The sequence below is a fragment of the Chitinophaga japonensis genome (genome assembly GCF_007830125.1).
Classification (GTDB): Bacteria; Bacteroidota; Bacteroidia; order Chitinophagales; family Chitinophagaceae; genus Chitinophaga; species Chitinophaga japonensis.
In genome coordinates this window covers 2,103,861-2,161,531 of the sequence record NZ_VLLG01000002.1, presented here as the reverse complement: position 1 = coordinate 2,161,531, position 57,671 = coordinate 2,103,861, and the positions used below count along the sequence as shown (strand labels likewise).

The 57,671-nt window shown below is 53.1% G+C and carries 46 protein-coding genes and 2 tRNA genes (2 of these 48 cut by a window edge); 17 read left to right on the top strand and 31 right to left on the bottom strand.

Going from position 1 to position 57,671, the window contains the following annotated elements:
• The 5 genes in view from LX66_RS08920 to LX66_RS08900 are tightly spaced (at most 57 nt apart) and all read right to left on the bottom strand, a layout consistent with a single transcriptional unit that may run on beyond the window.
• A protein-coding gene (locus LX66_RS08920) for an MBL fold metallo-hydrolase RNA specificity domain-containing protein (protein WP_145711946.1) crosses the window boundary here: on the bottom strand, window positions 1–404 show its 5' portion. The gene continues 1,000 nt to the left of window position 1, outside the view; 404 of the gene's 1,404 nt are visible here — the first part of the coding sequence; the start codon lies at window positions 402–404; its stop codon lies off the left edge, out of view.
• 57 nt (window positions 405–461) lie between these two features.
• Window positions 462–929 carry a DUF4442 domain-containing protein gene (locus tag LX66_RS08915; RefSeq protein WP_244620340.1) on the bottom strand — a complete coding sequence of 156 codons (468 nt, stop codon included), beginning with the start codon at window positions 927–929 and terminating at the stop codon, window positions 462–464.
• Between the two features lie 7 nt (window positions 930–936).
• A complete protein-coding gene (locus tag LX66_RS08910) occupies window positions 937–1,443 on the bottom strand; it encodes a thioredoxin family protein (RefSeq protein ID WP_145711941.1) in 507 nt (168 codons plus the stop codon).
• A 52-nt stretch (window positions 1,444–1,495) separates the two neighbouring features.
• Window positions 1,496–3,562, bottom strand: a complete 2,067-nt coding sequence (gene ppk1 / locus LX66_RS08905) for a polyphosphate kinase 1 (protein WP_145711939.1) — start codon at window positions 3,560–3,562, stop codon at window positions 1,496–1,498.
• Window positions 3,563–3,599: 37 nt separating this feature from the next.
• A complete protein-coding gene (locus LX66_RS08900) occupies window positions 3,600–4,862 on the bottom strand; it encodes a Pycsar system effector family protein (RefSeq protein ID WP_145711936.1) in 1,263 nt (420 codons plus the stop codon).
• A 111-nt stretch (window positions 4,863–4,973) separates the two neighbouring features.
• On the opposite strand from LX66_RS08900, the gene LX66_RS08895 reads away from it, so the two are divergent.
• Both LX66_RS08895 and LX66_RS08890 read left to right on the top strand, forming a co-directional pair.
• On the top strand, window positions 4,974–5,819 hold the full coding sequence (locus tag LX66_RS08895; RefSeq protein ID WP_145711934.1) for an SdiA-regulated domain-containing protein: 846 nt from the start codon (window positions 4,974–4,976) through the stop codon (window positions 5,817–5,819).
• Between the two features lie 101 nt (window positions 5,820–5,920).
• Window positions 5,921–9,565, top strand: a complete 3,645-nt coding sequence (locus LX66_RS08890) for a BamA/TamA family outer membrane protein (RefSeq protein ID WP_145711932.1) — start codon at window positions 5,921–5,923, stop codon at window positions 9,563–9,565.
• Here the strand turns inward: LX66_RS08890 and LX66_RS08885 are convergent.
• The 4 genes from LX66_RS08885 to LX66_RS08870 all read right to left on the bottom strand — a co-directional run bounded on the left by LX66_RS08885 (window position 9,562) and on the right by LX66_RS08870 (window position 15,377).
• Complete coding sequence (locus LX66_RS08885; protein WP_145711930.1) at window positions 9,562–11,901, bottom strand: hypothetical protein; 2,340 nt, start codon at window positions 11,899–11,901, stop codon at window positions 9,562–9,564. The two genes, LX66_RS08890 and LX66_RS08885, sit on opposite strands and share 4 nt — an antisense overlap.
• Window positions 11,902–12,152: 251 nt before the next feature.
• Window positions 12,153–13,376, bottom strand: a complete 1,224-nt coding sequence (lysA, locus tag LX66_RS08880) for a diaminopimelate decarboxylase (RefSeq protein ID WP_145711928.1) — start codon at window positions 13,374–13,376, stop codon at window positions 12,153–12,155.
• A gap of 230 nt (window positions 13,377–13,606) precedes the next feature.
• Complete coding sequence (locus LX66_RS08875; protein ID WP_145711926.1) at window positions 13,607–13,996, bottom strand: RNA-binding S4 domain-containing protein; 390 nt, start codon at window positions 13,994–13,996, stop codon at window positions 13,607–13,609.
• Window positions 13,997–14,003: 7 nt separating this feature from the next.
• On the bottom strand, window positions 14,004–15,377 hold the full coding sequence (locus tag LX66_RS08870; protein ID WP_145711924.1) for a dipeptidase: 1,374 nt from the start codon (window positions 15,375–15,377) through the stop codon (window positions 14,004–14,006).
• Window positions 15,378–15,653: 276 nt separating this feature from the next.
• On the opposite strand from LX66_RS08870, the gene LX66_RS08865 reads away from it, so the two are divergent.
• Together LX66_RS08865 and LX66_RS08860 are read left to right on the top strand one after the other, a co-directional pair.
• Window positions 15,654–16,079, top strand: coding sequence for an RNA polymerase sigma factor (locus LX66_RS08865; protein ID WP_158642581.1), 426 nt, complete (start codon window positions 15,654–15,656; stop codon window positions 16,077–16,079).
• Window positions 16,080–16,187: 108 nt separating this feature from the next.
• Window positions 16,188–17,390 (top strand): FecR family protein, encoded by a 1,203-nt coding sequence (locus tag LX66_RS08860; protein ID WP_145711919.1) that lies wholly within the window; start codon window positions 16,188–16,190, stop codon window positions 17,388–17,390.
• 27 nt (window positions 17,391–17,417) lie between these two features.
• Here LX66_RS08860 and LX66_RS08855 read toward each other — a convergent pair whose 3' ends face one another.
• The gene (locus LX66_RS08855; RefSeq protein ID WP_145711917.1) at window positions 17,418–17,882 is read right to left on the bottom strand and encodes a response regulator; all 465 of its coding nucleotides are present in this window, start codon (window positions 17,880–17,882) and stop codon (window positions 17,418–17,420) included.
• A 311-nt stretch (window positions 17,883–18,193) separates the two neighbouring features.
• On the opposite strand from LX66_RS08855, the gene LX66_RS08850 reads away from it, so the two are divergent.
• From LX66_RS08850 to LX66_RS08835, 4 genes are all read left to right on the top strand, one after another.
• Window positions 18,194–18,772, top strand: a complete 579-nt coding sequence (locus LX66_RS08850) for a LemA family protein (RefSeq protein WP_145711915.1) — start codon at window positions 18,194–18,196, stop codon at window positions 18,770–18,772.
• 137 nt (window positions 18,773–18,909) lie between these two features.
• The gene (locus LX66_RS08845; protein ID WP_145711913.1) at window positions 18,910–19,368 is read left to right on the top strand and encodes a TPM domain-containing protein; all 459 of its coding nucleotides are present in this window, start codon (window positions 18,910–18,912) and stop codon (window positions 19,366–19,368) included.
• A 26-nt stretch (window positions 19,369–19,394) separates the two neighbouring features.
• Window positions 19,395–20,147, top strand: coding sequence for a TPM domain-containing protein (locus LX66_RS08840; RefSeq protein WP_145711912.1), 753 nt, complete (start codon window positions 19,395–19,397; stop codon window positions 20,145–20,147).
• Between the two features lie 24 nt (window positions 20,148–20,171).
• A complete protein-coding gene (locus LX66_RS08835) occupies window positions 20,172–21,119 on the top strand; it encodes a DUF1835 domain-containing protein (protein ID WP_158642580.1) in 948 nt (315 codons plus the stop codon).
• 9 nt (window positions 21,120–21,128) lie between these two features.
• Here LX66_RS08835 and LX66_RS08830 read toward each other — a convergent pair whose 3' ends face one another.
• The 5 genes from LX66_RS08830 to gap all read right to left on the bottom strand — a co-directional run bounded on the left by LX66_RS08830 (window position 21,129) and on the right by gap (window position 28,957).
• Window positions 21,129–24,302, bottom strand: a complete 3,174-nt coding sequence (locus LX66_RS08830; RefSeq protein WP_145711908.1) for a sensor histidine kinase — start codon at window positions 24,300–24,302, stop codon at window positions 21,129–21,131.
• Window positions 24,303–24,335: 33 nt separating this feature from the next.
• Window positions 24,336–25,193: an SMP-30/gluconolactonase/LRE family protein gene (locus tag LX66_RS08825; protein WP_145711905.1), complete on the bottom strand. Its 858-nt coding sequence runs from the start codon at window positions 25,191–25,193 to the stop codon at window positions 24,336–24,338.
• A 123-nt stretch (window positions 25,194–25,316) separates the two neighbouring features.
• Complete coding sequence (gene dctA, locus LX66_RS08820) at window positions 25,317–26,558, bottom strand: C4-dicarboxylate transporter DctA (protein WP_145711902.1); 1,242 nt, start codon at window positions 26,556–26,558, stop codon at window positions 25,317–25,319.
• Between the two features lie 81 nt (window positions 26,559–26,639).
• Window positions 26,640–27,836 (bottom strand): phosphoglycerate kinase, encoded by a 1,197-nt coding sequence (locus LX66_RS08815; RefSeq protein WP_145711900.1) that lies wholly within the window; start codon window positions 27,834–27,836, stop codon window positions 26,640–26,642.
• 104 nt (window positions 27,837–27,940) lie between these two features.
• Window positions 27,941–28,957, bottom strand: a complete 1,017-nt coding sequence (gene gap, locus LX66_RS08810; protein ID WP_145711898.1) for a type I glyceraldehyde-3-phosphate dehydrogenase — start codon at window positions 28,955–28,957, stop codon at window positions 27,941–27,943.
• A gap of 140 nt (window positions 28,958–29,097) precedes the next feature.
• Between gap and LX66_RS08805 the strand changes: the two genes are divergently transcribed.
• A tRNA-Glu gene (locus LX66_RS08805) sits at window positions 29,098–29,169 on the top strand.
• 114 nt (window positions 29,170–29,283) lie between these two features.
• Here LX66_RS08805 and LX66_RS08800 read toward each other — a convergent pair.
• A complete protein-coding gene (locus tag LX66_RS08800) occupies window positions 29,284–29,703 on the bottom strand; it encodes a winged helix-turn-helix transcriptional regulator (protein WP_145711896.1) in 420 nt (139 codons plus the stop codon).
• A 126-nt stretch (window positions 29,704–29,829) separates the two neighbouring features.
• Between LX66_RS08800 and LX66_RS08795 the strand changes: the two genes are divergently transcribed.
• Entirely contained in the window at window positions 29,830–30,624 is a 795-nt protein-coding gene (locus LX66_RS08795) for an SDR family oxidoreductase (RefSeq protein ID WP_145711894.1), read from the top strand.
• Window positions 30,625–30,688: 64 nt separating this feature from the next.
• Here LX66_RS08795 and LX66_RS08790 read toward each other — a convergent pair whose 3' ends face one another.
• The 12 genes from LX66_RS08790 to LX66_RS08735 are packed head-to-tail and all read right to left on the bottom strand — an operon-like array spanning window position 30,689 to window position 49,050.
• The gene (locus LX66_RS08790; RefSeq protein WP_145711892.1) at window positions 30,689–31,621 is read right to left on the bottom strand and encodes a DUF4434 domain-containing protein; all 933 of its coding nucleotides are present in this window, start codon (window positions 31,619–31,621) and stop codon (window positions 30,689–30,691) included.
• A 6-nt stretch (window positions 31,622–31,627) separates the two neighbouring features.
• The gene (locus tag LX66_RS08785) at window positions 31,628–33,130 is read right to left on the bottom strand and encodes a GDSL-type esterase/lipase family protein (RefSeq protein ID WP_158642578.1); all 1,503 of its coding nucleotides are present in this window, start codon (window positions 33,128–33,130) and stop codon (window positions 31,628–31,630) included.
• Between the two features lie 31 nt (window positions 33,131–33,161).
• Window positions 33,162–33,845 carry a GDSL-type esterase/lipase family protein gene (locus LX66_RS08780; RefSeq protein WP_145711887.1) on the bottom strand — a complete coding sequence of 228 codons (684 nt, stop codon included), beginning with the start codon at window positions 33,843–33,845 and terminating at the stop codon, window positions 33,162–33,164.
• 19 nt (window positions 33,846–33,864) lie between these two features.
• Window positions 33,865–35,727, bottom strand: coding sequence for a sodium:solute symporter family protein (locus LX66_RS08775; protein ID WP_145711885.1), 1,863 nt, complete (start codon window positions 35,725–35,727; stop codon window positions 33,865–33,867).
• Window positions 35,728–35,745: 18 nt separating this feature from the next.
• Complete coding sequence (locus tag LX66_RS08770; protein WP_145711883.1) at window positions 35,746–36,414, bottom strand: GDSL-type esterase/lipase family protein; 669 nt, start codon at window positions 36,412–36,414, stop codon at window positions 35,746–35,748.
• A gap of 11 nt (window positions 36,415–36,425) precedes the next feature.
• A complete protein-coding gene (locus LX66_RS08765; protein ID WP_145711881.1) occupies window positions 36,426–37,826 on the bottom strand; it encodes a DUF5009 domain-containing protein in 1,401 nt (466 codons plus the stop codon).
• A 1-nt stretch (window position 37,827) separates the two neighbouring features.
• On the bottom strand, window positions 37,828–39,228 hold the full coding sequence (locus LX66_RS08760; RefSeq protein ID WP_145711879.1) for an alpha amylase family protein: 1,401 nt from the start codon (window positions 39,226–39,228) through the stop codon (window positions 37,828–37,830).
• 20 nt (window positions 39,229–39,248) lie between these two features.
• Window positions 39,249–40,925 (bottom strand): DUF5018 domain-containing protein, encoded by a 1,677-nt coding sequence (locus tag LX66_RS08755; protein WP_158642577.1) that lies wholly within the window; start codon window positions 40,923–40,925, stop codon window positions 39,249–39,251.
• A 32-nt stretch (window positions 40,926–40,957) separates the two neighbouring features.
• Window positions 40,958–42,664 carry a RagB/SusD family nutrient uptake outer membrane protein gene (locus LX66_RS08750; protein WP_145711873.1) on the bottom strand — a complete coding sequence of 569 codons (1,707 nt, stop codon included), beginning with the start codon at window positions 42,662–42,664 and terminating at the stop codon, window positions 40,958–40,960.
• 17 nt (window positions 42,665–42,681) lie between these two features.
• Window positions 42,682–45,879, bottom strand: a complete 3,198-nt coding sequence (locus LX66_RS08745; RefSeq protein WP_145711871.1) for a SusC/RagA family TonB-linked outer membrane protein — start codon at window positions 45,877–45,879, stop codon at window positions 42,682–42,684.
• A gap of 44 nt (window positions 45,880–45,923) precedes the next feature.
• Entirely contained in the window at window positions 45,924–47,789 is a 1,866-nt protein-coding gene (locus LX66_RS08740; protein ID WP_145711869.1) for an FAD-dependent oxidoreductase, read from the bottom strand.
• A gap of 40 nt (window positions 47,790–47,829) precedes the next feature.
• On the bottom strand, window positions 47,830–49,050 hold the full coding sequence (locus tag LX66_RS08735) for an AGE family epimerase/isomerase (protein ID WP_145711867.1): 1,221 nt from the start codon (window positions 49,048–49,050) through the stop codon (window positions 47,830–47,832).
• 147 nt (window positions 49,051–49,197) lie between these two features.
• Here LX66_RS08735 and LX66_RS08730 point away from each other — a divergent pair, with 147 nt between their 5' ends.
• Together LX66_RS08730 and LX66_RS08725 are read left to right on the top strand one after the other, a co-directional pair.
• Complete coding sequence (locus tag LX66_RS08730; RefSeq protein WP_244620339.1) at window positions 49,198–50,454, top strand: ROK family transcriptional regulator; 1,257 nt, start codon at window positions 49,198–49,200, stop codon at window positions 50,452–50,454.
• Window positions 50,455–50,560: 106 nt separating this feature from the next.
• Complete coding sequence (locus tag LX66_RS08725; protein WP_145711865.1) at window positions 50,561–51,763, top strand: copper amine oxidase; 1,203 nt, start codon at window positions 50,561–50,563, stop codon at window positions 51,761–51,763.
• 110 nt (window positions 51,764–51,873) lie between these two features.
• Here the strand turns inward: LX66_RS08725 and LX66_RS08720 are convergent, their stop codons facing one another.
• Together LX66_RS08720 and LX66_RS08715 are read right to left on the bottom strand one after the other, a co-directional pair.
• Window positions 51,874–53,100 (bottom strand): RNA polymerase sigma factor, encoded by a 1,227-nt coding sequence (locus tag LX66_RS08720; RefSeq protein WP_145711863.1) that lies wholly within the window; start codon window positions 53,098–53,100, stop codon window positions 51,874–51,876.
• Between the two features lie 66 nt (window positions 53,101–53,166).
• A complete protein-coding gene (locus tag LX66_RS08715; protein ID WP_145711861.1) occupies window positions 53,167–53,505 on the bottom strand; it encodes a YciI family protein in 339 nt (112 codons plus the stop codon).
• 122 nt (window positions 53,506–53,627) lie between these two features.
• On the opposite strand from LX66_RS08715, the gene LX66_RS08710 reads away from it, so the two are divergent.
• The 4 genes from LX66_RS08710 (at window position 53,628) to LX66_RS08695 (ending at window position 55,890) form a co-directional block, all read left to right on the top strand.
• Entirely contained in the window at window positions 53,628–54,446 is an 819-nt protein-coding gene (locus LX66_RS08710) for an AraC family transcriptional regulator (RefSeq protein WP_145711858.1), read from the top strand.
• A 68-nt stretch (window positions 54,447–54,514) separates the two neighbouring features.
• Window positions 54,515–54,586: transfer RNA gene (locus LX66_RS08705), tRNA-Glu, on the top strand.
• 255 nt (window positions 54,587–54,841) lie between these two features.
• Window positions 54,842–55,435: a Panacea domain-containing protein gene (locus tag LX66_RS08700; protein ID WP_145711856.1), complete on the top strand. Its 594-nt coding sequence runs from the start codon at window positions 54,842–54,844 to the stop codon at window positions 55,433–55,435.
• Window positions 55,435–55,890, top strand: a complete 456-nt coding sequence (locus LX66_RS08695) for a hypothetical protein (RefSeq protein WP_145711854.1) — start codon at window positions 55,435–55,437, stop codon at window positions 55,888–55,890. Before LX66_RS08700 ends, LX66_RS08695 begins: the two co-directional genes overlap by 1 nt.
• 215 nt (window positions 55,891–56,105) lie before the next feature.
• Here the strand turns inward: LX66_RS08695 and LX66_RS08690 are convergent, their stop codons facing one another.
• Window positions 56,106–57,047 carry a DUF6268 family outer membrane beta-barrel protein gene (locus LX66_RS08690; protein ID WP_211366081.1) on the bottom strand — a complete coding sequence of 314 codons (942 nt, stop codon included), beginning with the start codon at window positions 57,045–57,047 and terminating at the stop codon, window positions 56,106–56,108.
• A gap of 125 nt (window positions 57,048–57,172) precedes the next feature.
• Here LX66_RS08690 and LX66_RS08685 point away from each other — a divergent pair, with 125 nt between their 5' ends.
• Window positions 57,173–57,671: the start of a sensor histidine kinase gene (locus tag LX66_RS08685; RefSeq protein ID WP_145711852.1), read on the top strand. It continues 518 nt past the right edge of the window; 499 of the gene's 1,017 nt are visible here — the first part of the coding sequence; it begins with the start codon at window positions 57,173–57,175; its stop codon lies beyond the right edge, outside the window.

Sequence of the window (57,671 nt, the reverse complement as noted above, 5' to 3'; positions counted from 1 at the left end):
CTGCGCTTGGCGTCTTCCACCGTGTACAGCGGCTCAATACGCGGCAACCCTTCCCGGGATCTTTTTTTATTGGAGAACTTTACATCGTCTTCCTGTATCTCGGCGGAATCCATCAGCAGCACCTGCGCCAGGTCCCGGGTGGCGTGCGTGCAGTAAATATCCCCCTTGTACCCCATTTTTACCAGGCGGGGAATAAGGCCGCTATGATCTATATGCGCATGGGAAAGCAGCATATAGTCCACTTCTGCCGGGTCAAAGCCAAAATCGCGGTTCATGTCATCGGTATCCGGGCCCATCCCCTGGAACATTCCGCAATCCAGCAATATCTTTTTACCATTCTTTAAAGTAATGAGGTGCTTGGAGCCCGTAACCGTGCGGGCCGCTCCATGGAAGGCTATCTTCATTCGTTGATCTTTTTTTTATCTTTTATATCTCGTATTAACATGACCAGGTGTGGTAAATCATTTGGCCTTAAATGACCAGGTGACCGCAAAGTTTGCAATTAACGTGCCGTCCCTGCTCTCGCCGGTGCTATTCACCGTAATGGATACCGGCTCACCGGAGGCGGCGGCGCTGGCGATAGCGGCCCGTATGGCATCGCCCTCCCGGCAGGTAAACCAGGTGCGGCCTCTGGCCTTTTTTACAAAGCTGGCCTGCAGGCCGGTAACCAGCATGGATATACGCCTGGGGGATTCGTCCACGTGCGCCAGGGCCAGCAGGCCGGTGCTCATTTCCGCCGCCATGCCCAGGCAGGCAAAATAAGTGGAGCCGAAGGGGTTCTGCGACAGCCACCGGTAAGGCACCACCGTTGTACAGTGGTCCGGCTGGATCCCGGTCACCCTCACCCCGGCCAGCCATGCAATAGGCAGCTTCCAGAGCAGGTACAGGGAAAATTGAAACGGGCGTCTTACCCTGTCGATAAAAGCCATAACCATGTTATTGGTGAACATAATGCGCCGGGTCCAGCGCTCCCGGCGACCATTGCTTCAGCATATCCTGCAGCTTCTCCCTGTCATAGGAATCGGCGGACTCCAGGAGGGCGGTGTTCTGGGTATGCAGGCGGTGGCCTTTGGCATCCAGGATCACCAGTACAGGAAAACCGAAGCGCTGCGGATACCCCAGCTTTTGCAGCAGGGGCAGGTTCCTGTTCTCTTTACTGTAATTAAGGTGGTACACTACGTAGTTATTACGAAGCAGTGTATCCAGGCCCGCATCATCATGCACAAACCTGTACAATCTTTTGCACCAGATGCACCAGTTGCCACCCACCTGCAGCAGTACATGCTTATGCTCGCCGGCAGCCTGTTGCAGGGCCTTCTCAATATCCGCCTCCGCATTGGCGGCGGGGTTATAAATATGTTCCAGGTCGTAATGCGACTGCGCCTGTGCCGCCGGCGCAACCAGCAGCAGTAACAGTCCACAGGTCCAAACGAGTTTCAGCATATAAACAGGTATTGTTCAGCTTGATCATTAAATTTAAGCAAATGCGGGCACATTACCCCAGGGTTTGCACATAAGCGTGTATGGAGGTCTGGGCATTTACCGCTTCTCCGGGGCCCGGCGGGGGCACCGGCACATTCCGTATCTCCTGGTCCAGCAGCACGGCATTGGTGTTGTCTGCGAGCTGCAGGCGGATGATCTCCTTTACCTGCTCCTGCAGCAGCGGGTCCTGCACGGGGAAGCATACCTCTATACGGCGGTGCAGGTTACGGTTCATCCAGTCTGCGGAGCCCATGTATACCTCTTCCTGCCCATCATTATGAAACAGGAACACCCGCGCATGCTCCAGGAAGCGGTCTACAATGCGCGTTACCGTTATACCCTTGCTTTCCGGCAATCCCGGCTGCAGGCAGCAGATGCTGCGCACGATCAACTGCACGTCCACACCGGCCTGCCCGGCTTCGTACAGCTTTGCGATCATCTGTTTTTCCTGGAGGTTGTTGAGCTTGATGATGATGCGCGCCGGCTTGCCGGCTTTTGCATGAGCGATCTCCCGGTCTATGCAGGCAGTAAAGCGCTCCACCAGGTTAAATTGCGCCACCAGCAGGTGCCGGAACTGCATAAAGCGGTATTCCGCCGGCTGCTCCCGGGTTTGCAGGTACAGGAACAGCAGCTCCAGCTCCCGCGTGATGCCCGGGTGGGCGGTCAGCATCACATGATCCGTATAAAAGCGGGCCGTGCTTTCGTTAAAATTACCGGTAGCCATCAGCCCGAAATAATCCCAGTGCAGGCCGCGCCGGCGCTTTACCAGCGCTGTTTTGGCATGCACCTTCAGGCCGGGGATGCTGTATACGATCTTTACGCCGGCCGCTTTCATTTTCTTGGACCAGCGGATATTGTTCTCTTCATCAAAACGGGCTTTCAACTCCACGAACACCGTTACCTGCTTGCCGTTGCGGGCGGCGCTGATCAGGGCGCTGGCTATCAGCGATCCGGACGCGATGCGGTACAGCGTTACAAATATCTCCTGCACATCCGGGTCTGCAGCGGCCTCATTGAAGAAGCGCAATATATAGTCATAGCGCTGGTACGGCACATGCAGTAAAATATCCTGCCGCATAACGGCGTCCCATATACGAGGCGCATTTTCCAGCAGCGGCACGCGGGCAGGCGGCAGCTTGCCGTAGGTAAGCGCCGGCAGTTTCCGGGGCATGGGCAGGTCCGCCAGGTCTTTCAGGTTGTGATAGCGGCCTCCCTGCACCGGCTCGCCGGGCTGTATGTTGAAGTAGCGTACCAGGTATTGCAGCGCTTCTTCCGGCAGGGCGGCATCATACAGGAAACGGGTGGGAATGCCCAGCTCCCTTTTTTTGATCATGGTTTCCACCTGTTCCAGCACATCGCCTTTCAGTTCGTCCATATCCGTTTCTGCGTCGCGGGTGATCTTGATGCTGTAACAGCCGTCCACGGTATACCCCGGGAACAGGAAGGCGATATTTTCCCGTATCACATCGTCCAGCATGGCCATGTAGAACCGGTCGTCCTGTGGGGGCAGCTCAATGAAGCGCGGCAGTTCCCGGCTGGGAATATTCACTACGGCATAACGGCGCGTGCCCGGCTCCCCATCCGGGGTAAGCAGCACCACCAGGTACAGCGTATTGTTTTCCAGGAAGAAGGTTTGCTTGCGGTGCAGCCATACCGGCTGCAGGTAAGCCAGCACCCGCGTCAGGAAATACTCCTTTAAAAAGGGACAATGCACGGCCGGTATATCTTCCTTATAGTACAGGTGCACCTGTTGCCGGTCCAGCTCCGGCAGCAGGGCGCCGGTCAGTATCTGCCCGAATTCCTGCTGCTGCCGGTTTATTTCCTGCTGGATGGCCGGCAGGGTATCCGGCGATACCGGCTCCTCTCCTGCTACATCCGGGTCTTTCTGCAGCAGCCGGTTCACCGCCAGCACAGCCGGCATGCGCACACGGAAAAATTCATCCAGGTTGGAAGAAAAAATGGAAAGGAAGCGGATCCGTTCGTATAAGGGTACCTGTTGATCCCTGGCCATGCACAATACACGGTAGTTAAAGGAAAGCCAGCTCAGATCACGGTCATATAATGGAACATCACTTATCATCGCTGAAAGGTGAAAGGTGAAGCAATGGTGGCGGTCGTTAATCCTTCACGGGAAAGAAGACCACTGCAATAATAAAGGCCAGTACGGATATGATCAGGCCAAACATGAAAATATTATACGCAATGCGCAGCAGGCGGTATTTATGTCCCAGCACCACGCCCAGGTGGTAGATATCCTGGATCATGCTGCCATACAGGAAATTGGCGTCTTTCATCATTTCCGTCATGCCCCAGCGGTACTCATCCAGGGTCATACCGTGAAAATTGCCGAAGAAAAGCAGGTTGGTGGTTTTCCGTTCAATGTCATCCCTTGTAAACCGGCCATTGGTAACGTTGGGCCGGGTGGCCAGCACAGAATAGATAATGGTGACCACGCTGGTGGCCAGCAGCAGGAAGGATGGCAGGATCAGGTTGGGATTGTCCTCCAGCTTGCGCAGCAGTACGGACAACAGGATGGAGATAATAATAGCGTTGGTGGAGATCATGATATGCGCCTTGCTGTCGGCCATGGAGCTGAGGCGGATGTGGTTGGTGGACGTGGTGCGGAACATGGTTTCCACGCCGCGCTCCGGCCTTTTCTGCTTTTTCTCCTTATCCGGCTTTTCCTCCTTTGTTTTTTCGGCCTTCACTTTCTCCGATCTTGTTTTCCCTGTTTTTGCCAGCGTAGCTGCCTGCGCCGCTGCCAGCCCCGCTTCTTCCTGCTTTTTCTCCAGCTTCCGCTTCAGCCATTTGATATTCTCCGCTTTCTGCTGTTTCAGCAGCACACGGCAATAGTCCGTAAAGTACTCGTGGTTTTCCAGGAACAGCAGGCTGGTTTCCGCCCAGGTAGCGGAGGTTAGCTCCTTACCAAAAGTAGTAGCTGCTTCCTGGCGCATCAGTTTACTGCGCTCCTTGTAATGTTTGGATCCCAGGTGAAAAAGGTCCGCGTCGCACACGATCTCTTCCAGCAGGTTATGCGGTGACTGCGGCATTTTGGTGGCCATAATGCAACCCGCTACCTGTTGCTGCACGGCCTCCGGCACCTGCTGTTGCTGCAGGAACTCCCGGGCCACCGCTGCGCCTTTTTCCTCATGCTCCCTGGCATTGCCCATCAAATAGCCCATATCATGAAACCAGGCGGCCACCATCACTACCAGCAGGTCCTGCTCCTGCAGGCGGTAGTGAATGGCAATCTGCTCTGCTGCCTGCACTACCTGCTGCGTATGCTCTAAGTTGTGATAAACCAGATCCGGATGAGGATGTTGCTGATATTGCGCCTTAACGTACTGCCCGGCTGCTTCAATAATGGACCCTATTTGCATAAATTACAATTCAGAGATCAGCAAGTTACTGCATTTTTGATTTAAATTTACGCCAATATGTAGAATGCTAAACGTGCACACGCTATAACATTCATCATCAAGTATTACATTATGGATCTACGTTTCCCTGTTATTTTATTGCTGGCATTTATCTCCTGCAACGCTTTCACCGACCAGCAGGATAAAGATTACCATTCTCCCAAAGGCTATAAACTAACGGAACCGCAGCGGTTCCGGGTGAGAGAGTCCATGCAGGAAATATCCGGCATTGCACTGCACCCGGACGAGCGCCATATCTATTCCATCAACGACGAGCAGGGCAAGATATTCCACATAGACCTGTCACACTATGAACGCTACCCGGAAACCAAGTTTGACAGGAGCGGCGACTACGAGGACCTGGTGTATACCCCGCTGGGCTGGCTGGTGCTGAAAAGCAACGGTACCCTGTACCAGGTGCAGGATATCTTTACGGACAGCACATCGTCTGTAGAATACAAATTCCCTAAAGGAGGCAAGCAGGAGTTTGAAAGCATTTATATGGACCCTGCTTCCAACAGCGTGATCCTGATCTGCAAAAGCTGCGAGGAAGATAAAAAACAGGGGCTGACCAGCGCTTACCGCTTTCACCTGGACAGCCGGCAGTTTGATGAGACACCGGCCTATCGCCTCCGGGTAGCGGACATTGCGAGGCTGGGCAACATCAAAATGAACAACTTCAAACCGTCTGCAGCAGCCATACATCCCATAGAGCACCGCCTGTACATCCTGTCCTCCGTGAACATGATGCTGGTAATAACGAGGCTGGATGGCCAGGTACAGGAGGTGTACCACCTCAAACGCAGCCTGTTTGAGCAGCCGGAAGGCCTTTCATTTGCGGCGAACGGCGACATGTATATTTCCAATGAAGCGGGAGACGGCACGGCCGATATCCTGAAGTTCAGGTATAAACCGTAAATCATACATCTAAAACTGTAATTTGTACATCTAAAGTTGTGATCCCGTAGCGATATTACGCTTTGATTGACATCAACCAGTTCCTTAAAAATAAACTTCCCATGTTGCGGAGTATTCTTCTGCTGTGCATTACAGCAAGCCTGAGCGGTGCAGCGCACGCGCAAACGGACAGCGTCCTTCACAGGATCATATTGATAGGCGATGCAGGCGAACTGCATAAGAACGGCCACAATCCTGTAGTGGATGCAGTGCGCCAGCGCTACAACCTGCAGGATGCACGCAACACGGTGCTGTACCTGGGCGATAACGTATATCCCTACGGGTTGCCCGACGAGGCGGCATCCAGCTACCCGGAAGCGAAGGAGATACTGGATTACCAGGTAAACCTGGTAAGAGGCACCGCCACACAGGCCATTTTTATACCCGGCAATCATGACTGGCACAAGCAAAAGCCGGAGGGCTGGCAGATCATCAAAAATGAGCAACGGTACGTGGACTCCCTCCACCTGCCCAATGTACGCTTCCTGCCGAAGGATGGGTGTCCCGGGCCCGTGGAAGTACCGCTTACGGACAGCATTACCCTCATTGTAATGGACAGCGAGTGGTGGCTGTTCCCGTATGAAAAACCGGGCGCCGGCAGCTCCTGCGAGTGCAAGGACAAGGAGGAGGTGATCACCGCCCTGTCCGATATCGTAAGCCGGAACCGCGGCAAGCTGCTGCTGTTCGCCTCCCATCACCCTTTCCGCAGCCATGGCATACATGGCGGGTATTATACCATCAAGCAGCACATCTTTCCTTTTACCGACCTGAAACCGCACCTCTATATTCCATTGCCCGTGCTGGGCTCCATCTACCCGCTGGCGCGGGGCGTATTTGGCGCACGGGAAGATATCCCGCACCCGGAGTACCAGCAGATGATCAAAAGAGTGGAGGAAACCTTTGAGGAGCACGGCCCTACCGTATTCGTAGCGGGCCATGACCATGCGCTGCAGTTACTGAAGGACGGGGAATACTACTACATTGTAAGCGGCAGCGGCGCCAAGCATGACCGGGTGAAGAAAGGGAAGCACTCCCTGTTTGCCACCTATGGCAATGGCTTTTCCGCGCTGGAGCTGCTGCGTGATGGCACCCTGCGGGTACAGTACTACCTGGCAGACCAACTGGACCAGCCGGTATATGCCTCCCGCCTGTTCAACCTAAAAGCGATCCGGCAAGCCGCCGTGGCGGGCAGCACGCCGGCCTCCACCCTGCCTCCCTTCGTGAAAATGGCGGCGGACACGCAATACAATGATGCCGGCAAGGCGCACCGCTTCTGGCTGGGCGACAATTACCGGGCCGTATGGGACGCTCCTTTAAGCTTCCCGGTACTGGACCTGCATAAAGAAAAAGGCGGCCTGCACATTACCAAACGGGGCGGCGGCATGCAAACACGCTCCCTCCGGCTGGAAGACCCTAACGGTAAAGAATGGGTGCTCCGCTCCCTCAAAAAAGACCCGCGAAACGCCCTGCCCGAAGAATTCCGGGAAACCTTTGCCCGCGACGTGGTGCAGGACCAGATATCCGCCTCCAACCCTTATGCCCCTACGGTAGTGGCCGCGCTGGCCGAAGCGGCCGGGATACCGCATACCAATCCCACCTTTGTATACCTGCCCCGGGACACGGCCCTGGGTATTTATGAAAATGATTTCGGGGGCGATGTATACCTGTTTGAAGAGCGGGAACCCGTGGAAAAAGGTATAGATACGGATAATACGGAAAAAGTGCTGGATGAGCTGCAGGGCGATAATGATACCAAAATAGATCAAACCAATGTATTGCACGCCCGCCTGCTGGACATGGTAATGGGCGACTGGGACCGGCATGACGATCAATGGCGCTGGGGAGAGATCAAGAAGAAGAAGCGCAAGGAGTATTTTCCCATTCCCCGCGACCGCGACCAGGCCTTTTTTGTAAACGACGGCGTACTGCCCTGGCTGGCCGCCCGGCGCTGGCTTATGCCCAAGTTCCAGGGCTTTAAGGACCACTACCCGGACATTAACGGCTTTAACTTCAACGCCCGTTATTTTGACCGCTCTTTCATGAACGGCCTTAGCGAAAAGCAATGGCAGGAACATGCGCAGCTCCTCACGCAGCAATTGACCGACAGCGTGCTGCAGGCGGCGGTGAGACGCTTCCCGGATACGGTGCGCGCCATGGTGGGCAACACCACCTTTGCCCGGCTGAAAGGCCGCCGGGATGGACTGGAGGAAGCGGCGCTCAAGTACTACCGCTTCCTGGCCCGGGATGTGGACATTCCCGGCACCCGCAAGAACGAGCTGTTCACCATAGAAAAACAACCCGAAGGCCGGCTGGCCGTAAATGTGCGCAAGATCAGCAAGGGCGGGGACCTGGAACAAACCATCTACTCCCGCATCTTTGACCCGGCCGATACCAGGGAGATCCGCCTGTACAGCCTGGGCGGCGACGACCGCTTCGTGATCAGCGGCGATCACCGCTCCCCCATCCGCATCCGCCTGGTAGGCGGCAAAGACCCGGATACCTATATAGACAGCTCTACGGCTGGCGGCAAAAAACTGAGGATATATGACCTGAAACACGGTAAAGACAGCTTTATGCTGAGCCATGGCGCCCAAAAGCGGCTGTCTCACCACCCCGACGTGATCCGCTATAACCGCATGGCGTTTAAATACAACAAGCTGATGCCGCTGGTAACCGCCGGCTACAACCTGGACGATGGCATCCTGCTGGGGCTGGGATTCCAGTATACCGGCCACGGGTTCCGCAAGGAGCCTTTTGCTGTGCGGCATACCTTTACCGCCGGGCATTCCGTGGCTACCAGCGCTTACCAGTTCCACTACCGGGGCGAATTTACCGACGCTATCGGCAACACCGACCTGGAACTGGAAGCCAACGCCCGGGCGCCGCATAATACGGTGAACTTCTTCGGGCTGGGCAATGAATCCGTGTTTGACCGGGAAAACCGGGATATCTGGTATTACCGTTCCCGTTATAACCTGTACGGCGCGGAGGCGTTGCTCAAAAGCAAGCTGGCCTCCCGTGTGCGATTGTTCTACGGCCCCTCTTTCAGCTCCTATGCGCTGGACACGGATGAGAATGACGACCGCTATGTAAGCAAGCTGACAGAGAACGGCCTGGACTCCATCGGCGTATATGCCACCAAGCAATATGCCGGCTTGCGGGTAGGGTTGCAGATCGACACGCGCAACAATGAGATACTGCCTTCCCGCGGCATGCTGTGGACCACCAGCCTGTTCGGCAACCAGGGACTGAATGAAGAACAGCACCACTACCTGCGCCTGCAGTCAGACATGAGCATCTATACCAGCTTCCGGGTGCCGGCCAGTTTCGTGATCGTAACCCGGTTTGGCGGCGGGGTGATCTGGGGGCATTATGAATTTTTCCAGGCCATGATGCTGGGCGGCGTGCAGAACCTGCGCGGCTACCGTAACAACCGCTTTGCGGGCAGGAGCATGGTGTACAACAATACGGAGCTGCGCCTGAAACTGTTCCAGTTCCGGTCCTACCTGTTCCCGGCCTCAGTGGGCCTGCTGGCCTTTAACGATATAGGACGCGTATGGATAAAAGGGGAGGATTCCGGCGTATGGCATGACGGCTTTGGGGGAGGTTTCTATTGCTCTCCTGTCAACATGTTCATTATTACCGCCACGCTGGGCAGCTCTACAGAAGGCGTGCAGCCGTATGTTACCTTCGGGTTTAAGTTTTAAGCCTCCAGGTTCACTTCCACGCGCATGGCCTTGAGACCGCTGATGCCCTGGAGCTCTTCCAGGTCCAGCATCTCAATACCCGGTTTCAGTAAATTCTTGTTTTGCAGGAAATGAATGTACTTGCGGTACTCCTCCATTTCCTTGGCAAAGGCATACACAATAGCAATGGTATTGGGTTGCGTAAGCCGCTCCCCGCCCGGTTCGGTATGCACCTTATCGATCCGCTTTTTCATGATCTCGTAGCGGATGTTGTAAGCGCCTTCCACATCAAAGCGCCGTTCGTCATGCCGGAAGCTGATATCGATCGGGTTGCTGTGCGCCAGTATGAGCTGCGTGGTTTGCAGGGGCACTTTCAGCTCCGTCTTCAGCTTATGGGTAAGCCGGGCAATCTGCGCCATGGAGGATAGCTGCCACAGGCGCAGGTTACGCAGGTACAGCAGGTCGAATTTCTGGTGCTGCGCAATGGACTGGCCAATGTAAATATTATACTCTATCCCGTCTGTACGGTATTTTTCAAAATAGCAGGGGAAGGATAACTGGATGTTCTCCTTCTCCTTGTCCAGGTATTTGCTGATGGCCATATTGATGGCGGCCAGGCTTTCCTCGTATTCCTGCCGGTGGTGCAGGATGTGCCCCTCCGTTTTGTCGATGGTCCTGAAATAATTGTCCAGCGCCGGTTGCAACTGCTCATGGCTTTCATACAGGTGACGGAACAGGGGCGCTATCTCCTGGTCCAGGAAGTCGTTGATCTGCTGTTCCTCTTCGGACACCATGGTGGTGTTGATATCGCCCAGCAGCCGCTCATTCTTGAAATGCAGCTCTTCCAGCAGGGGCAGGTGAATGCTGCCGTCTATATGCCGCAGCGTTTCCTGCGTCAGCAGCAACTGTTCCCGCAGGTCCTCGTGAATGGCGTTGCTGCGCTCCACGGAAGAGTTGCGGATATCCACCGCGCCGTAGAGCGGGTACACATCCTCGAAGGTGATGTTGCCAATGTACTTCCTTTCCTCGGGCGGCGTATGCAGGTAATGCCAGGCCGCGTCAATGAACTTCCATTCCACGGAGGGCTGCAGGGCGGTGAACTGTTCCTTCACCACGCTGTTAATGCGGTTGTTCAGGATATCCAGGCTCCTGCTCAGGAGCAGCACGGCCAGGGGATGCAACGGCTCCAACTGCCCCAGCGCTTCCATGTTGATCGCATTTTCTGCCGTAGACGCCATCTCCACGATACCCAGCAGGCCGTTCTCATGCATGATGGGCGCCATAATGAAGCTCTTGATCCCTTTCAGGGGCAGGTATTTGAGGAAAGGGTATGGTTGGATGGAGTTTTCATTTACCGCGGGGATGATCAGGGGCAGCGGGTTTTGCAGCACGTATTCCAGCAATTGCTGAAAAAGGTGCTGCTGCTGCTTTTCATTGCCCTGCATGCCCAGCACGATGTCCGTTTCGCTGAACCGGGATTCCAGCACATAGCGGCCGTTGACCTTGGGCACCGGCAGCAGGTGCACGGCGGCGTCCCTGATCTGCGAAGCGGCCAGTATGTTCTCCTCCAGCTTGCGGTAGCTTTGCAGCTCATTGGTCTCGTTCATGTTCATCACCAGGTCCTTCACGCGGTTGAGCACCTGCTCCTGGGTAACGTCCTTCACCGTCCAGATCACAAACCCTTCCAGGGCAAAAAGGCTCAGGGGCAGCACTTCCTCCAGCCATTCCAGCGACGCTTTCTCCAGGCATACCCGGTCATAGCAAATATCCGGTAATGTGCCTTTTACCTTGATGTCCACAAAGCGGGGGTCTATCTTCACCTTCACATAGCCCTTTATGCCCCCGTTCTTTTCGGAAGTAGCTACGGTATGAATGATCTCGGTATCATAATTCACCGGGAAATCATATACCTTCCGGAGAATGAGCTTGTACAGCCATTCCTTTTTATCGCGCTCCACCTTTTCGGTGGCCATGCCCTGGGGCGTGGCGGCCAGGTGCTCGCCATCCTTGGTGAATACTTTTTTGAACTGCTCGGAATAATAGAAGATGGCAAACCTGTAGGGCATGCCAATACCATAAATATCCTTGTCCATATCGGCGGTCACCGGGAAAACATTGGCAGCCACAATATCCAGGAGTTCCTGGTGGGCAGACACTTCTTCCGGGCCGTTAAAGGGTACTAATGCGGTAGGGGTTTGTTCAAATTTATCTACAAGCTGCCGGTAATACGCTGCCCTTGTATCTCCCTCGTTTGCTGCCTTTTCCTTCAGGAACCTCACAAAAGGCGCAAAGGAGATACGGCTGTCGATCACTCCCTCATCTTTAAATACACCGGTTTGCGCTGTTAAAACTTTCATAATCAACTCGTGTATAATTTAGATCATTCGCTAATACTTTACTACTCCAGGAAATATAACGTAAACAGTGCTTTAGTGCAGGAATAAGCAGCGGGAAGAAGGTTCTGCAAAGGTACGATAAATTCCAAATCCCAAAATCCAAATTCCAAAATGGGGATCATCACCCAACTACCGGAACGGTACTTTGTTATTGGTGGCCTGCCTCCGCTTTGGAATCTGGATTTTGGGATTTGGAATTTGGAATTTCCTATTTACTCCACATCTATTTGATTCTTCAGGAGATCGTCCAGGGTATCCCTTTTACGGATCAGCCGGGGCTTGCCGTCCTTTATCATCACTTCGGCGGGCTTGAGCCGGGAATTGAAGTTGGATGACATTTCAAAACCGTAGGCGCCGGCGTTATAGAACACCAGGTAGTCGCCTTCCCGCACTTCATTAAGCTTGCGGTCCCAGCCAAAGGTATCCGTTTCGCAGATGTTGCCCACCACGGTGTAGATCCTTTCCGTGCCTTTGGGATTGGATATGTTGCGGATCAGGTGGAAGGCGTCGTAGAACATGGGCCGGATGAGGTGGTTGAACCCGGAGTTGACCCCTACGAATACGGTAGCGGTGGTGGTTTTGATCACGTTGGTCTTTACCACGAAATAGCCGCACTGGCTTACCAGGAACTTGCCCGGCTCAAACCAAAGCTGCAGGGGACGTTTATAATGTTTGTTGAAATTATTAAATGCATCGGACAGTTTTTTGCCCAGCAGTTCGATGTCCGTTTCCGGGTCGCCCTGCTGGTAGGCAACTTTAAAGCCGCTGCCCAGGTCTATGGACTCCAGGTCCGGGAAGTGCTCCGCCATTTCAAACAGGATCTCCACGCCACGCAGGAACACGTCCACATCCTTTATCTCGGAGCCGGTATGCATGTGCAGGCCGGTCACTTTCAGGCGGGTGCTTTTTACAATGCGCTCAATATGCCGCATCTGGTGAATGGAGATGCCGAACTTGCTGTCTATATGACCGGTGGATATCTTGAAATTGCCGCCGGCCATAATATGGGGATTCAGGCGGATGCAGATGGGATAGCTGCCGCCGAACTTGTTGCCAAACTGCTCCAGGATGGAAATATTGTCGATATTGATCATTACGCCCAGGTCCTTGGCGGCAATGATCTCCTGCAGGTCCACGCAATTGGGCGTAAAAATGATATTCTTGGGATCAAAGCCGGCCTTCAGGCCCAACTGCACCTCCTGTATAGACACCGTATCCAGGCCGCATCCCAGGGAGTTGATGTACCTGAGAACGTTGATATTGGTCAGCGCCTTACAGGCATAGAAGAAACGGGCATCCGTTTTCGAAAAGGCTTTCTGCAACTTTTCGTACTGCGTTTTTATTTTTTCCGCATGGTACACGTATACGGGCGTACCGAATTCTTCTGCAATCTTCACCAGGAAATCGGCGGAGAGGACGTCGCTTTGTTTAGGCATCTATCAATGAATAAGTGTGCAAATTTACAATTCCAAATCCCAAAATCAGAAAAATTCCAAATCCCAAATTCCAAAATGGTGGCAGGCCCCCAATAATTTGTTGCTGTTACCGGTAGTTGGAGGAGTACCTCCATTTTGGAATTTGGAATTTGGGATTTGGAATTTGGGATTTGGGATTTGGGATTTGGGATTTGGGATTTGGGATTTGGATTTTGGATTTTGGATTTTTTTCAGTCCTCTCCATCCATAAACTCATCGAGGTTGCGCCTTTCCCGCTTGGTGGGGCGCCCGATCTTGCTGGGACGCTTGCCGGTGTAGAAACTGGCGGCCACCCGCTGGTTATACTGTTGATCCTCTTCCGGCGTAATGTCTACATAATATTTAACAGCCTCCGTGTATTGCACCCTGTTATACAGCAGGCCGGTCACTTCAATTTTCCAGCGCCGGGCCTCGGTCTTCACGTCATACTGGTCGCCGATGGCCACGGTACGGGCGGCCTTTACGCTGGCGCCGTTCATCTTCACCTTGCCGGCCTCGCAGGCGGCAGCGGCCTGGGTGCGGGTCTTGAAGACCCGGATAGCCCAAAGGTATTTATCCAGCCGGAGCTTTTCGTTTTGCATGGTAATCTCACTTTTTGTGCATCTCCGCAAAGTACCGGTGGAAATAAGGGATCGTTTCTATCCCCTTATAAAAGTTTTCCAGGTCGTACTTTTCATTGGGAGAGTGCAGGTTATCGCTGTCCAGCCCAAAGCCCATCAGGATAGTTTTCAGGCCCAGCTCCTGCTCAAACAGCGCTACAATGGGAATGCTGCCCCCGCCGCGCACCGGTATGGGCGCCTTGCCGAATGTAGTTTCAATAGCTTTGCTGGCGGCCTTGAAAGCCATGTGGTCCGTAGGCGTTACATAAGGGCTGCCGCCATGGTGGGCGGTCACCTTTACCGTTACACATTTGGGCGCTATCTTTTCAATATGCGCCTTGAACAGGTCGGATATTTCCTGCCAGTCCTGGTTGGGCACCAGGCGCATGGATATCTTGGCGGAGGCTTTGGAAGGCAGCACCGTTTTGGAGCCCTCGCCGGTATAGCCGCCCCAGATACCGTTCACCTCCAGGGTGGGACGTATGCCGGTACGCTCGATGGTGGTGTACCCCTGCTCGCCCCACAGCTCCTGCACGCCCAGGTCCTTTTTATACTCCGCTTCATTGAAAGGGGCTTTGTTCAAGGCTGTCCTTTCTTCGGGCGAAAGCCCGGTCACCTTGTCATAAAAGCCGGGAATGGTAATGTGGTGCTGCTCATCGTGCAGGGAGGCGATCATCTGGCACAGGATGGTGGCCGGGTTGGCCACGGCGCCGCCGTATACGCCGCTGTGCAGGTCCCGGTTAGGGCCGGTCACCTCCACTTCCATGTAGGAGAGGCCGCGCAGGCCGGTGTCCAGGGAGGGATGCTGCAGGCTGATCATGGCGGTGTCTGATATCAGCACCACATCGGCTTTCAGGCGTTCCTTATTTTCCTTTACAAAGATGCCCAGGTTGGCGGAGCCTACTTCCTCCTCTCCTTCTATCATGAACTTGATGTTGCAGGGCAGGGTGCTGGTCTTTACCATGGTCTCAAAAGCCTTTACGTGCATGTAGAACTGGCCTTTATCATCCGCGCTGCCACGGGCATATATCCTGCCGTCCTTTATTACCGGCTCAAAGGGGCCGCTGTGCCAGAGCTCCAGCGGGTCCGGGGGCTGTACGTCATAATGGCCGTACACCAGCACGGTGGGCAGCGCCGGGTCTATGATCTTTTCACCGTATACAATGGGATGGCCGGCCGTAGGGCATACTTCCACCTTGTCTGCGCCGGCTTCCTGCAGGCGTTGCCGCACCGCGTCCGCGCATTTTTTCACATCCTGGCTGTGGCGGGAATCCGCGCTCACGGAAGGTATGCGCAACAGGTCCAGCAGTTCATCGAGAAAACGGTCTTTATTAGCGGTCTGGTAATCTTTCCAAGCTTGCATATTCAGGAAATTTGGTGTACAATGGGGTGCAATTTAAGAAAATGTGCGGATGTGCACATTAGCACATTCGTACATACTTAAACAGCGGATTATAAATATGCTTTTTAAGACTTGTCAATTATTTATCTTTATTAACCAATAATTAACTTTTTGTTGTAACTTTTAATTGGAAATTATGGGTGCCTAAAAAACGAACACCTTGACATGAGAGCAGGTTATATTCCTGTATGCCAGCTCATAACACATAATTTCCACATTATCGCAAAAAGCAACGATATGAATAGTATTGATGATATGGCTGTATTATCAGAGCTAAAACAGGGTAATATAAAGGCATACCAGTATTTCTTCCTGAAATATTATAAGCCTTTATGCCTGAAAGCCTTCACCATGCTGGGCAGCATGAAGAAGGCGCAGGACCTGGTACAGCATACATTTATACGGATATGGGAGCAAAAACTATATCATGACGTACAGCAATCAGTAGGCGGGTTTCTTTATCAGCAGGTGCATATAGATTGTCTGAACCTGTTGAGCAGGGAACCCAAACATAAAACCGGAGACGAGAACTACCTGCCACGCCCTAACGAGAATGCAAGCGAACAGCAGGAGCTCCGCAAGCAGGTACTCAGCGCGCTTGACGGCCTGCCCGCCGAAAAATTAAAACTGGCACTGGAAGATATTCGTATCCGGTATAGCTAAGCATCAACTTTTACTTTATGTGCTGTTCCGTATGAAACCGAGCACCACAGGTTTACCGAGAATTAATGCGAGGTTCCATCCGACCCGTAAAAAATAAAATATTAACGGATGAAATTTAACGAAGAACACATTTACCAGCTACTGCTGGAAAAGCAATTGGGCGAGATCAGCAAGGAGAATGACAAATACCTGCAGCAGGTGATGCAACAAGATGAGCACGTACGCAATTGCTGGATTGAGTTGGAAAATGCAAAGATCGCCACGAATGATGATATCCTGGAAGACCTCCGGGCAGACCTCGCCTGGTGCAAAATAGAGGCCCTGTTGAGACCCGCTCCGCCCTTCCCGGTTAGAGTCATTCATTTCCTGAAGAAATACCGCATGGCGGCGGCCATCATCGCCACGCTGGTAACCGTTTCGGGCTTTGCCGCCTATTACAACTGGTACCGCCCCGCGGCACCGGTGGCAAAGGCAGACCAGCACCCGCCGGAAACGGCCGCTGCCGGCACGCCGCTGCTGGCCGGCAACCAGGTACAACCGGCTGTTAGCAAAGACACGATCCGCATAGCCACAACGCCCGCCCCTGCCGCCGACACCACGCTGCAACTGGCCCAGCAGGTAACGGAAAACGAGCAGCCCCGGGAAGAGAACGAGATACCGGTAGCCGTGGAGTGGAACACCCTGACCGTACCGCCTAAAACAGACTACCGCATAGAGCTGTCCGACGGTACGGAAGTGCACCTGAACGCCAGCTCCACCCTCCGCTTTCCTTTTATTTTCCCGGGCAAGACCCGTGAAGTGTACCTGGAAGGGGAAGCTTACTTTATTGTAGCCAAAAACCCGAAACAACCTTTTATCGTGCATACGCCCAGCACTTCCGTACGGGCCCTGGGCACAGCCTTTAATATTAACTCCTACGATGCCGGTATGATCATCACTTCGCTGGTACAGGGCGCCGCCGTTACCGATGTGGGAGATACCCTGGATGTAACACTGAAGCCGGGCTATGAAGCCATTTACCGGACCGGGGAGCGCTTCAAGGTGAAACGTTTTGACGAGGCATTCACCCTCTCCTGGCGGGAAGGCATTTACCGCTTCCGCAACAAAAACCTGCAGGAGCTGGAGCCCGTGATACAGCGCTGGTTCGGCCTTAAATTAGATTTTGAGAGACAATCGATGGCAGCTTTGCAGTACAGCGGCTGCCTGGAAAAGGATAAACCGCTGACGGATTTCCTGGACCAACTGGCAAGCACGCTCAGGATCGACTACCATATCTACGACAATACGATCCATTTTAATATGAAGAAATAAGGTGACAGGAAAAATAAGCAGATCGGCTTAGGATATCAGCTTTTGTCTTAACAGGAATTCCAGCTTCTCATTCACATCCAGCAATTTGGCAGTCAGCTCCTTGTTCTCTTTGCGGAGGGAAAATACTTCGTATGCTTTTTCGATGTTGTGCCTCAGCTCCTCCTCGTTCCAGGGCTTGGAGAAGTACTTGTACACCTGGCCTTTGTTGATGGCGTCTATCACCGCGTTGATGTCCGCATAACCGGTCAGCAGTATACGGATGGGTTCGGAGTATTCTTCCAGTATGGACTCGAAAAATTCTATCCCGGTCATTTTGGGCATACGCTGGTCCGAGATAATGATGTGAACTTCCTGCTCCGACAGCACCTTCCTGGCTTCCCCGGCAGATTCCGCCGTGTATACGGTAAATTGCCTGCGAAATGATGCTTTAAAGGCATTCAGGTTATGTATCTCATCATCGATATAGAGAATATGGATGTGTTGCGCACTCATTCAAGGAGACTTAATTCTAAGTTAATAAAAATAAACGAGTTACAAACAATAAAAACAGCGGTCTTCGAAAAAAGGCCTAACAGTTATCCGAGGGGGGAAGAACATTTTCACAAAATTATGTATAAACACAGGATTTTTAGTCTTATTTTTTGTGTACGCTGGCGTATTTCCCGTGAACAGATAGTTTTTGCAGTTTGCCGAATTTCGTGTAGGTTTGAAACGTTCATGCCCCGTGCTGTTAAAATCCACATAACCAGCATAATATATACGGGCAGTATCCTGTAATGTGAAATCAAAACTTAAATACCAAGATGAAAAAAGGAATTATTGTAATTGTTGTCCTGATCTTATTAGGCATGTTTGGCTGCAGCAAGTACAACGGGCTGGTAAAAATGGACGAGCAAGTCAAAAATAAATGGGCGGATGTAGAGAGCCAGTACCAACGCCGGGCCGACCTGATCCCGAACCTGGTGAGCACGGTAAAGGGCGCTGCCGACTTTGAGAAAACAACACTGACGCAGGTGATAGAAGCCCGCGCCAAAGCCACCCAGGTTACGGTAGACCCCGACAACCTGACCCCTGAAAAGATCCAGCAGTTCCAGCAGGCGCAGGGACAGCTCAGCACGGCGCTGGGCCGCTTACTGGCCGTAGCGGAAAGCTACCCCCAGTTGAAGGCCAACCAGAACTTCCTGGACCTGCAGGCCCAACTGGAAGGCACGGAAAACCGCATTAATGTTGCCCGCCGGGATTTCAACGGCGTGGTGAACCAGTACAACAGCTCGGTGCGCACTTTCCCGAACAACCTGATCGCCAGCATCAGCGGTTTCCAGCAAAAAGGCTATTTCGAGGCGCAGCCGGGATCCGAGAATGCGCCTAAAGTACAATTCTGATCAGGTTCCAGATTCCAAATCCCAAATTCCAAAAATGGGGCAGGCCACCAACAACATGGTACTGTTACCGGTAGTTAGGCGCTTACCACCACTTTGGAATTTGGATATTGGATTTTGGGATTGCTAACCTTTTAGCTATGCGATTATTCCCGTTCAACAAAAAAGAGCTGCTGCAGGAAGCGGAAAAAAACCGGCTGGTGCAGGCTATCCGCTCGGCGGAAAGGCTAACCAGCGGGGAAATAAGACTATTTGTAGAAAGCCGCTGCGCTTATGTGGACCCCATGGACCGGGCACAGGAAATATTCCTGTCACTCGGCATGGAAAAGACCCGGCAGCGCAACGGTGTGCTTTTGTACATAGCGCTGAAAGACCACCAGTTTGCCATCCTGGGCGACCAGGGCATTCATGAAAAGGTGGGCAATACCTTCTGGCAAAAGGAAGCCCTGCTGCTGAAACAGCATTTTACCCAGAGCAGGGTGGTAGAAGGTATGGAAACATGCATTAAAGAGATCGGGGAATCGCTGCAACTGCACTTCCCCTACTCCTCCGGCGAGGATGAGAACGAACTGCCGGATGATATTATACTGGGGAAATAAGCGATAAAAAAGACAAAAATTCACAGATGAAACACTGCTGGTTATGGTTAGGCATACTATTGATAACAGGTTTGCAGGTCTTTGCACAGGAAATACCACCCAGGCCCAACCCGCCCAGGCTGGTAAACGACCTGGCCGGCGTGCTGCTGCGCCAGGAGGCGGAAGCACTGGAAAACAAGCTGGTAGCCTATAATGACAGCACCTCCACCCAGATTGCTATTGTTACTGTTAATACCACCGGCGACTACGATATCAGCGAGGTAGCCCTGAAGATATTGCGCGACTGGGGCGTAGGTTCCAGGGAAAAGAACAACGGCCTGGTGATACTTGCGGCCATAGAGGACCGCCGGGTGCGGATAGAGACCGGGTACGGCCTGGAAGGAGCGGTACCGGATGCCATTGCCAACCGCATTATTGACGGGATCATTGTGCCCAATTTCCGGGAAGGCCATTATTACCAGGGGCTGGATGAGGCGGTGGATGCCATTGAAAAGGCCGCTGCTGGGGAATATAAAGGCATTCCCAAAAAGAAAAAGCCCGTTAGCGGCGGCTCCATTTTTGTACTGATCGTTATTGCCGTAATACTGTTGTCTATCTTTAACAACCGCGGCGGCGGCGGCACGTCTATTAACCGCAGAGGCTGGGGCGGATGGGGAGGATTTCCCATGGGCGGCGGTTTCGGCGGCGGCAGCCGTGGTGGCTGGGGAGGCGGCGGTGGCGGCTTCGGTGGGTTTGGCGGCGGCTCCGGCGGTGGCGGCGGCGCCAGTGGCAGTTGGTAGTAATAACGGGATAAAACGTGACGCATGCTGTATATGCACGTTCTTAATGGCGATGCTACTTTAACCCTGTTCCGTCAAAGCAATATACGGGGAGAGATCGTGGTATGCCGTGAAATGATGTGCGAAGGCAAAGTAAAATATACGGACGACCCTGCCGATTTTTTCGCATCCCGCTCCAAACACCTGGAATACCATTACGGCATTGACAAACAAACCTATTTTACCAATGTGGTGAAAGAGCTGGAGCAGTTGGCAAACGTTACCCGCGAGGCAGAAGTAGTGCTGTGGTTCGAGTTTGATCTTTTCTGCCAGGTCAACCTGCTGTTTGTGCTGCATTACCTGCGCTCCCAGCTCAGCACACTTCCCCGGATCAGCATGGTGTCCATTGACCAGCACCCGGAGGTGCCGGATTTCCGGGGACTGGGCTTATTAATGCCCTACCATTTTCCCGCTTTATTCGAGGAGCGCATTTACCTGGAGGAGGCGGACCTGGCCCTGGCGGAGCGGGCCTGGCAGGCCTATTGCCAGGGCGATCCTTTGACCCTGGAAGCCATCAGCCGGGAGCCGGGCGGACACCTGCCCTTCCTGGGGCCGGCGCTCAGGGCGCACCTGCAGCGGCTGCCTTCTGCTGAGAACGGGCTGAATGCCATTCAAAGCTATTTCCTGCGCAAGCTGGCGGTATCCAGCCAGCGCTGGCACGACCTGTACGCCCAGTTCTGGACCGATATGAAGCTGTACGGCTTTGGCGATTTTCAACTGGACATTTATCTGCAGCGGATGCGCAGCGCGGGCCTCATCACCCAGCAGGATGCCCTGTTATCCATCACCGGCCTGGGCCGGGAAATGCTGAATAATGAAGAAAACTACCTGGATTATATCTCGCTGGAGCACCGCTGGCTGGGCGGACTGCGCCTGCTGCACAGCCCCTGGAGATGGAGTGAAAGACAGGGTACGGTAGTTAAAGCGGAATAGTGCGCCAGTTCAATCCTCTACGAGCGGGAACCACAAATTTACCCGGGTACCGGCGGGCTGGCCGGCATCATCAAAAATATCCTCAATATCAAAGCAGGCATCCATATTAAAGCGGCTGTTGTACAGCGAGAGCCGGTCGCGGGTGATCTGCAGGCCCCTGGAAGCGTGGGTGTAGCCGCTCTGCAGCTTGAGCGCAGCGGATTTTTGCCGGCCCACTCCATTATCTTCTATTACGCATAATATCCGGTCCTGCATTTTGGTGAAGGACAATTGCAGGCAGCCCCCCTCCTTCCTGTGCAGCAACCCGTGCCAGATGGCGTTCTCAATGAAGGGCTGTATGATCATCGCGGGTATCTCGGTGAAATCGGGATCCAGCGCGGGGTCTATACTGATCCGGTAGCTGAACTGGTCTGCAAAGCGCAGCTTCTCCAGCTCTATATAGTTCTCCAGCATGCTCACCTCTTTGGAAATGGGAATGGTATTGAGCTGGGAGTGGTCCAGCACGCTGCGGATCAGGCGGGCAAAGCGGTTCAGGTAATTCAGGGCCTGCTCCGTTTCGCTTTTCATCATAAAGGTCTGGATGGAATTAAGGGCGTTAAAGATGAAGTGCGGGTTCATCTGCGCCCGCAGGGCCTTCATTTCCAATTGCGCGATCTTCTGCTGCATGGCAGCCCGCTGCCGCGCTTCCTTTTTAATATAGTAAATACGCGCCCGGAAATAAACATATACCAGCGCGGCAATGGCTGCCAGCACCAGCAGGCGGAACCAGTTGGTTTGCCAGAAGGCCGGTTTTATGATGATCCGCTGGGAGGTGGTCTTCTCGGAAAAAGTACCGGCGGCGTTTACGCTGCGCACCTTAAAGGTATAACTGCCTGGGGGCAGGTTGGTGTATTTGGCGATCAACAGGCCGTCGGCGCTTACCCAGTCCGGGTCCAGCCCCTCCAACTGGTAGTAGTAGCGGATCTTTTCGTGATGATACTGCAGGCTTTTAAACTCGATGGAGATAAAATTCTGCTGGTAGGAAAGCGCTACCGGCTCCCGTGTCAGTTGTATGGTACTGTCCAGCGCCTTGAACGTGAGGATGGTCACATCCGGCGGGGGCGGCGCTACTTTCAGCACGGCCGGGTCAAAGGCCAGGAAATGGTCGGAAGCGCCGGCCAGCAGCCGGCCGTCCTTCAGTTGTATAATGCGCCGGCGCACCCTGCGGTTGTTGTCTATGATATTATCGCCCTGCACAAAGGTTTCCAGCTCAAACTGCCGGCGGTGAAAACGGTAAAACCCGTACGGCGTGGTAAACCAGATGCCGTCACTGGCATCTGCGCGCATGCTGAGCACCCATTCATCAAACAGCACCCCGTTGATCTTCAGGGGCTGCACGGTGTGGCGCCGGGTATTGAATACCCATATGCCATGATCGGTGCCGGCTACCAGCGTGGTGTCATCCGGTTTATAGAGGCAGGTAATATTATTTACGGAGCGCGCGCCGTCCCTGAAAATATCCCTGGTCACCACCTGGCCGCGGTGCTTGTTGAACAGCACCAGCCCGGCATTACTGGTAGCCAGCCACAGGAGAGAGTCATTCTGTCCTGCGATATCCATCACGGACGTTTGCCGCTGTATATTGTCCAGTAGCTGCGGGTAGCCATAAGCGGTGTCCCGCTGCGGGTTCCAGCGCGCCAGGCCTCTTTTGTACAGTCCCACCCATATGCAGGTATCGTCCTCCACGTAAAGGCTCATCAGGGTCTGGTCCTGGAAGGCGCGGGGGCGGTGATGCGCCAGGAATTTCCCCTGCCGGGGATCAAACTCGGAAAGGTAGCCATTCTCCTGGCCTACCAGGATGCGCCCGTCGGGCATCTCTGCAAAGCTCCATACCAGGCTGCGTCCTTCCGGTATCGCATAGGCAGGAGCCGCCTCCCCGTAAGTAAAGTTCCGTTTCAGTCCCAGCCGGCCATCGAGCCAACTGAAGCCCTGGCCCCAGTAGCCCACATATATATCGCCGTTAGTGGCCTGGAAAAGGTCCGTTACCTCCGCCCTGGGCAGGCGCAGGCGGGTGCCGCTGAATTCGGTGCGGTGGTCCATCAGGCGGAAAGTAGGATTGTGCAGGCTGAGTATGTTCACCCCTTTATCCGTGCCTATCCATAAATGCCCTTCCCGGTCTGCCAGCAGGCAATTGGACTCAAAATCATAGTGTAGCCCCAGGTCGTCTGCATTGTCTGCGCGGATGTTCTTCATAAACTGCTGCCGGCTGTCGTCAAAGCGGGCTATGCCATCCTGCTCGGTAGCCACCCATATGTTATGTTCCTGGTCGGCGGTAATGTCAAATATCTCTCCCATCTTATACACCTGCAGGTCCCGGGAAGCGGGATTATACCGGTAAAGGCCGGCCCCGCGGGAGGCTATCCAGAGGTGGTGCTGCTGGTCGATAAAGAACTTGCGGATGCTCCTGCCGATGGTGAACACCGGTAGCTGCGCGGGATTGTTGTCCGCGCTATACAGGCGCTTCCGATCGCGGGACAGCAGGAAGATGCCTTTTACGCCACTGATCCAGAGCTGCCCCTCCTGGTCCTCTATGATGGCGCTGTTCATTTGCAGGCGCTGCGGTTCCGGTATGAGGGCCGGTTTTTCAAAGCGGCGCGTGCTGTCATTAAAGCGCAGCAGCCCTTCCTGGGTAGTGGCCCATATTACACCGGCGTGGTCCTCTACAATGTGGCTGCATTGCAGGTTGCCCTGCAGGGATGGCAGTATGTCTACTTTCAGCGCCTCCGCGCCGCTGGTAGCGGGGTCGTATACATGAATGTTATCGGGCGCGCCCATCCAGATACGGCCTTTGCTGTCCTCGCAGAGGCAGATGTCGTCATAATAAATGGAGCCGGGCACCTTGTCAAAGCTGGCCACCGTGATCAGGTTGCTGCCGTCATAACGCTGCAGGGCGGTACTGGCAATCCATATAAACCCTCTCCTGTCCTGTAAAATAGCCGACACGTGATTGCTGGCAAGCCCATTCTGGATATTCAGGTGGGAGAACTTGTAGGAATTGGGAGGTTCCTGGGCTGCGGCGGGCGGAGAAAAATATACAATGGTAAATATTAAATGTAAAATGACAAATGTAAAACGTGGTATACCTATCTCAACGTAACATCGCCGCCTCAATAGCAACTTGCCACCAACTTTTACATTTATCATTTTATATTTATCATTTTACATTCAGTATCTATACTATATACCTTTCAGCACATAAGCCGCCACGGTATTGCCATTAAAGGTAGGTATGTAAACTATTTTCTCTTGAGGATTGTAACCGATATCGGCCGTGTTCAGCCCTTTATCCCGGGTATCCAGCAGTTTGGTAGCAGTACCGGCGCCGGCATCGACATAAAATACTTCGCCCGGCCAGCAAGATACAATGAATTCCCCAGGTTTCACGGGCTCTATGCCGTCCACGCTTTTGCTCACGTCTGCCAGCTTTTTAAGGGTATTGTCCTGCTGCAGTTGGAACAGCGCACCATCCGCCAGCACATAAAAAGCGCCGCCGGGCAATAACAGCAGGCCATTGGGCCCCTTCAGCCCTTCCAACAGGGTGGTGACCTCGCCATGCTTATACCGGTGCACTTTGCCCACGCGGGTATCCGATACATATACGGTACCCTTATTGTCAATGGCAATATCATTGAGGAATACGCTGCCTGCTACGGGAATGCGCTGCACGATGCTGCCCTGGGCAATGTCTATCACCACGATGTCTGTCAGGTCTGCCACATACAGCCGGTTCTTATAAATACCCATCCCTTTGGGGGCATTCAGCCCGCTCACCCATTCCATTTCCAGCACCTTGCCTTCGGGCGACAGGCGGGAGATAAAGCCCCGTCCGTCCTTTTCATTACTGGCGCCCTGTATGTTGGCTACATACAGCACATTGCGCTTTGCATCATAATAAACGGATTCCGGCACCTGCATGATGGTGTCTGTTTCCCATTGCTTTTCCAGTGTCAGGGATGGCTGCTGGGCAACAGCCAGGGAAGCGGGGAAACACAGGCAGGCAACAATGGCTGATCGGAGGAGGATGTTCGGTTTCATCTGCAATTTACTTTTTAAAACGGCCAGGTACAATCTACCATGATAAAGCTATATCATGGCTATTTTCATAACGGTGAATATTATTTAAATGTAATAAATGTTCACATAGGAAAGAAGCGGAAATTAACGGTTAATGGCGGCCTTATACCGCTCCTCATCAAACTCCCGCTCGCTTTTGGCCACTACAATGGTAGCCACGCCATTGCCTATCAGGTTGGTAATGGCCCTGGCCTCGGACATAAAGCGGTCCACGCCTATCAATATGGCCAGCCCTTCTACCGGTATCACTTTAATGACCGTCAGCGTAGAAGCCAGCACAATAAAACCACTGCCGGTAATGCCGGCGGCGCCTTTGGAGGTCACTACCAGTATGCCGATGATGGTCAGCTCCTGCCCCAGGCTGAGGGGCACGTTAAAGACCTGCGCCAGGAATATCACAGCCATGGACAGGTAGATGCTGGTGCCGTCCAGGTTAAAGGAGTAGCCGGCCGGTATTACCAGCCCCACCACGGAGCGGGAACAGCCCAACTGCTCCAGGCGCTCCATCATACCGGGCAGCGCGGATTCGGAGGAGGAGGTACCCAGCACCAGCAATATCTCGTTACGCACAAATTTCAGGTACTGCCAGAGGCTGAAGCGGTAGGCGCGCGCTATCAGGCCCAGGCCGCCGAAAATAAAGACGATCATGGTGAGGTACACGCATACCATCAGCTTTACCAGCGGTATCAGCGCCGCTGCGCCAAAATTGCCGATGGTGTAGGCCATACCGCCAAAGGCGCCCAGGGGAGCCAGCCGCATGATCACCTTCAGGATGTTGAAGAACACCTGTGATATCCTGTCAAACGAATGCAGCAGCGGCATGCCCCCATCTTTCATTTTGGTAACGCCGTAGCCGAACAGGATGGCGAATACCAGCACCTGCAGGATATCTCCCTTGGCAAAAGCGTCCACCACGTTGGAGGGAACAATGTGCAGGAAAAACTCCCCCCAGTTCATGCCGCCCGCTTCCTGCTCTATTTTGGCGACCTCCGACACATTTACATGGGTAAAAGCCACGCCATGACCGGGTTTCAGCCAGTTGGCCACCACCAGCCCTATTACAATGGCCAGCGTGGTCACGATCTCGAAATACAGCAGGGCCTTGCCGCCTACCCGGCCCACCTTCTTCATATCGCCCATGCGGGCAATGCCCAGCACAATGGTCAGGAAAATGATGGGGGCTATCAGCATCTTGATGAGGTTAATGAAAATTTCGCTGATCAGCTTACCGGTACCGGCAATGCCCGGGAAAAGCAACCCGGCCAGCACGCCGAGTATGATGGCAACAAGTACCTGGAAATAGAGATGACGGAAGAGTTTTTTCATAGAGGACCTAATGTACAAAAAAGACCTGACAGGTTTTAAAAACCAGCCAGGTCTCCGTACTACTATCTGGTGTGCGAGGATCTATGCGTTGATAGCTGCAATGCCGGGTAGCTCCTTGCCTTCAAAGAATTCCAGCATGGCGCCGCCACCGGTGGATACATAGCTTACTTTATCCGCCAGGCCGAACTGGTTTACGGCCGCTACGGAATCGCCGCCACCCACCAGGGAGAAAGCGCCTTTGGCCGTAGCGCTCACAATGGCGTCTGCAATGGCTTTGGTGCCTGCCTGGAAAGGCTTCATTTCAAACACGCCCATGGGACCGTTCCATAAAATGGTTTTGGACTGGCCGATCACCTCTCCAAACTGCTGTACGGATTTTTCGCCAATATCCAGTCCCATCCAGCCGGCGGGAATGTTATCATTGGATACTGCCTGCGTACTGGCATCTTCGGCAAACTTGTCGGCCGCCACGGAGTCCACGGGCAGCAGCAGGGCTACGCCTTTGGCTTTGGCCTTGGCCAGCAGCTCGTTGGCCAGGTCCAGCTTGTCGTTCTCGCAGAGGGAGTTCCCGATCTCCTTGCCCTGGGCTTTCAGGAAGGTGTAGGCCATACCGCCGCCAATGATAATGTTATTGGCCTTTTCCATCAGGTTCTCTATGATCAGTATTTTGTCGCTTACCTTTGCGCCGCCGAGGATGGCGGTAAAGGGCCTTTCTGCATTATGCAGCACTTTTTCCGCGTTGCTTACCTCGGCTTCCATCAGGAGGCCGAACATGCGGGCATCTGCCGGGAAGTATTGGGCAATAACGGCCGTAGAGGCGTGCGCGCGGTGGGCGGTGCCGAAGGCGTCGTTTACATATACATCCCCCAGTTTGGCCAACTGCTGGGCAAAGGCGGCATCACCTTTTTCCTCCTGTTTGTGAAAACGCAGGTTTTCCAGCAGCAGCACTTCGCCCATTTGCAGGTTGGACGCAGCTTCTTCCGCCACCGGGCCAATGCAGTCTTCCGCAAATTTCACGGTAACGCCATCCAGCAGTTTTACCAGGCGGTATACCAGGTGTTTCAGGGAATACTTTTCTGTAGGTCCTTCCTTGGGCCGGCCCAGGTGCGACATCAGGATAACGGCGCCACCATCCTGCAGGATCTTTTTGATGGTAGGCACGGCGGCACGCATGCGGGTATCGTCGGTGATCTCGTACTTTTCGTTCAGCGGAACGTTGAAATCCACGCGTACCACGGCTTTGTGGCCCCTGAAACTATAATCGGAAAATTTACTCATAGTGATGGATTGAAACGTGAAGGAGGAAAATGTGAAAGGTGAAGCGTGAAAGGTGAACGGGTTCACTCTTCACACTTCACCTTTCACGATTATATGGCTTATGCTTATTTGCTGATCAGCTCTGCAAAGTACTTAACGGTACGAACCAGTTGGGAAACATAGCTCATTTCGTTATCGTACCAGGATACAGTTTTCACCAACTGGGTGTCGCCTACGGTCACGATCTTGGTCTGCGTGGCGTCGAACAGGGAGCCGTAGCGTATACCGATGATGTCGGAGCTTACGATCTCGTCTTCGTTGTAGCCGTAAGATTCGTTGGCAGCGGCCTTCATGGCGGCGTTCACTTCTTCCACGGTTACTTTTTTGGCCAGGACGGTGGTCAGCTCGGTGAGAGAGCCGGTGATGGTGGGCACGCGTTGTGCACCGCCATCCAGCTTGCCTTTCAGCTCGGGCAGTACCAGGCCGATGGCTTTGGCGGCGCCGGTGCTGTTGGGCACGATGTTGGCGGCGGCGGCACGGGCACGGCGCAGGTCGCCTTTAGCGTGCGGCGCATCCAGGGTATTCTGGTCATTGGTATAAGCGTGGATGGTGGTCATCTGACCGGCCACGATACCGAATGTGTCGTTCATTACCTTGGCCATGGGCGCCAGGCAGTTGGTGGTGCAGGAAGCGCAGGAGATCACGGTTTCGCTGCCATCCAGTGTTTCATGGTTTACATTGAAAACGATGGTCTTCAGGTCGCCGGTAGCGGGGGCAGAGATCACTACCCTTTTGGCGCCGGCAGCCAGGTGAGCTTCCGCCTTGGTTTTATCTGTGAAGAAGCCGGTGCATTCGATCACCACATCTATGTTGTGCTCTTTCCAGGGAATCTGTGAGGGGTCTTTCTGCGCGTATATATTCACTGTATCGCCATTAACGGAGATGGCATTCTCGGTGGATTTCACCTCGGCGTCAAACCTACCCTGCGCGGAATCATATTTCAGCAGATGAGCCAGCACCTTGGGGCTGGTGAGGTCATTGATCGCTACCACGTCAATTCCGGGCATGTTGTAGATCTGGCGGTATACCAGACGGCCGATACGACCGAACCCATTAATACCGATTTTAAGAGTCGTTCCCATTTTACACTGTAGTTTGAATTGAAAAATAGAGATGCGAATTTACAAGCAATACAGGGATTAATCAATAGAAATTTGGGTTAAGTAATTTTTTTTTGGAAATATGCCGGCAGGTATTACCTTTGCAATCCCAAAACATACCAGCCGCGTTGGTCAAGGGGTTAAGACGCATCCCTTTCACGGATGAATCACGGGTTCGATTCCCGTACGCGGTACAGCAGGGCGCTGGCGCTCAAATTTTACGGGGCTGCTCATAAACGAGCAGCCCTTTTTATTAGAAAGCAGGGTAAGCCACCTCGGTTCAAGGTCAACAACGGGCCGGGAATCCATTAATCCGCCGCTTCATTATCCCGGCCAGATCCCGGCCGATCACCCGCCAGGTTCACGTGCTGCTGTGATTGTTGCTTTAAGACCAGGTTCCGCAAGCGTTCTTCATGTTCATCGCCCCACTGGCCCAAAAGGCTAATGACGGGGATCAGGGTTTTCCCAAATTCGGTCAAGCTGTATTCTACTTTTGGCGGCATAACAGGATAAATGACTTTTGAAACCAGCTCATGGCCTTCCAGTTCATTCAACTGAACGTTCAGCACCCTCCGGGAAGCATCGGGTATCTTCCGCTGCAATTCGCTTGGCCGTTTGTAACCTTCGTTGATAAACCACAGCAAACGTATCTTCCATTTGCCGTACAGTACTTCCGCCACCAGGTCCAGACCGCAATTAAAGTTCACAGGAATCTTTCTTTCATACATATTATAAAATTAATACAATGCTCTAAAAGGCACAATAGGGAGAAATTTCTCTGTATACGATTCGGTTTGCCGTTATTGTAAGAGACCATTGCCTTGCTGAACTTCGCATAAATAATTTATGCAAGCATGGAGCAGCATTTCAATTTCAACAATGAATTAAAAGGCAAAATCGCCCTGGTCACCGGAGGTACAAAGGGAGCAGGGAAAGCCATTGCACAACGGCTATTGATGGCCGGCGCAACCGTTATTATAACCGCCAGAAATGAACCGGGAGAAGAAAATCCCAATTTTCATTTTATCCAGGCTGATCTAAGCACGGCCGCCGGCGCACAAAAAGTAGGCGGCGAAATAAAGAACAGGTTTGGCGGCCTGGACATCCTGGTCAATAATTTGGGAGGGTCCGAAACAAAAGGCGGCGGCTACGCCGTATTAACCGATGAGGACTGGGTAACCGCTTTGCAAACAAACCTCCTGGCACCGGTACGGCTGGATAAGGAGTTTTTGCCCGGAATGATGGAGCAGAAGAGCGGCGTGATCATTCATATAGCATCCATTCAGGCCAGGTTGCCCTTGTATGATAGTACATTACCGTATGCGGCCGCCAAAGCAGGCTTGCTGAATTATAGCAAAGGGCTGTCCAACGAAGTGGCGGCCAAAGGTATCCGCGTATTGACCGTATCTCCTGGCTGGATTATGACTACTGCTTCAACGAGGATGATGGAACGCATAGCCACAAGTTCAAATATCACAGTCGAAGAAGCCACACAAAGTGTAATGGATGCTTTGGGTGGTATACCATTCGGCAGACCGGCACAACCTGAAGAAGTTGCAGAACTGGTTGGTTTTCTGGTTTCGCCAAGAGCGCAATATTTGACAGGAACAGAATATGTAATTGACGGGGGAACGCTTCCCACCATTTAGCGACCTCTCCATCCCTATCCGCCGCAACATCCGGCGCATCCTGCGGTTCATGGGAACAGTGGATTTACAGCGCCTGCATATACTCCCGGTACCGGTTATACAAATGCCCTGCCTGCAAATAAGCAGACTGCGGGCTCATGAAATGGGAGAACTCAAAGGTAATGGCCTTATTATACCCGGCCCGGCGTGCGGCTTCCAGCTTCAGGCGCAGCTTTTCAAACTTGATGGGGAGGAACTTGATGGGCATGTCCCGGTCAAAGCTTTCTGCATTGGTCCAGCATTGCAGGCCAAAGCGATCCGCCATTACTTTGTTAACGGCAAAGAAATCATCCAACTCGTGGTAGTCAATGTGCCCGTCCTGGAAAGCCACGGCATCCACCGCTCCGCTTACGCCTTCAAATATTTCGCTCCACTCCTGCTCATGCTCCTTCAGGGAAACAGCCGCTTCCCTGGTTAGCGAAGCCGAGGCGGCCATAACTGCTTTCCTGCCGTCTATCCAGGGGGAGATAAGTGTGGGCAGGCCATTGCTTACCTGCTTGCATTGCAGTCCCAGGGTGCGAAAGGCGTCCGTAGCTCCTTTGGTCTTGCGGCTGATCTCCATGCTCAGGTACCAGCCCCGGAAACTTTGGTGATGCCCGTAGCGCTGCCATACTTCCTCTATCACAAAACGGTTGCTGTCTATTTCATGCTGCATATTACCGGTGTCCCAGTATTTACCGCTGTCATAGAGGCCAAAGTAGAACTGCATGCCCATTTCATCCGCCAGTTGCAGGAACAGCTCCACCAGGTCCACCGGCGGCGCGTAGCAGCCGTGCTCCTGTATAAGATAGGTGGAAGGATAGGTAATAAAGCGCCGGTAACCGCTGCGTATCAGTATAACGGTATCAATGCCGATGGCTTTCATATGCTCAAAATCCCTGCGCCACTCCGCAGCGCCCCAGTTCTGGTGAGGGATATCATGGCTGATCTCGTCCAGGAAGGTACCTGTGATCTTCATAATGCTTTACAATAATTTTTTGTCTGCTAATATCTTTTTCCAAAGCAGGTATCCTTCGGCGGTCAGGTGCAGCCCGTCGTTGGTGTATTGCCTGTCCAGCCGGCCCTCACCGTCCAGCATGGCGCGGTGCAGGTCTACATAGGTGCATTGCTGTTCCTTTGCCAGTTGCTGCAGGAAGCTGTTCACCGCCTGTATATGGGCTTCCTTATGCTGGTGCCGCGGGAATTCCGTGAAGGTATCGTTGGTGGGCAACAGGCTTTGTATATAAAGCCTGGTTTGCGGCAGCGCTGCCTTCAGCCGTTTGATAATGGCGGCATAGTTTGCTTCGATCACGCTGTCCGGCACACCGGCGGCTATATCATTAATACCGATCATGATGAACACCTTGGCCGGCTTGCGGCGGATCACCTCCTGCAGGCGGGCCAGCACGCCGAAAGTTTTGTCGCCGCTGATGCCCATGTTCTTCATCTTGCTGCTCTTGAACAGGTCCGCCCATTCAGCGATATCGGTAATGCTGTCGCCCAGGAAAATGATCTCTCCTGTTTCGGCATCGGGTATCAGCCGGTACTGCGACACCTTCTGCCGGTAATAGGTGTTGTTATAAGCAGTATCGTATTGCAGCACGCCGGCCATGCCTTCCTGCTTCTCTACTATGTGCAGCGGCACCTGTTCTTTGCCCTGTACGGCGTTCTGCATGAAAGCATCCATTTCCCTGAACTTCCTGAACATGTAGCTGCTTACCTCATGCCCTTTCCCTTCATAGGTGTACAGGGTTATTGGCCAGCGCTTTTTCTGCATGTCGGCAAACAAGGTATAGGAGCCGGACATCATCACCCAGCCGGCATCCTTTGCATTGCAATAGTGATGTGCGGCCGTAGCATAAGGCACTAGCTGATCGTTGGTGCCATGCATCAGCAACAAGGGAACGGGGGCATGGTCATATATACGGTTCATATCCAGCACCGCGCCTGCAAAAGACATCACGCCTGCGTAACGGAAGGGCTGATAAGCAGGGCGCTTTTTATTTATAAAGGGATTGAACACCAGGTTCAGCACGGTTTCTGCGCCGGCGCTGCTGCCCGCTATGAATAACTTTGCCGTATCTACCCGCAGTTCTGCGGCATGTTGGCACAGGTAAGCGGTAGCATCCCGCGCATCCTCCACAGCCAGGCGGATGGCCTTCAGCTTTTCCGGTACTACGGTGTTGCAGCCAAAGCTTTTGCCAGCCAGGTACAGGCGGTATTTGATCACGAATATGTTATATCCCATTTTAGCCAGTCCTTCGGCAAAAGGAGCCTGGTTCACCGGGTCGCCGCCGGTAAAGCCGCCGCCATGCACAAACAGCACGGATATGCCATTGGCCTGCCCCTGCGGCTGGTAGTGATCAAACCACAAAGTATCGGCATCTTTCACTGCGTACACCGTGCGTGCAGGCTGTTGGGCATACAGGCCCGGCGGCAGCCATAATAATGCCCATGCCAGGGAGAGGTACCATTTCCTTTTATTCATAACGTTTGCTTTTTTTCCTTTCATATAGCCGTCACAGGTACTTGCGCGCTTTCAGGTAAGCCACCCATATCACGTACCCGGCCGGCTTCAGGTGTATGCCGTCTGCTGTCAGCTCCGCCTTCAGGTCGCCATGGCCGTCGGCAAATATCTCGTGCAGGTTGAGGTAGGGCAGGCGGTATTTGTCAGCGATCTGCCGTATGCCCGCATTCAACTGCAGGATGCTGTCCTTTTTGTTTTTAAGATAAGGTGCTTTGGTCAGCGGCTCATTCAAAGGTAATACGCTTTGTACGTAAATTTTTGTTTTGGGGGAATGCCTGCGGATATAGCTGATGATACGGTCGTAGTTCCGGAGTATCACCGCTTTGGGCAGGCCCCTGCTCAGGTCATTGATGCCGATGAGGAGGAACAGCTTGCGTGGCGAAGCGGCTACTACGCCCTCCAGGCGGGCCAGCACGCCAAAGGTGTTATCGCCGCCAATGCCGCGGTTCATTACTTTTACACCGGGCAGCAGCTCGCCCCAGGCGCCGCGCTCCGTAATGCTGTTGCCCAGGAACACGATGGCGTTCTTCTGCAACGGCAGGGAATTGAACAGCTCCATTCTGCCCTGGTAATAGGTATTGGCATAGCTGCTGTCTATTTGCCGGGCGGCAGCCCTGCCGGCCAGCCCCAGGCAGATACCGGCGCAGAGGGCCAGGCGTAAGCATACATACTTCATATAAACTATACTTTATTCGTTATACAGCGGTGATCTTCAGGCGGTCGTACCAGGTAAACCTGAGCACGGCCATACAAACGATCCATACCGCGGCGGCAATACATCCTTTGCCAATATAGCCGAACACAAAACACACCGGCATGATCACCATGCTCATCTGCCAGCAGATGCCTACCAGCACGTTCAGCATATCCCATTTAAACTGGCGGTTGGGCACAAAAGCAGGATCGGCCTGCCGCACCCACTGCAAAACCGGCCGCCACCAGCCCCAGGGACGGGTATTGGCGTAGAAGGTGGTCAGCGTTTCCCTGGCGGGCGGCGGCGTCAGCAGGCAGCCGATGATGCTGGCCGATATGGATAGCGCCAGGATGATAAAGAAAGAGATCAGCGTACCGATGCCACTGCCAAAGAGATCCTGGTAGGCTGTAAAATAATGGCTGCTCATCCAGGCCATCAGTTGGGGCACAAAAGTAGCGGACACCAGTCCGGCCAGCATGCCGGCAAAATAGCCGTAACCGTTAAAGCGCCACCACACCCATTTCAGTACATTTGAGGCCGCATAGCCCCCGTACAGTGCGGATGATATCCAGATGGTGAGCGAACTAAGCGAATCTGCAAACAGCCCGAAAAAGCAGCCCACGGCGATAATGCTTACTGATACCAGGTAGCTGCATTTTACATAATGCCGCGGCGGCGCATCCGTCCTGAAATATTTTTTATAGAAATCGTTCACCAGGTATGCCGGGGCCGCATTCACGAAAGCGGAAAAAGCGCTCATAAAGGAGGCCAGCAGCCCGGCCAGCACAATACCGCGGATGCCTGCCGGCAGGTAATGGCCTACCACCTGGCTCAGGATAGTCTCAAAATCAGGGCGGGCCTGCTCCTGCAATACCGGCATAAAAGCATTGAAACCGATCAGCGTTAAAGCGCCTACCATCATGAACAGCGGAATATACAACACCAGGTTGGTAAAGCCGGAAAGCTTGGCCGCTTCCCAGGGCCGGCGGGCGCTCAGGATGCGCTGCATGTCAAAGCCGGGTACCGGCCCGGCCAGGCTGGCGAAAATGCCTTTCCCGATCATCATCAGCACCAGCGCGCCAAACCAGGTGAAACCATCCTCCGCTATCTTGCGGTTGGCCTGCGGGAAAGTGCCACCCCAATCAATATTGAGCTTCCACTCCGGCCAGAAGGAGGTCCAACCCTGCGGCAGCCTTTGGTGCAGGCTGTCATAGTCCACTCCCTTCACGGCAAATATCACCACCAGTATGCAACTGATCACCAGTATGCCGTATTGCAGTACTTCCGTGGCTACCACGCTGTACATACCGCCCTTTACGGTATACAGCGTGGTAAGGGACACAATGATCAGCGCGTAGGTCTGCTGGCTGGTGAACAGCGCATTGGACAGGTCCCAGGGCAGCATGTTGGCGGCAAATTTCCCGATGCCTACAAACACGTAGCCGATAAACCCGATCACGCTCACCACTGCAAATATCACCACGATCATGTGCGCCAGCCGGCCGCCCCTGTCATCGCCAAAACGCTTGATGATCCAGTCCGCGCCGGTCATGGCATTGCTGCGCCGTATCCAGATAGCCAGGAACACCATCACAAATATCTGGTTCCAGATAGGCCACAGCCAGGGCAGCCATGCGGCTTTGAAGCCATAGATAAATAAAAGCGATACATAGAAAGCCGTACCGCTTACATCAAACATGCCGCTGCTGTTGCTGAAACCCAGCCAGTACCATTTAATGTTGTTATCGCCCAGGAAATAGGACTGTATGTTGCCGGAGGCTTTCTTGGATATCCAGAAGCCCAGGCCGATAATAATGACCAGGTAGGCAAGAATGATGAGTATGTCTATGGTAGCGAGATTCATGATAATATTTTAAATACGTTACAGTAAGCGTTGCTGCCGCAGGTATTGCACCCAGGCCAGGTAACCCATTCCGCTCAGGTGCAGCCCATCGTAGGTGTAGCGGGCATCCAGTTGCCGGTCTGCATCCAGCAGGTGGCTGTGCACATCCACATAAGTTACCTGCTCCGCCGCCGCCATTTGCTGCAATGCTTTATTGAGCGCAAGTATCTGTGCATTGGTGCCGGTATAATACTGCCGCCCTATCAACTGGTCATTGACCGGGAATACGCTTTGCACATATACTTCGGTGGCAGGCGACTGCGCCTTCAGCTCCCGGATCATGCGGCGGTAGTTGGCCACGATATAGCCGGACGGTATCTTTTTATTGATGTCATTGGTGCCGATCAGTATGAACAATTTACGGGGCTGATGACGCAACACCTCATCCATACGGGCTTTCAGGCCATAGGTATTATCGCCAGCAATCCCCCTGTTCAGTACTTTTCCAAAGCCCAGCAGCTCCGCCCAGTCGCCCCAGTGCGTAATACTGTCGCCCCAGAACACCACCGCCTTGTTTACAGCGGGCAACTGCCGGAAATAGGCCACCCGGCTGTCATACAAATAATTGTGATAGGTGCTGTCCACCTGCTGCGCGTGCAAACAGCCAGCAGATAACAGCAGCAGGACTCCTGTCAGTATACGTTTCATACAATGTACCCTTACGTTTTCCACATCCACCCCCGTTTGGTAAAAAAGACCGTTACCCCGGATACCATGGCGGTAAACAGCACCCCGCTTAAAAAGCCCGTGATCACGTGGCGCTGCATATCACTGTAGAGTGTCATGCCGCCGCTCAGGCGCAGCAGGGGCAGCAGCAACAGGTTGCCGCTTACATAGGCCACCATGGGATTTCTGCCGTTCAGGCCCAGGTAACGCAAGATAGCAGCGCCGGCGCCGGTCAACTGCCAGCAGTAAAAAGCCGTTAGCATAAAAAACGCCAGGCCGCCGGTCACCAGGTAGTAACTGAAAGTGGATGGGTCTTTTTTGATGCCCCCTTCGTACCCTTCAAAGAAAAGCCCCAGCAGCAACAGGTAAGCGCCTGCCTGTAAAAACCGCAGCAGCAGGGCGCCGCGGGGATGCGCTACCTTCCTGATCTCCAGGTATAAGCCCCAGCAAAATACGACACTCAGTGCAAGATTGCCTAACAAATGCCGGCCAAACAGGCATATTACATTCGTAACGATCACTGCAAAGGCCAGCACCGCTATGCGGCCCGTACGGGCAGAGGCTGCATTTTCTGCGGCGGCGCCTGTGGCGGCGTTGTGCTGCAGTAGCCACTCGCCGGCCAGGGTGCCGGGCAGCAGGATGAACAAATATTTTAAGTAGTAAAATTTATACAGCCAGGGCAGCGGCGACCATTGAAAGAGGTCTGCCGTCCAAGATCCGGGCTCCTTTGCCGCCAGCAACACCGCCATTACAAAAGGCAGTATGCCCAGCCGCCACACCGGATGGCGCCTGGTACACCACCAGGCAATAGTGCCGAAAAAAGCCATGTTGGCCAGCACCAGCAGGATAATGTCACTGTTATATAAAGAGAATCCTTGGCCGCCTTTGAACGGCAGCAGGTACAGCATGCCGGCGGCCAGCAGGAATGCGGCGGCTTTTATGATCGTCCAGGTTGTTTTGTGCTGCGGGCCGGCCGGCCTGTATAGCTGGAAACACAGCAATACAAACGCGGCCGCCTGCAACAGGTAGGTGGCAGGTTTAACATCTGCTGTAAGCGCAATGTACCTGGCATGCCAGGTAAAAAGCGCGAAGAACGCCAGCAGCGCATAACGCCTGGCTGCAATCAGCAGTATGGACAGCAGGCCCGCCCCGTCCTTTGCTTTCCGGTGCAGGGCCAGCGGTATGGCTGCGCCCATGCTGAACAGGAAGAACGGGAATACCAGGTCTACCCAGGTAATGCCCGGCAACCCCGGCATAAACGTATGTGCGGGCGGCGGCTCCTGGGCATGGTACATCCAGGCCGGCAGTATGCCAAAGGCAATGCTGCTGCTCAGCACCATGGCCAGTATGGCCAGCCCTCTCAATGCGTCCAGACTGATATCGCGCTGCTGCATGTTATGGTTTTATGCCTTCCTTTACCGCATCCCACAGGGGCTGCTTCAGGCGGTTGTACTGCGGGGCATAAATATGCACCAGGTCAAACAGCATGATGCCGCCGGTAGTGTTGGCCATAATATATTTGATCGCTCTCGTGATCTCTCCTTTATTGGGCCAGTCTACATTGCCCATATCTATACTGCCGTACAAGGGCATCTTATCCCGGGTGATGTACCGGGTGCCTTTAATAGAGCCTTCCACGCTCCACCAGTGATATTGCAGGCTGGCCGTAGCGGGATTCTCCGATAACAGTATCTGGGTAAAATAATTGCCGGTGAGCAATATGTCCAGTTGCTCCGCGTAACCGGTCTCGTTATAACCCGGGTAAGCCCAGTCAAAACGTACCTGCTGGTCGTTGAACGGATCATAGTCCTGGCTGGCCCAGTTTACGCCTACTTCATAGTAGGTCACATACCAGGCGCCCACATATGCGCCAAACTCCACCGCCGGTTTTACACTTTTGACAGCCGCTCTTGCTTTTTCAAAAAAGTCGCGCAGCACACCGGCCCGGTACAGCAGCCATTTTTTGTAGTATTTGCCGGTAGTGGCGGGCACCACCTTGCCGCTGCTGGTTTTCCAGGAGGCAACAATATCCGTGGGAAAGTTCATGCCGGCCGCATCGCTGTCATTGTATTTTTCTTCCAGGAAATTGATGAACTGCTGCTTGCTGAAATCGGAGAAATCGGCGTCAATGCTGGTGTAGCGGGCGTAGTCCAGCAGCAGGCCATCAATATCATATTTCCCGGCGATCTCCCTGATAATGTTCAGGGCCCTTTCCTGTATCTCAGGCCGGGCGGGATTTACAAATGCATTGCGCCCGGTGGAGGTAACGGGCACGCGGTTGCCGTTCACATCGCACACAATGGTCTCATACTCGCTCCGGAATGCGGGATCGTCAAACACTTTGCCGATGCCCCGGTTGCCATCCCCTTCCACAAAAGTGACGATGGAGGCATACACCCGGAAGGATCTTTTCCTGGCTTCACGGATCATGTACCCGGCATAGTCAAGCCCAGCGGGCAGGGATTTGCCATCCATTTCCGTAGCCGGTGCAGCATAGGCGCTGGGGTACATCGTGTAGCCGGTGGTGCCTTTTACATCTATCACCAGGCCGGTAACGCCCGTTTCCTTCAGGGTGTCCAACACCTTCTTTATTTCGTTGGTGTCATTCAGCCGCCCATAGGTACCGAACACATTGGAGCGGGCATCCACCCACACCAGCACATTCCTGCCCGGCGTTATCACGCCGCTGCTGTCTTCCGGCGGAACCGGCGCGGGGTCTGCGGTCCCGGACTTTTTGCAGGCGGCTCCCATCAGCAGGCCGCCATACAACAGGTATATGAAAATGCTTTTATTCATGGTTGTACGATTTAAAAATATCAGGGTGCATAGTTGGTAAACTCGTGGGCCATGATGCCGCCGTTGGTCAGCAGCATATACACCTGCATCCGCTCCTTGTTGTTGCTGTAGCCGATGCAGATGTCCGCCGTGCCGTTGCCATTGGCAGTGCCGGTCAACAGGTCCGAATTAAATACATTAAAGGATGCGTACCCCGGATCCGAAGGCGGCAGGCTGATCCTGGAACTGCTGGTCACATCAAACAGGGCCATCTGCACCTTGTTGAGATCATAGGTCTCCAGGTATTTTACAATAGCCAGGTAATTAGCGTTGTTGAAGGAACCATAGGCAGTAGGCATGGTAAACACCACGTTCGGTTCCAGCGTCAGCGCGGCCGTCCTGGTGTTGGTAGCGCCGTTTACCAGGGCTACTTCAAACTGGTAGTTCAGGAAATAGTCGGTGTTGGGCGCGGCGGATATGGGCTGCGCCTCTGCATAATACCCCATGTAGGTGCTGGCATTGCCGGCAATGGACTGGTAGTTCATCACTTCCGGTTCATTGCTCACCAGCGCGCCGTTTTCGATCCGCCATTTATAAATGATGGTGGACTGCCCGGCCGGCGCCATGATCACGGCATCCTTATCCAGGTCGCCGTAAATATTCACCCGGCGGCCTACACCGCCGTCGCCGGTAATACCGGTGGGATTGGTGTTCACCCAGTCCACCAGCTTCACCGGGCTGGCATCCGCCACGTTGTTGTATTTATACAAAATGAAGCGGGCATTCTTGGGCGCCCAGGAGGCGGCCAGCATTTTGCCCATGGTATCGCTCACCAACTGGAATGACAGGCCGGAAATGGGATTGTACATTTCGCCGGTATAAGCGCCGGTAAAGCGGTTGAACACGCTGTATTTAGAGGGGTTGGTCCTGCGCACCAGCACCAGGTTGTCGCCGCTTACCGCGATGCAGGTTTCCATATTGGCGCTAAAGGACAGGTCGGCGCCGGCCCTGGTCCACAGCTTGCGGCTGATGCCCACGCCATAATCCAGCTTCTGCGGTTCCAGCGCGCGCAGGGTATAGGTCCTGGCTACCCCATCCACACCGGTAACGGTAAAAGGCTGGTCCTGCGAAAGATCGATGGCAGTACCACTGGCAATGGAAGCGGTGGAGTGCGGGTTGATCCCGTAGGTAAAAGTAGCATTGGATACATCGGTACCGGGCAGCACGTAGAACAGCACGGCGTCCTCCTGTATTACGCCTTCCACTTCCTGCGGCGCACCGTCCACTGTGAAAGTGATAGCAGCGCTGGCAATAGAAAGGTCTCCAACCTTCCTGGCAACGATCACGTATTCAGACTGCGCGCCATTACCGGCCGTTACGGCGATCTTAAACGGTTGGGTCAGGTCCATTACCCCGCCCAGGGCCGGGCTCATAACGGCATCCGTAGGGATGGTAGCCCGGATGATCAACCTGGTAAGGTCCACCTCATTATCTGAACTTGCCGGGTAATACCAGGGAATATCAAAATAAATGGTATCGTTATTGGCGCTGTAGCGGGGATCAAACAGGCGCTCGCCGCCTTTGCCGTCCATCGTGATATAAATATCGCTTAATGCGCTCTGCTCCTTGCGCACTACCGGGTCGGCCTTACGGCAGGAGGACCACAGGCAGGCGGCCATTACCACAAAGAGGATAGAATGATATATGCTCGGTTTCATGAGATTATTTTTTTGTGTGATACAGGTAAACGCTACCATCCTTTTATCTGGGTCAGCGCAGGATTGTTCTGCAGCTCGGATACGGGAATAGGTATGTAGTACAGGGCCGGTGTAAACTGCCTGTCCATGTTATCACAGTTCACCACTTCATAATTAAACCCGTCATCCGTGGGCGTAACCCGGTGACCGGTAAAGCGTACCCCGTTCAGCACAATATGCGCCTTGCGCCAGCGGCGCAGGTCCCAGTAGCGATGGCCTTCAAAGGCCAACTCTACCATGCGCTCATGCTCTATGGCCTGCATCAGGGTGGTAGCTGCAGCGGCGGTGGTATTCGGCAACCCGCGTTTATTCCGGAGGGTATTCAGCGCCTGCTGCGCACCGCTGATATCATTCAGCTTTGTCCTGGCCTCTGCCGCTATCAGCAGTATTTCGGCATAGCGCAGCTCTATCCAGCTCTGGGTGCTTTTATTCACTACAAAGTCATTGCTGGCAGGGTTCAGCATTTTACGTATATAGTACCCCGTTACTGTTTTGCGCGGCTCCGTGGTAACGGCATATTCGGAAAATCCTTCCGTAGCGTCAGCAGGCGTGGTATTGATAGTACGGTTCTTCCAGGAAGCGCCGTTGTACAGGATGGAAGCGTAGAAACGCGGCTCCCGGTTGCTGTACGGATCTGCCGCCATAGCCGGATCGCTCCAGGAAAATCTGGCGCCATCGCTCATTTCATATTCATCCACCAGCTCGGCAGTAGGCACGCCGTATACCAGGCACTGGCCCGGCGCATCGCCGGGAGGCGCAAAACCAAGATCAAAATTGTGGGTGACCTGCGGCGCTATAAAGTCCAGCTTGAAAATAGCTTCTTTGGTGTTCCTGTTCGTGAAGATGGCGGCATAGTCGGACTCCAGCTCATAATGCCCCTGGGCGGCCAGGTCCATCACGGCCTGTGCGGCATCCGCAGCGTGCTGGTAATAGGTTTGCGCATTAGCGGCGCTTACACCGGTGAGCGCGTCCTGGTTAAATTGCTTCCTGTCATACTCCGCAATACTGGCGGCATATAACCAGGTACGGGCCAGCATGCCGTAGGCGGCGCCTTTGGTAGCGCGGCCGGTATGCGCGGCGTCCCGCTCTTCGGGAAGATGCGCTGCTGCAAAGGCAAAATCCGCAGCGATGAACTTCCAGCAATCCTCTTCGGAAGAACGCTCATGCTCCTTGCTAAGGTACTGTTCAATATTATCCAGCAATATGACGCTGCCATGCAGCTTTACCAGCCAGAAATAAACGTATCCGCGGATGAAGCGGGCTTCCGCCTCGTACTGCACTTTGGTATCCTCATCCACTTTGGCATATTTGGCCAGGCCGTCCAGGAATTCATTCAGGCGGCGGATGCGGGTATAACCCGCAGTCCAGTAATTCAACTGGGGGCCGGCCGCATTTACCCGGGATGCGTCGGTGGCCAGGATGTTCACGGTGCCGTTGCCGGCTACGGTGGAAGTATATTTTTCAATATCGCTCAGCGCGTCTGTAGCATTGCTGTAGCCAATGGGAAAAGTACCGAACTGGAATGTTTTGAACTCGCTGTACATCCCGTTGATATAAAGCTCCATGTTGGCCGGGTTGCTCCACACGGCTGTTTCCGTATAGCGGTCCGTTGGTTGTATATCCACTTTACAGCCATGCGCGGCTGCCATGATGCCAGCGGCCAGTAAAGCGTGTTTTATGGTGATAGTTACCTTGTTCATACGATCAGTGTTATGGTTTAGAAAGTAAGCGTTACGCCGCCTGAATACATGCGCTGCTGCGGGTAGAAACCGTTGTTGACGTTCGGCATTTCAGGATCGATGTATTTCAGCTTGTCCCAGGTAATGAGGTTGAAGCCGGATACATAAAAGCGCAACTGCTGCACCCTGATCCTGCTGAGCAGCCGTTCAGGCACGCTGAATCCCAGTTGCGCCGATTTCAGGCGCAGGTAGGAGCCATCCCGGACCCAGCCGGAATTGGCATGCGCGTTATGCGAAGAGAGCGGCGCCTTATAGGCAGTGAGGCGCGGGTACTTTGCACCCGGGTTATCCGGCGTCCAGGAATCCTCTACCAGGTAATAGGGCGCATTGCCGTAACCGTAGAAGGTTTTGGTAAAAGGCGTATTGTCGTCTATCCCGCTGGTGCCGCTGGAGCCTTCATAAGTGCCTGCCAGGCTTACATTGGCTATTGCAGCGCCCTGGAAGAGGGCGGAGAAGTCGAAGGCGCCATAGCGCAGGTCTATGTTCAAACCATACATCAGTTGGGGCAGGTTGCTGCGGCCCACAAAGGTCATATCGTCGGCACGGGTAATGCGGCCGTCTCCGTTCAGGTCCTTATACTTAAAGAAGCCCGGCGCTATTACCCCGCCGCTGGGAGAGGCACCGTTGGCAGCTTCTTCCCAGGTCTGGTACATGCCGTCCACTACAAAGCCCATCTTGTCGCCAATGCTTCTGCCTACGCGGCGCTGCCATTCGGGGAGGCCGGGGCTTTCATTCATCCGGATGATCTTGTTCTTTGCCCAGTTCACGTTAGCGGTAACATTGTACTGCAGCTTGCCGATGGTATTGCGGTGCCGCAATTGCAGGTCAAAGCCCCGGTTGTCTACAATGCCGTAGTTCAGGCTGGCAGGCGCATAGCCGCCTAGTGAGGCGGGGTACAGGGTGCCCGGGCTGTCCAGGATGTCTTTGGTGATCTTGTAGAACCATTCAAAGTCAAATCCCAGCAGGCCATCGAAGAAAACGGACTCAAAACCGATATTGCTCTGTGTGGATGTTTCCCAGCGGAGGTTCACATTCGGCGGCGCGCTGGTGTACAGGGCAGACACCGGGGTGCCGCCGATCACTACCACGGGATCTTCCGTTAAGGCAAAGGTCTGGAGGTAGGCAAAGCGACTGGTAACGTCATTGCCTACACGCCCAACAGAGCCTTTCACCTTCAGGTAGCTGACGGTTTTACTGAGCTTGTCAAAGAAAGGCTCTTTGCTGATCACCCAGCCGGCGCCTACTGCGGGGAACAGCTCCCAGCGGTGCTCCGGCAGGAAGTTGACAGAAGCATCGTAACGGCTGGCCAGCTCCAGCAGGTACTTATCCTTATAGCTGTAGTTGATACGCGCTACGGCGCCGGCCCTGGAATCGTCTATCTTGCTGGAGCCGGTAGGCGCTATAAGGTCTTCGGTAGCTTTGCTGCCGTAATCAATCTCGTGCAGGTCTGTCAGCGCAAAATTGCTGGCGCCTGTAGAGAAAACATTGGATTGCTGCTGCGACCATTCATACAACAGCAATGCGCTGATGTTGTGGTCTCCCACCTCGGTATTATAAGTGATGCTGGGCTGAAAAGTGCGGCGGCTGTACTGGCTGTAGGACTGGCGCAGCGTGGTTTTGGTGATACCGGGCAGGGTGTTGATGGTGGTATAGTCCCCGCTTACCTGGTCGCGGCGGCGACCCATGACGGTGTAGGGCGTCAGCCAGCCTTTATTTTCGGTGCTGCTTTTATCATAAGCAGTGAGCAGCTTTGCCTCCAGGCCCTTTACCCAGGGCACTTTCACGCGGAAGGTCAGGTTGCCCTGGAATATATTGGCCTGCGCTTTCTGGTAGCCGGACTGCAATACGGAAGCCACGGGGTTTACCCAGCCGGCATTGCTCTGGTACGCTACGGGCAAACCATTGGGCGCATACATCGGCAGGTTGGGCAGCATGCGCACCGCCTGGTAAAACGGGTTAAGATAAGCCGTATTATCAGGCGATATGCCGGGCGTGTTGGTGTGCTGCTGCCGCAGGCCCAGGTCCAGGGCTACGGATACATATTCATTCAACGTAGCGTCCAGGTTGGAGCGCACGTTATAGCGCTTGAAATTGGTGTTCTCCACTACCCCGTCCTGGTCCAGCAGACCACCGGATACAAAGTATTTCGCTTTCTCCGTACCGCCGCGCACGCTGATGTTGTGGTGCTGCGTCATGCTGGTGTTGCCCAGCAGCTCGCCGATCCAGTCGGTATTGCCCAGCAGGGGATTGGTGTTGGTGCCGTTCCTGACGGCATCTATCTGCTCCTGGCTGTATACGTAAGGCACCGGGTCGGCGCCCGTATGGGCCAGGTAATCATTATCCATATCCGTACCCTTGTTATACCATTCCATGTAATCCGGTCCGTTCAGGAATTTGGGAAAGCGGGTATTCGTATTGAAGGTCATGGAACCGTCGTAGGTGATCACCGGCTTTTGGTTCTTACCGCGTTTGGTAGTAACGAGGATAATACCGTTGGCGGCCTGCAAGCCGTATACGGCGGTGGACACCGCATCTTTCAGCACGGTAATGCTTTCAATTTCTTCCGGGTCCAGGTTGGCGAAAGAAGGGCGCTGCACATTGTCCACGATGATCAGCGGGCCCTGGTTAGCGCCATAGGTGCCCACGCCGCGGATACGCAGGGCCGCATCATCCGCACCGGGACGGCCGGATTGCTGCAGGGAAGTGATGCCGGGCAGGCGACCGCCCAGCATGTTGGTAATGTTCATCGTGGGCGCTTTCTTCAGCTCACTGCCGTTGATCTGCGCCACGGAACCGATCACGTTGCTTTTCTTCTGCCGGCCGTAGGCCACCACCATTACTTCATCCAGGTCTTTGAGACTTCGCTCCAGGGTGATCTTCACCGCTTCCCCGGCCCTTACGTCTACGGTGCGCGGTGTAAAGCCCATCATGGAGATCACCAGTACCGCCTTATCCGACGGCAACTGCAGGGAGAATTTGCCGTCTACATCTGACGAGGCGCCCTGGCTGGTGCCTTTAATGAGGATGGAGGCGCCGGGAAGCGGCAGCCCATCGGTAGCAGTCACGGTGCCTGTTACCGTTTTTGTCTGGCCGAAGGAGAGCGGGTGGCACGCAAGGAGGCATAGGAGCAACCATATAGCGCGGCCTGATAAAAAGAGATGCCTTAATTGTTGCATAAACAATTACTTTGGTTAATAAAATGGTGGTTACTAGTTACAGGCTATTCCAGGTTCCCTGAAATAGTGATCGGTTTTTCAAAAGGATGAAGGTATCTGTCCAGCAGCACCGCCACCGCCAGCCTGTTCAGCCGGGCATCACTCCCCTTGCCGGAAAGGGCGATGCCCGCCTTTTCCAGGTCGGCGTTTACCTGTGCTGCGCTGATGTGCGCGCCGGTGGCTGCCAGTATGTCCACAAAGTCCGTTATGGTAAGCTTGTCCCCCGATGCGGACCAGTAAGTATTCAATGCGGGATAGTACGGCCGCAGGCCCTGCACCAGCTCATACCCGCTCACCAGTTGCTGCGGGTAGAACCAGGTTTGATTGGCCCAGCGGTAAGGCACGCCCGCGCCTTTGATGATGCCGGTAGCGCCGATCTTTTGGACGGCTATAAAGTGCGGATCGGCCGGCGTAATGTCTATAAAAGGCATAATGTAACCGTTGGCTTCCAGCAACCGCTGCTGCACCTCGCGCACGGAGAGCTGCGCCGGCTGTTTATCCTGTTGTACGCAAAGCGCCGCCATCATACCCGCCGCCTGTCCCAGTTGCAATACCACCGGCTGCAGGCGGGTGGCCCCGTTCACAATATTGGTAACGCTGATGCTTTTCCCCGTAACGATCAATCCATCCACACCCTGTGGAATGAGGCTGCCCATAGGCACGTTATAAGAAGGCACTTTTATCTTTACAAAATCTATAGCGGGTGCGGAAGGGTTTTTAAGATGATGATGATCTATCGGGTAATCTCCTACGGCAATGCCGGTACGGTATAAAGGCAGCCTGCTTTCATAAGGCCGGGCCACTTCATTCAGCGTCAGTGTCACCAACCCTTTCAGTCGCCGGGACTCCCGGTGGTAGGGGATCATCGGCAGCCTGTCGGCCGTGGGGAATTCATCATCCGCCAGGCCCAGGTGCCGGTAGCCCAATGCCGTTTGCAGGTAGTACACAAAACGCAGCGTGTGGAGCCTGGCCTGCTGCAAGGCGGCGGCTCTTTCAGCCGGTGTGCTTTCCACCAGGTTCAGGTAAATATCATTGCCGCATTTTGGCCAGTTGATCATATACTTATTATGCGGCAGGCGGCCGTACTGCATCATTTTGTAGCAATTGTTCTGCGAGCTGTCGAAGGTAGCGGGATCGCTGACGTCGCAACTGCAGTCGAACTCCGATGCGTGGTAACCTGCCGGCCGGGGAATGGTTTTATCCGCTCCTTTGCCATAGTCTTTCAGAATGGCCACATAGGTAAGGTCCTGCACAATATCATTGGCCTTTTCCGGCGCCAGCTCCTCGCCGGTTTCATGGCGGCTATCCATTCCCAACTGGTATGCAGCACCGGCAGCGGCCATTACATCGCCCAGTTCCGTGGCGTCTATCAATACAGGCGCTACCACCCTGCGCTGCCGCGTTCCCTGCTGCAGGGTTACCATCCACTTGCCCTGCTCTCTTTTTACGGAAGTCCACCCTGTATTATACCATACCTGCAGCTTGCGCTCCGCTGCGGCCAACTGCTTTAATACCTGGTTACCTACGTGCGGCTCAAACAGGGTATTGCTTACCCAGCCCGTAGCCACGGAATCCGGGCCGCCATAATATTGATACAGCCGCTCGCGGAACGCTCCCCATAGCCCGGCCGGCAGGCGGTGGTTCCCGTCAATGGCCGATACGCCGGCCGCGGTAAGCATGCCTCCCAGCCAGGTAGTTTCCTCTGCAATCACCACGCTAACACCCATACGTGCCGCCTGTATGCCGGCCATGGTGCCGGCAGCGCCGCCGCCAATGATCAGCACATCCGTTTGATGGACTTTTTGCGCCTGCAATGGCGCGGTGGCAGCAAGTAGCAGAACGATCAGTATGTGTTTGAGCCGGGCAGTCATGTTGGTTGATACATTTTAAATGGTCAGGGTAATGATGCGGTTATTGCGATAGCTGCTCCCAGGTTTTCCAGACCTGGTAAAGGGCGCGCGGCACATGAAAACATCCTTTCCACTTGCCGCCTTTCAGTTGCAGCAACACCTCCCCTTTCCGGTTCAGGTAGCCGAACCACTCCCCGTGCTGCTCATCCCTGAAATGCTGCCAGGTATAGCGGTGCACGGTCTCAAACCATTGCCGGCAGCGCTCGTCCCCGGTAAGCGCATATCCTTTGGACAGGGCCACCAGGGCCTCCACGTGCACCCACCATAGTTTCTGGTCCCATTCCAGTTGCTGCGGCGGATGCCCCAGCAGGTCCATGAAATAAAAGATGCCTCCCTGCTCCTTGTCCCATCCATATTCCAGCGTATGCAGCATAATATCGCAGGCTTTGCGCACCAGCGCTTTATCCTGCAGGCGCTGGCCCAGGTCCATGATAAACCACATGGCTTCTATGGCATGACCGGGATTCAGCAGGCGGCCGTCAAAGCTGTCGGAGAAGCGGCCGTCTGCATACACGTTCTCCACGATCAGCCCGTGTGCGGGCTGGTAGAACACTTCCATCACCTCATGGATCACGGCGGGAATCAGCTCATTCACCTGTTGGGCGCCGAGCAGGTGCTCCAGCTCCAGCGACAGGTTACAGAGGATCATGGGCAGGCTGAAGCCTTTCAGCGGGCGGGTGCCGGCATAGGCCTTACTGTACACGCCTTTCCAGTTATCTTTTCTCTGCAGTATATTTTTAAAGGTGCTGACGGCTATCTCTTTATAGCGGTCGTCGGGAGCGGCTTTATCCAGGGCGGCAAAGGCCATGGCGGCAAAGCAATCGCTGAAAATATTATAAGGCTGGGTCAAAGGCCTGCCATCGGCCGTTAAGGAAAAATACCAGTTGCCGGCGGCATCGCGGCCATACTTTTCCATGAAGGCCGCGCCGTGCAGCGCCATCTGCAGCCACTCTTCCCTGGGGGCTACATTATTATACATATAACTGAAGCACCAAACCTCCCGGCCCTGCAGCCACATGAACTTATCGGTATCGAATACACGTCCGTCCCGGAGCAGGCAGGTATAATAGCCACCGTGCTGCTCGTCTTTGCTATGCTTCAACCAGAAAGGCAGTACGCGCTCCAGCAACTCATCCCGGTAAAGGGCGGCATAGCTGGCTTCCGGGGGCGCTGCTGCTAAAGTATCCTGTACCATGCTCCTGTTCTGTACATCATCTGTCATAAAAACCGCTATGTTTATAATTTATTTTACTTTTACAGGTAAATTTATAAATTAAATAATTAACTAGGTAATAGTTTTTAAATTATTTTATTTAACTCAGCGCATTTTGTTACTTTTTACTAAAACCTATTCTATTATCTTAGAACAATGAAAAAAAGTAATCCCAGCCAGTCCATGGTGAATCAAAGCATATTTGACATCTTTTCAGATGAGACCATTTCGGGGGTAGCTTACAAGAATAAAGCGCTGAAACGCGCTATCATCAACCACCTTGACCAGACCGGGAACACCACTATCACCGACCTGGCCGCCGCGCTGAACATCAGCGTGCCCAAGACCACCAGCCTTATTAATGAGCTGATAGGCGACGGGCTGGTGAAGGACCAGGGGAAAGTGGACTCAAAGGGAGGCCGGCGGGCCAGCCTGTACGGGCTGGTAGCGGAATCCGCCTTTTTCATGGGCGTGGACGTGAAGCATTATTATGTGAACATAGGGCTGCTGGACTTCAAGAAGAACCTGGTAACATCGGAAATGCACGTGCCCTACCAGCTTGCCAATACGCAGGAATCATTTGACCAGCTTATTAAAATCATACAGGATTTTATCAGCAACCTGCCGGCAGCTACCCGGAACATACTGGCCATCTGCATGAACCTTTCCGGCCGGGTAAACAGCGAGAACGGGTACAGCTACAGCTTTTTCCATTTTCATGAAGAGCCGCTCAGCACCACTATCGAGCAGATCACCGGCATTCGCACCTACCTGGAGAACGACTCCAGGGCCATGGCCTACGGGGAGTTTCACCGCGGCATTGTAAGGGATGAAAAGAATGTGCTGTTCGTGAACCTGGACTACGGTATTGGCCTGGGCATTATGATCAACGGGCAGATATACCGCGGTAAATCGGGCTTTGCCGGCGAGTTTGGCCACATCCCGCTGTTCACGAACGAGATCATCTGCCACTGCGGCAAAAAGGGCTGCCTGGAAACGGAAGCCTCCGGGCAGGCGCTGATACGCCTGTTCCGGGAAAAGATCGCGCAGGGATCTTCCTCTTCGCTACTGCAGCACGACAAGCTGCCGGACCCGCTGCACCTTTCTTCCATTATAGCCGCTACCCGCAACGAGGACGTGCTGTGCATAGAGCTGATAGCGGGCATTGGCGAGAAGATAGGCCGGGGCATATCCGTACTGATCAACATATTCAACCCGGAGCTGGTGATCCTGGGAGGCATCCTGTCGGAAACAGACGAGTACATCCGCCTGCCCATACGCAGCGCGCTCAATAAATACTCCCTCAGCCTGGTCAATAACGATACGCAACTGGTAATGTCCCGGCTGCAGGAAAAAGCCGGCGTGATCGGGGGCTGCCTGATCGCCAGGGATAAACTGTTATCCTTCCCATGATCCTTTCGGAAGAGAATATTTATTTATTGCTCTAGTTTTTAAATTTTTTTATTAAGTTTGTCCTAATTGACGATAAATATCACTTATCTCTGTTAAGATAAACATCATGAAGCAATTACTTACCCGTTCCGGCCGGCTGGCCCTGCTGCTGATCAGCAGCCGCCTGTGCCTTCCTTTCCAGGCCTCCGCGCAAACACTGCCCGCCCAACTGAACCAGCAACTGTTAGATGCCAGCCAGGGAAGCATCGTGGAGCTGCCCGGCCTGTTAAATGAACAGATCACGAAGATCGGTTATGAGAAGATCGTGCTGCCCGGTCCTCAATATATTATATCAGACGATCCCGAGTACATACGCGTGCCGGAAGCCATTGCCCTGCAGGAGCAGGTAAAGCCCGGCGCGGTACGCTTATATGTGTATAATGTGAACGGTGTAAAAGAACCGGCAAAGATCACCACCAAAATAGTGGCGGTGATCAAAAACACCGGCAGGGAGGTGATGCACCTGCGCATGCTGAAATATTCCTCTCAAAAGCCCGGCGTCAGCTACTTCCAGGTAGGTAAGCAGGGACTGGCGGATTATTTTGCCGCAACGCCGCAGGCTACCGTACGCACCGTAAAGCCCGGGCAGGTGGTAGCCATTGACCCGGCGCAGGAAAAAGCGCTGGTAAAATATGATGAGCTGGTGCACGGCATCTACGAATTTGTGACCGACCAGCCGGGCGAGATCAGCGTGCTGCAAACCAGCCCGGAAACGCCCATTGCCACCGCATTGAAACGCGCGCCGGTATTGCATTCCAAAAGTCACAGCGGCGCCGGCCGCGGCCTGTTTGGCGTAAGCAACTACGAGGTACTGAGCGGGGACACGCTGGATACCCGGAACGGTATGGTGCAACTGGTGCTGGCCGACGGGAAAGATGATCCCTGGGTGCTGGGCCGGGAAGGCACTACCGGCGCCCTGGCTACACTGGCCGGCAACTATGGCGTGCTTTACAACGTGGAGTTGAAATGGAAAAGCACGGACGGAAAGGGACTGGCCCTGGTAACCTGGAACGCGCGCAGCGACAATAACCAGTGGTGCGGCGGCATGGCCAATACAATGGTGGTAAGCAAAGGCAAGTTCCGGGAAGGCATCATCCAGCTACCTGCTGACCGCCTGATCACCAAAAGGGCGCCTGAAGCCATTTTAGTACAGGTGTTTCCGCCGGCAGCCAACGGAGCAGTACAAACGATCCGTTTTACCTATTCACCGCCGGGCGCGTCCTGCCTGCCTACCCCGCTGATATTTATTCCAATCGACATGCAACCTTAATACCAGATCAACCCACTTTGTCCTAACCTGTTATCTCCACAGGAGACGCAAGCAAAGTAGCAAACGGAAGGGAACTGGCTGAAGCGATGCTTTGGCGGTTCCCTTTTCCTTTATGGCAGGTTGTTAATTTTTTGCTGTATCCCCTCTTTTTCCGTCTGCGTTTTGGCCAACGCACGGGCCTGCTGGTAGTTCATTTTCGCCTTCCTGTCGTCAATGCCGGTATACAGTTCCCCCAGCAGCAGGAAATAGAAATGGTTATTCTCCAGCTTCAGTTTTTCCGCCTCCCGCAGGGCCTCGTGTTGCCCGTTGGCCTTGTATAAGGCGAAAGTTCTGTTCAGGGCTACGCTGGGGGAATAGTTGATCATCAGCAACTGGTTGTAGAGCTGCAGGATGGCTTCCCATTTTTCCGGTGTATCCGCTTTCTGGCAGTGCCAGTACGCAATACGCGCCTCCAGGTGGTAGGAGCTTATTTCATTACCTTCGGCGGAAAGGTCCAGGAAATGCATGCCCTGGCTGATCAGCGCCGTGTCCCACAAAGCGGGGTCCTGCTGCTCATACAGCACCTGGGACATTTCCTCCGTTTGCCGGGCGCCAAAGCGGGATGCATGAAAACACATGAGCGCCAGCAGGGCATTGGTCCGGGGCAGGTTGGTCCTGTCGTATTCCGTGAGCATAACGCAAAGGCGCATGGCTTCCAGGCACAGGTCTTTCCGCAGAATCTGGTTTTGCGTTTTGGAGTAATATCCCTCGCTGAAAAGCAGGTACAGCACGTGCAGCACATTATCCAGCCGCTTGCTGATCTCCGGTTCCGGCGGCAGTTCCATTTTTATATTCTCCGTCCTTAATTTTTCCTTTGCCCGGAACAGCCTTTTGTTGATGGTTTCCTTGTTGGATAAAAATGCTTCGGCAATCTCATCGATACCAAAACCGCACAGGATGCGCAATGCCAGCCCTATCTGGGCTTCGCTGGCAATGGCGGGATTGCATACGGCAAAGAGCATCTGCAATTGGCTGTCTTTGATATTCTGCAACGAAAAATCCAGGGCTGCTTCATCCGTCTTCTCCTGGCGGGAGGTCAGCTCCGGCATCACCTTTTCTGTAAATATCCTGTTCCTCCTGAAATGATATAAGGTTTGCTGCCTGGCTACGGTGTACAGCCATGCAGCAGGATTGGGAGGCATGCCTTTGGCCGCCCATGTTTCCGTGGCCAGCAGGAATGTTTCGCTCACAATGTCCTCCGCCAGTTCAATATGCTGCAACCCGTATATTTTACTGATCACCGCTACCATTTTGGAAAACTCCTGCTGGAATAACTGTTTTAACGCTGCCTGTTCCATTTTTATCATCAATGGCAACAAAGCCCGCTCGGCTACAGGAGCAGGCTTTGCTGGTGCAATACCTGTTTATTCAAAAATAGGCCGGATCTCCACGCTGCCGCCGGCGTCCAGTGCGGGGCACCCATGCGCCAGGGTGGTGGCGTCATCGAGGTTATCCGCCTTCACCAGGATAAAACTTCCCAGCCGCTCCCTGATCTCCACGAAAGGACCATCTGTCACCACACCGCCGGCTTTCAGCACTTTACCTTCCATAGCCAGGCGGGGACCGTTGCCGGCTAATTTGCCCTGTGCGGCAATACCGCCCACCCAATCCTGCCATTTTTTGCCGAGCGCCTGCATTTCTTCTTTAGGGGTGTTGCTGTAATCATAGCTTGGTTGACGGAATAATAACATGAACTCTTTCATTTTTGATAGCTTTAATCGTTATTGAATATATACATTACACCTCAATAATGATCGAGACCGGGTGAATTGGACATCCACGACCTACTTTTTTGCTAAGTTAGCATGATAAAACAAACGCAGCTATGGCCGCTTTTGGCAGCAGATATGAAACCGATGCCCGTCTGGCGGGCGTATTGAGCCATTTTTATGTGATATCCGTGCCTGAAAATGCATCGCCCGGGGAGCAGCACCTGTCGCCCAACCTGGAAATGATGGTGGTCTTTAATTTCGGGCCGCCGGTGTCCTTTTCATTTGCGGATGCAGCTATCGGCGGGCACGCCATTGACCGCATCGGCATCCTGGGCCCGCTGCGCAAAATGATGAACTATGCCCTGCCGCCGGGCGCCGACCTGCTGATACTGCCGTTTATCCTGGACGGGTTTTACCGTTTCCTGCCCCTCTCGCCGGACAAGCTGGAAGAGACCGGGGTGCAGGCGCACACGCAAAGGCTGGAGGATATCTGGCAGATGCTGGCCGCCCTCCCTGAACCGGGAAAGCGGATTGCAGCGCTAACCGACTACCTGCTGCTGCACATCCCGCAAAGCGAAGCAGCCACCCAACCTATGCTGGACAATGTGGCCGCCCTGCATGATCCGCTGCTGAACCCGGTAAAGGTGATCGCGGACAGGTACGGCCTTTCCGAACGGACCGTACAACTGCGTTTCCGGAAATATGTTGGCTATTCCCCAAAGGAGCTGCTGCGTTTCCTGCGCTTCAAGCAGGTATTGTCCTCCCTGCCTGGTCAGCCGAAAGCAAAGATCAACTGGCTTGAGCTGGTGGTACAGTATGGCTACCATGATCAGAGCCACCTCATAAAGGATTTCAAATATTACACTGGTATATCCCCGCAGCAGTTCCAGCAACTGCATGAGGCCGGCAACTTTTGTGTGGGCAGGGATTGATGGTTTGGGGAAATTATTTTTTTGATTTACCGGGCTTTTGCTTACTTTTGCCATCCCAAAAAAGAAAGGCCGCGTTGGTCAAGGGGTTAAGACGCATCCCTTTCACGGATGAATCACGGGTTCGATTCCCGTACGCGGTACAAAAAAGTTAAAAGGTTTTAAATTCAATAATTTAAAACCTTTTTTAATTCTACACGTTTACATATTGTTCAATCCCAGTGAGTATGTTGTGCATATAACGTATAACAAGACCATAATACAAATCAATTTATCTTTTGTCCAATCCTTTCTTAACAATCTGGATATGATTAACTGGAATTAAGCCAATGATTGAACAGTTATTGATTGCTAAAAAATTTAGTATTCCTGTTAAAAAAAATTGCTACCTTTGAACAATGAGAGGTTTTAATTATAAAAAAGCCGTTCAGGCGCTAAACTATCTTGCTCAAAAAAGCGGTGGAGCGCTAAATAAAATGAAAGCCATCAAATTGATTTGGCTTGCGGATAGATTGCACCTTAGAACTTATGGCAGAACTATAACCGGTGATGTCTATTTTGCGCTCCCTTATGGTCCGGTTCCTTCTACAACACGAGATATCCTGGAATTAAACTCTTTCTCATTAAGTGAAGATGAGCTAAGCTATTCCAACGAATTTATTGTAATTACTGACAAATTCAACTACAAAACAAATAAAAACTCAGATACAAAGGTATTTTCCCAAACAGATCTTAACGCTATTCAAACTATCTGGGAAAATTATGGTGCCTGCGATCAATTCAAACTTAGCGAACTATCGCATCAATTCCCTGAATGGCAAAAATATGAATCTGCTTTAAATCAAAAGGTTGCTTCAAGATTTGAAATGGATTATCTTGATTTTTTTGAAAATATACAAGATGGTTCTGATCTGTTCATAGATGATCCCTCTTCTATTCAACTTTCAAAAGATATTTATTTAGAAAGCCAAAAGATATCATCCATCTTATAATGAAGATACCATTTGATTTGTTTTTATCCGCTGTGCGGGAAAGAAAGGTATATTATTTTACGACCCCAAAGATAACTACAGGAGTTCCTCATTACTTTATATGTATTAAAAAAACTGATGAAAGTCTATTAGTCTTCACCTGTTGCACATCACAATTTGAATCCCGGAGAAGGTTCATTGAATCAAGAAACTTACCCAATGAGACCCTGGTCTATATAAAACCAAATGAAGATAGCAGTCCCTTTACCAAAGAGACATTTGTAGATTGTAACAATTGCTTTATATATACTGCTAATGAGTTTAAGAAGATGTATGATTCCTCTATAATTCAATACTCAGGCGAAATATCTGATATTTACTATGAGCAAATTATTATTGGCCTCCGGGCGAGTCCTCTAATAGAAGAAGAAATTAAAGCTATTTTACCTTCAGAAGATGATTTTTTAACCGTTTAAAAAGTCTTAGCGCATTTGTACACCTATAGAACGCTAGCTACCTATACCCGCCAACACTTTCAAATCCCCCAGGAAAAAGTTCGAGAACTTTTCGATAGGGGGTACAAATGAAGCCGGCGCTTCAAATTATGAAGGGTTGCTCTTTTACGAGCACCCTTTTTTTGTTGATAGCAAGGGCATTATCTTCAAACACCCGATGGTTGGATGACCGTCCCTTAAAACCTGACTTGCAACCCTGCTGCAGCGTAAATCGATCCCCGGAAAGAATATCCTTTGTCCTGAAAGATTGTCTTCAGACTCCTGTCAGTTATCTGTGCGGTGCGTGTAGCATTCAAGCCGAAAGTGACGGGGATGGTCATGCGTTTCCCTAACTTTATTTCCGGGCGCAATCCGAAGACAACATATTGATGGGTGAATATTTTATCCTTCCCTTCCTGTTCCAGTAAGGCCATCTGCCCGTTAACCTCCATCACCAGGTTTAGCTTGATGTTTTCATTAAATGTGTAGCCTGCTGACACTTCAAGACCATCCCTCAACGAAGCCTGTACCGAATAACGCCCTGCTGTTCTCCAGCTAAGGTAAAAAGCGGGAAATAGCATGGGAAACCCGAAAGAGTTGTTTAAAGCAAGCCCGCCACCCAGGTCCAGGTTGGGCCTCAAATGACGGATAAATACCCCGCTAATGCTGCCCAATACATTTTTGAACCTTATTTGCGACAGATCAGTAGTGGGCATAAAGATTCCGACACCAACACCCGTTCTGAGCGACCACCGGTCGTTTAATGGCCGCTGGTAGTTCAGGCTCAGGCCTGCATTTAAGACCTTGTCGACAACCAACGGCCGGGTAAAATTCTTATTGTTAAGATCTACGTAGGCTCCCCCAACACCGATAGACCACATGGTTGGACGGTTCAATTCGTTTAACTCTTTGGACAGGGGGATGTTGATACCGGCCTGGTAGACGATGGCCGAACCCTTGCTATTTCCTATTCGCTGACGGGAATCACCTTCCGTCATCTGGTAGCCGGACGTTCCGAAATACTCGGTCTTGAAAAAGGCCTGTGCATTGCTTTTCGTAGAAGCAATACCTATAACCAACACACTTATCAATAATGATCTCATAGCTTTTAAATAAACAGTTTTCACTAAATCAAACATTCTTGGCATTTATTGGAACAAAGATGAAGCGGGTAGCTGCAGGGTAGAAATTGTTTTGACTGATGGGCGTTTTGCTTTGACGCCTGGTAACCAGGCTGAAGGCTATATACCCTTAACTTTGCCGTATGACGCTTCTAAAGAAATACGACCGGTTTGTAATACTGATCTGGATTTTCCTGACCATTGTTTTCTGGGTTCGGTATATACCAGACTCCTCTATGCTGGAAGGTGGTTTGCTGGCAATCAGCATCATGTCATGTTTATACCCATTCACAACCTATTTGAGCAAAAGCCTGCTGCAAAAAGCAATGAGACAAAACCGGATGCTTTTGTTTACCGGGCAGTTTTTCCTGGTGTCAGCAATATCTGCGCTATTTATACCGGTTATTTTGCATGGTTTTCTCTACCTGGAAGAAAGCGGCTTTCTTCCCCCGTCGGAACTGCTGTTGGGGAGGAATCTCTTCAGCATTATGTATATAAATGCACTCCTGGTGGCGTTGTTTGTGAATTTCGGATTTTGCGGATTGCGTTTCCACGAGGAGAGTATGAAATTGCACGAAGCGCTGGTTAAATCCCAGTTGCAGATACTTCAGCAGCAGATCAGTCCCCATTTCATGTTTAATG

What these genes read in the sequence shown, in the direction of transcription:
- LX66_RS08915 (WP_244620340.1), bottom strand. Translation starts at nt 929, where the DNA reads ATGGCTTTTATCGACAGGGTAAGACGCCCGTTTCAATTTTCCCTGTAC.
- LX66_RS08910 (WP_145711941.1), bottom strand. Translation starts at nt 1,443, where the DNA reads ATGCTGAAACTCGTTTGGACCTGTGGACTGTTACTGCTGCTGGTTGCG.
- ppk1 (WP_145711939.1), bottom strand. Translation starts at nt 3,562, where the DNA reads ATGATAAGTGATGTTCCATTATATGACCGTGATCTGAGCTGGCTTTCC.
- LX66_RS08900 (WP_145711936.1), bottom strand. Translation starts at nt 4,862, where the DNA reads ATGCAAATAGGGTCCATTATTGAAGCAGCCGGGCAGTACGTTAAGGCG.
- LX66_RS08895 (WP_145711934.1), top strand. Translation starts at nt 4,974, where the DNA reads ATGGATCTACGTTTCCCTGTTATTTTATTGCTGGCATTTATCTCCTGC.
- LX66_RS08890 (WP_145711932.1), top strand. Translation starts at nt 5,921, where the DNA reads ATGTTGCGGAGTATTCTTCTGCTGTGCATTACAGCAAGCCTGAGCGGT.
- LX66_RS08885 (WP_145711930.1), bottom strand. Translation starts at nt 11,901, where the DNA reads ATGAAAGTTTTAACAGCGCAAACCGGTGTATTTAAAGATGAGGGAGTG.
- lysA (WP_145711928.1), bottom strand. Translation starts at nt 13,376, where the DNA reads ATGCCTAAACAAAGCGACGTCCTCTCCGCCGATTTCCTGGTGAAGATT.
- LX66_RS08875 (WP_145711926.1), bottom strand. Translation starts at nt 13,996, where the DNA reads ATGCAAAACGAAAAGCTCCGGCTGGATAAATACCTTTGGGCTATCCGG.
- LX66_RS08870 (WP_145711924.1), bottom strand. Translation starts at nt 15,377, where the DNA reads ATGCAAGCTTGGAAAGATTACCAGACCGCTAATAAAGACCGTTTTCTC.
- LX66_RS08865 (WP_158642581.1), top strand. Translation starts at nt 15,654, where the DNA reads ATGAATAGTATTGATGATATGGCTGTATTATCAGAGCTAAAACAGGGT.
- LX66_RS08860 (WP_145711919.1), top strand. Translation starts at nt 16,188, where the DNA reads ATGAAATTTAACGAAGAACACATTTACCAGCTACTGCTGGAAAAGCAA.
- LX66_RS08855 (WP_145711917.1), bottom strand. Translation starts at nt 17,882, where the DNA reads ATGAGTGCGCAACACATCCATATTCTCTATATCGATGATGAGATACAT.
- LX66_RS08850 (WP_145711915.1), top strand. Translation starts at nt 18,194, where the DNA reads ATGAAAAAAGGAATTATTGTAATTGTTGTCCTGATCTTATTAGGCATG.
- LX66_RS08845 (WP_145711913.1), top strand. Translation starts at nt 18,910, where the DNA reads ATGCGATTATTCCCGTTCAACAAAAAAGAGCTGCTGCAGGAAGCGGAA.
- LX66_RS08840 (WP_145711912.1), top strand. Translation starts at nt 19,395, where the DNA reads ATGAAACACTGCTGGTTATGGTTAGGCATACTATTGATAACAGGTTTG.
- LX66_RS08835 (WP_158642580.1), top strand. Translation starts at nt 20,172, where the DNA reads ATGCTGTATATGCACGTTCTTAATGGCGATGCTACTTTAACCCTGTTC.
- LX66_RS08830 (WP_145711908.1), bottom strand. Translation starts at nt 24,302, where the DNA reads ATGATAAATGTAAAAGTTGGTGGCAAGTTGCTATTGAGGCGGCGATGT.
- LX66_RS08825 (WP_145711905.1), bottom strand. Translation starts at nt 25,193, where the DNA reads ATGAAACCGAACATCCTCCTCCGATCAGCCATTGTTGCCTGCCTGTGT.
- dctA (WP_145711902.1), bottom strand. Translation starts at nt 26,558, where the DNA reads ATGAAAAAACTCTTCCGTCATCTCTATTTCCAGGTACTTGTTGCCATC.
- LX66_RS08815 (WP_145711900.1), bottom strand. Translation starts at nt 27,836, where the DNA reads ATGAGTAAATTTTCCGATTATAGTTTCAGGGGCCACAAAGCCGTGGTA.
- gap (WP_145711898.1), bottom strand. Translation starts at nt 28,957, where the DNA reads ATGGGAACGACTCTTAAAATCGGTATTAATGGGTTCGGTCGTATCGGC.
- LX66_RS08800 (WP_145711896.1), bottom strand. Translation starts at nt 29,703, where the DNA reads ATGTATGAAAGAAAGATTCCTGTGAACTTTAATTGCGGTCTGGACCTG.
- LX66_RS08795 (WP_145711894.1), top strand. Translation starts at nt 29,830, where the DNA reads ATGGAGCAGCATTTCAATTTCAACAATGAATTAAAAGGCAAAATCGCC.
- LX66_RS08790 (WP_145711892.1), bottom strand. Translation starts at nt 31,621, where the DNA reads ATGAAGATCACAGGTACCTTCCTGGACGAGATCAGCCATGATATCCCT.
- LX66_RS08785 (WP_158642578.1), bottom strand. Translation starts at nt 33,130, where the DNA reads ATGAATAAAAGGAAATGGTACCTCTCCCTGGCATGGGCATTATTATGG.
- LX66_RS08780 (WP_145711887.1), bottom strand. Translation starts at nt 33,845, where the DNA reads ATGAAGTATGTATGCTTACGCCTGGCCCTCTGCGCCGGTATCTGCCTG.
- LX66_RS08775 (WP_145711885.1), bottom strand. Translation starts at nt 35,727, where the DNA reads ATGAATCTCGCTACCATAGACATACTCATCATTCTTGCCTACCTGGTC.
- LX66_RS08770 (WP_145711883.1), bottom strand. Translation starts at nt 36,414, where the DNA reads ATGAAACGTATACTGACAGGAGTCCTGCTGCTGTTATCTGCTGGCTGT.
- LX66_RS08765 (WP_145711881.1), bottom strand. Translation starts at nt 37,826, where the DNA reads ATGCAGCAGCGCGATATCAGTCTGGACGCATTGAGAGGGCTGGCCATA.
- LX66_RS08760 (WP_145711879.1), bottom strand. Translation starts at nt 39,228, where the DNA reads ATGAATAAAAGCATTTTCATATACCTGTTGTATGGCGGCCTGCTGATG.
- LX66_RS08755 (WP_158642577.1), bottom strand. Translation starts at nt 40,925, where the DNA reads ATGAAACCGAGCATATATCATTCTATCCTCTTTGTGGTAATGGCCGCC.
- LX66_RS08750 (WP_145711873.1), bottom strand. Translation starts at nt 42,664, where the DNA reads ATGAACAAGGTAACTATCACCATAAAACACGCTTTACTGGCCGCTGGC.
- LX66_RS08745 (WP_145711871.1), bottom strand. Translation starts at nt 45,879, where the DNA reads ATGCAACAATTAAGGCATCTCTTTTTATCAGGCCGCGCTATATGGTTG.
- LX66_RS08740 (WP_145711869.1), bottom strand. Translation starts at nt 47,789, where the DNA reads ATGACTGCCCGGCTCAAACACATACTGATCGTTCTGCTACTTGCTGCC.
- LX66_RS08735 (WP_145711867.1), bottom strand. Translation starts at nt 49,050, where the DNA reads ATGACAGATGATGTACAGAACAGGAGCATGGTACAGGATACTTTAGCA.
- LX66_RS08730 (WP_244620339.1), top strand. Translation starts at nt 49,198, where the DNA reads ATGAAAAAAAGTAATCCCAGCCAGTCCATGGTGAATCAAAGCATATTT.
- LX66_RS08725 (WP_145711865.1), top strand. Translation starts at nt 50,561, where the DNA reads ATGAAGCAATTACTTACCCGTTCCGGCCGGCTGGCCCTGCTGCTGATC.
- LX66_RS08720 (WP_145711863.1), bottom strand. Translation starts at nt 53,100, where the DNA reads ATGGAACAGGCAGCGTTAAAACAGTTATTCCAGCAGGAGTTTTCCAAA.
- LX66_RS08715 (WP_145711861.1), bottom strand. Translation starts at nt 53,505, where the DNA reads ATGAAAGAGTTCATGTTATTATTCCGTCAACCAAGCTATGATTACAGC.
- LX66_RS08710 (WP_145711858.1), top strand. Translation starts at nt 53,628, where the DNA reads ATGGCCGCTTTTGGCAGCAGATATGAAACCGATGCCCGTCTGGCGGGC.
- LX66_RS08700 (WP_145711856.1), top strand. Translation starts at nt 54,842, where the DNA reads ATGAGAGGTTTTAATTATAAAAAAGCCGTTCAGGCGCTAAACTATCTT.
- LX66_RS08695 (WP_145711854.1), top strand. Translation starts at nt 55,435, where the DNA reads ATGAAGATACCATTTGATTTGTTTTTATCCGCTGTGCGGGAAAGAAAG.
- LX66_RS08690 (WP_211366081.1), bottom strand. Translation starts at nt 57,047, where the DNA reads ATGTTTGATTTAGTGAAAACTGTTTATTTAAAAGCTATGAGATCATTA.